The sequence below is a fragment of the Nonomuraea sp. NPDC051298 genome (genome assembly GCF_055586305.1).
On record NZ_JBVJIM010000019.1, the window covers coordinates 61,140 to 117,335 of the forward strand.

Annotated in this window: 50 protein-coding genes, 1 tRNA gene and 2 pseudogenes (2 of these 53 running past the window's edge); 21 read left to right on the plus strand and 32 right to left on the minus strand. The window is 71.1% G+C overall.

Going from position 1 to position 56,196, the window contains the following annotated elements:
* Together ACZ6S0_RS38855 and ACZ6S0_RS38860 are read left to right on the plus strand one after the other, a co-directional pair.
* On the plus strand, positions 1 to 109 hold the final stretch of the coding sequence (locus ACZ6S0_RS38855; RefSeq protein ID WP_465924333.1) for a hypothetical protein. The gene continues 320 nt to the left of window position 1, outside the view; the window shows 109 of its 429 coding nt (coding positions 321–429); its start codon lies beyond the left edge, outside the window; it ends in the stop codon at positions 107 to 109.
* 50 nt (positions 110 to 159) lie between these two features.
* Positions 160 to 999 carry a TIGR03557 family F420-dependent LLM class oxidoreductase gene (locus ACZ6S0_RS38860; RefSeq protein ID WP_465924334.1) on the plus strand — a complete coding sequence of 280 codons (840 nt, stop codon included), beginning with the start codon at positions 160 to 162 and terminating at the stop codon, positions 997 to 999.
* Positions 1,000 to 1,046: 47 nt separating this feature from the next.
* Here ACZ6S0_RS38860 and leuS read toward each other — a convergent pair whose 3' ends face one another.
* Positions 1,047 to 3,527: a leucine--tRNA ligase gene (leuS, locus tag ACZ6S0_RS38865; protein WP_465924335.1), complete on the minus strand. Its 2,481-nt coding sequence runs from the start codon at positions 3,525 to 3,527 to the stop codon at positions 1,047 to 1,049.
* 439 nt (positions 3,528 to 3,966) lie between these two features.
* Here leuS and ACZ6S0_RS38870 point away from each other — a divergent pair, with 439 nt between their 5' ends.
* Positions 3,967 to 5,844 carry a hypothetical protein gene (locus ACZ6S0_RS38870; RefSeq protein WP_465924336.1) on the plus strand — a complete coding sequence of 626 codons (1,878 nt, stop codon included), beginning with the start codon at positions 3,967 to 3,969 and terminating at the stop codon, positions 5,842 to 5,844.
* 14 nt (positions 5,845 to 5,858) lie between these two features.
* On the opposite strand, the gene ACZ6S0_RS38875 is transcribed toward ACZ6S0_RS38870, so the two are convergent.
* The gene (locus ACZ6S0_RS38875) at positions 5,859 to 7,100 is read right to left on the minus strand and encodes a cytochrome P450 (RefSeq protein ID WP_465924337.1); all 1,242 of its coding nucleotides are present in this window, start codon (positions 7,098 to 7,100) and stop codon (positions 5,859 to 5,861) included.
* A 230-nt stretch (positions 7,101 to 7,330) separates the two neighbouring features.
* Here ACZ6S0_RS38875 and ACZ6S0_RS38880 point away from each other — a divergent pair, with 230 nt between their 5' ends.
* Positions 7,331 to 8,419, plus strand: a complete 1,089-nt coding sequence (locus ACZ6S0_RS38880; RefSeq protein ID WP_465924338.1) for a methyltransferase domain-containing protein — start codon at positions 7,331 to 7,333, stop codon at positions 8,417 to 8,419.
* 42 nt (positions 8,420 to 8,461) lie between these two features.
* Here ACZ6S0_RS38880 and ACZ6S0_RS38885 read toward each other — a convergent pair whose 3' ends face one another.
* Positions 8,462 to 9,301, minus strand: a complete 840-nt coding sequence (locus ACZ6S0_RS38885; RefSeq protein WP_465924339.1) for an alpha/beta fold hydrolase — start codon at positions 9,299 to 9,301, stop codon at positions 8,462 to 8,464.
* An 85-nt stretch (positions 9,302 to 9,386) separates the two neighbouring features.
* Positions 9,387 to 10,934, minus strand: a complete 1,548-nt coding sequence (locus ACZ6S0_RS38890; protein ID WP_465924340.1) for a GMC family oxidoreductase — start codon at positions 10,932 to 10,934, stop codon at positions 9,387 to 9,389.
* A 211-nt stretch (positions 10,935 to 11,145) separates the two neighbouring features.
* Here ACZ6S0_RS38890 and ACZ6S0_RS38895 point away from each other — a divergent pair, with 211 nt between their 5' ends.
* From ACZ6S0_RS38895 to ACZ6S0_RS38905, 3 genes are all read left to right on the plus strand, one after another.
* Positions 11,146 to 12,684, plus strand: coding sequence for a long-chain-fatty-acid--CoA ligase (locus ACZ6S0_RS38895; RefSeq protein WP_465924341.1), 1,539 nt, complete (start codon positions 11,146 to 11,148; stop codon positions 12,682 to 12,684).
* A gap of 92 nt (positions 12,685 to 12,776) precedes the next feature.
* Positions 12,777 to 13,724 carry a phosphotransferase gene (locus tag ACZ6S0_RS38900; protein WP_465924342.1) on the plus strand — a complete coding sequence of 316 codons (948 nt, stop codon included), beginning with the start codon at positions 12,777 to 12,779 and terminating at the stop codon, positions 13,722 to 13,724.
* Positions 13,725 to 13,803: 79 nt separating this feature from the next.
* Positions 13,804 to 13,962: a hypothetical protein gene (locus ACZ6S0_RS38905; RefSeq protein ID WP_465924343.1), complete on the plus strand. Its 159-nt coding sequence runs from the start codon at positions 13,804 to 13,806 to the stop codon at positions 13,960 to 13,962.
* Positions 13,963 to 14,075: 113 nt separating this feature from the next.
* Here ACZ6S0_RS38905 and ACZ6S0_RS38910 read toward each other — a convergent pair whose 3' ends face one another.
* From ACZ6S0_RS38910 to ACZ6S0_RS38925, 4 genes are all read right to left on the minus strand, one after another.
* Entirely contained in the window at positions 14,076 to 15,335 is a 1,260-nt protein-coding gene (locus ACZ6S0_RS38910) for a class I SAM-dependent methyltransferase (protein ID WP_465924344.1), read from the minus strand.
* A 4-nt stretch (positions 15,336 to 15,339) separates the two neighbouring features.
* On the minus strand, positions 15,340 to 16,689 hold the full coding sequence (locus tag ACZ6S0_RS38915; RefSeq protein ID WP_465924429.1) for an FAD-binding oxidoreductase: 1,350 nt from the start codon (positions 16,687 to 16,689) through the stop codon (positions 15,340 to 15,342).
* 130 nt (positions 16,690 to 16,819) lie between these two features.
* Positions 16,820 to 17,803 (minus strand): NAD(P)-dependent oxidoreductase, encoded by a 984-nt coding sequence (locus tag ACZ6S0_RS38920; protein ID WP_465924345.1) that lies wholly within the window; start codon positions 17,801 to 17,803, stop codon positions 16,820 to 16,822.
* Positions 17,800 to 19,338 carry a serine/threonine-protein kinase gene (locus tag ACZ6S0_RS38925; protein ID WP_465924346.1) on the minus strand — a complete coding sequence of 513 codons (1,539 nt, stop codon included), beginning with the start codon at positions 19,336 to 19,338 and terminating at the stop codon, positions 17,800 to 17,802. The genes ACZ6S0_RS38920 and ACZ6S0_RS38925 overlap by 4 nt, the downstream gene beginning before the upstream one ends.
* Positions 19,339 to 19,527: 189 nt before the next feature.
* Here ACZ6S0_RS38925 and ACZ6S0_RS38930 point away from each other — a divergent pair, with 189 nt between their 5' ends.
* The gene (locus ACZ6S0_RS38930; protein ID WP_465924347.1) at positions 19,528 to 20,658 is read left to right on the plus strand and encodes a CaiB/BaiF CoA transferase family protein; all 1,131 of its coding nucleotides are present in this window, start codon (positions 19,528 to 19,530) and stop codon (positions 20,656 to 20,658) included.
* Here the strand turns inward: ACZ6S0_RS38930 and ACZ6S0_RS38935 are convergent.
* Positions 20,632 to 21,867: an FAD-dependent monooxygenase gene (locus ACZ6S0_RS38935; RefSeq protein ID WP_465924348.1), complete on the minus strand. Its 1,236-nt coding sequence runs from the start codon at positions 21,865 to 21,867 to the stop codon at positions 20,632 to 20,634. The two genes, ACZ6S0_RS38930 and ACZ6S0_RS38935, sit on opposite strands and share 27 nt — an antisense overlap.
* Positions 21,868 to 21,946: 79 nt before the next feature.
* Between ACZ6S0_RS38935 and ACZ6S0_RS38940 the strand changes: the two genes are divergently transcribed.
* A complete protein-coding gene (locus tag ACZ6S0_RS38940; protein WP_465924349.1) occupies positions 21,947 to 22,468 on the plus strand; it encodes a TetR/AcrR family transcriptional regulator in 522 nt (173 codons plus the stop codon).
* 142 nt (positions 22,469 to 22,610) lie between these two features.
* Here ACZ6S0_RS38940 and ACZ6S0_RS38945 read toward each other — a convergent pair whose 3' ends face one another.
* A complete protein-coding gene (locus ACZ6S0_RS38945; protein WP_465924350.1) occupies positions 22,611 to 23,063 on the minus strand; it encodes a GyrI-like domain-containing protein in 453 nt (150 codons plus the stop codon).
* Between the two features lie 96 nt (positions 23,064 to 23,159).
* On the opposite strand from ACZ6S0_RS38945, the gene ACZ6S0_RS38950 reads away from it, so the two are divergent.
* The 3 genes from ACZ6S0_RS38950 (at position 23,160) to ACZ6S0_RS38960 (ending at position 27,063) form a co-directional block, all read left to right on the plus strand.
* Entirely contained in the window at positions 23,160 to 24,599 is a 1,440-nt protein-coding gene (locus ACZ6S0_RS38950; protein ID WP_465924351.1) for a GuaB1 family IMP dehydrogenase-related protein, read from the plus strand.
* Positions 24,600 to 24,770: 171 nt separating this feature from the next.
* Entirely contained in the window at positions 24,771 to 25,145 is a 375-nt protein-coding gene (locus ACZ6S0_RS38955; RefSeq protein ID WP_465924352.1) for an FKBP-type peptidyl-prolyl cis-trans isomerase, read from the plus strand.
* A 394-nt stretch (positions 25,146 to 25,539) separates the two neighbouring features.
* Complete coding sequence (locus ACZ6S0_RS38960) at positions 25,540 to 27,063, plus strand: ATP-dependent DNA ligase (RefSeq protein WP_465924353.1); 1,524 nt, start codon at positions 25,540 to 25,542, stop codon at positions 27,061 to 27,063.
* 97 nt (positions 27,064 to 27,160) lie between these two features.
* Here the strand turns inward: ACZ6S0_RS38960 and ACZ6S0_RS38965 are convergent, their stop codons facing one another.
* On the minus strand, positions 27,161 to 27,925 hold the full coding sequence (locus tag ACZ6S0_RS38965; RefSeq protein ID WP_465924354.1) for a trypsin-like serine protease: 765 nt from the start codon (positions 27,923 to 27,925) through the stop codon (positions 27,161 to 27,163).
* A gap of 375 nt (positions 27,926 to 28,300) precedes the next feature.
* Between ACZ6S0_RS38965 and ACZ6S0_RS38970 the strand changes: the two genes are divergently transcribed.
* The gene (locus ACZ6S0_RS38970; RefSeq protein WP_465924355.1) at positions 28,301 to 28,516 is read left to right on the plus strand and encodes a hypothetical protein; all 216 of its coding nucleotides are present in this window, start codon (positions 28,301 to 28,303) and stop codon (positions 28,514 to 28,516) included.
* Between the two features lie 661 nt (positions 28,517 to 29,177).
* On the opposite strand, the pseudogene ACZ6S0_RS38975 reads toward ACZ6S0_RS38970, so the two are convergent.
* From ACZ6S0_RS38975 to ACZ6S0_RS38985, 3 genes and pseudogenes are all read right to left on the minus strand, one after another.
* Positions 29,178 to 29,843, minus strand: a pseudogene (locus tag ACZ6S0_RS38975) (phosphotransferase family protein); the annotation flags it as partial.
* 333 nt (positions 29,844 to 30,176) lie between these two features.
* Positions 30,177 to 30,308, minus strand: a pseudogene (locus tag ACZ6S0_RS38980) (phosphotransferase); the annotation flags it as partial.
* Between the two features lie 442 nt (positions 30,309 to 30,750).
* A complete protein-coding gene (locus ACZ6S0_RS38985; protein ID WP_465924356.1) occupies positions 30,751 to 31,347 on the minus strand; it encodes a magnetosome magnetite crystal formation protein family in 597 nt (198 codons plus the stop codon).
* A 133-nt stretch (positions 31,348 to 31,480) separates the two neighbouring features.
* Here ACZ6S0_RS38985 and ACZ6S0_RS38990 point away from each other — a divergent pair, with 133 nt between their 5' ends.
* Entirely contained in the window at positions 31,481 to 31,831 is a 351-nt protein-coding gene (locus tag ACZ6S0_RS38990; protein ID WP_465924357.1) for a hypothetical protein, read from the plus strand.
* 377 nt (positions 31,832 to 32,208) lie between these two features.
* Here ACZ6S0_RS38990 and ACZ6S0_RS38995 read toward each other — a convergent pair whose 3' ends face one another.
* Complete coding sequence (locus tag ACZ6S0_RS38995) at positions 32,209 to 33,222, minus strand: DUF4192 domain-containing protein (protein WP_465924358.1); 1,014 nt, start codon at positions 33,220 to 33,222, stop codon at positions 32,209 to 32,211.
* Positions 33,223 to 33,232: 10 nt separating this feature from the next.
* Here ACZ6S0_RS38995 and ACZ6S0_RS39000 point away from each other — a divergent pair, with 10 nt between their 5' ends.
* The gene (locus tag ACZ6S0_RS39000; protein WP_465924359.1) at positions 33,233 to 33,454 is read left to right on the plus strand and encodes a hypothetical protein; all 222 of its coding nucleotides are present in this window, start codon (positions 33,233 to 33,235) and stop codon (positions 33,452 to 33,454) included.
* A 588-nt stretch (positions 33,455 to 34,042) separates the two neighbouring features.
* Here ACZ6S0_RS39000 and ACZ6S0_RS39005 read toward each other — a convergent pair.
* The 5 genes from ACZ6S0_RS39005 to ACZ6S0_RS39025 all read right to left on the minus strand — a co-directional run bounded on the left by ACZ6S0_RS39005 (position 34,043) and on the right by ACZ6S0_RS39025 (position 39,354).
* Positions 34,043 to 34,777, minus strand: coding sequence for an EI24 domain-containing protein (locus tag ACZ6S0_RS39005; RefSeq protein WP_465924360.1), 735 nt, complete (start codon positions 34,775 to 34,777; stop codon positions 34,043 to 34,045).
* Between the two features lie 10 nt (positions 34,778 to 34,787).
* Positions 34,788 to 35,369: a Maf family protein gene (locus tag ACZ6S0_RS39010; protein WP_465924361.1), complete on the minus strand. Its 582-nt coding sequence runs from the start codon at positions 35,367 to 35,369 to the stop codon at positions 34,788 to 34,790.
* Between the two features lie 359 nt (positions 35,370 to 35,728).
* Positions 35,729 to 36,376 (minus strand): DUF937 domain-containing protein, encoded by a 648-nt coding sequence (locus tag ACZ6S0_RS39015; RefSeq protein WP_465924362.1) that lies wholly within the window; start codon positions 36,374 to 36,376, stop codon positions 35,729 to 35,731.
* A gap of 92 nt (positions 36,377 to 36,468) precedes the next feature.
* The gene (gene ftsH, locus ACZ6S0_RS39020) at positions 36,469 to 38,517 is read right to left on the minus strand and encodes an ATP-dependent zinc metalloprotease FtsH (protein ID WP_465924363.1); all 2,049 of its coding nucleotides are present in this window, start codon (positions 38,515 to 38,517) and stop codon (positions 36,469 to 36,471) included.
* Between the two features lie 36 nt (positions 38,518 to 38,553).
* Positions 38,554 to 39,354 carry a hypothetical protein gene (locus ACZ6S0_RS39025; protein WP_465924364.1) on the minus strand — a complete coding sequence of 267 codons (801 nt, stop codon included), beginning with the start codon at positions 39,352 to 39,354 and terminating at the stop codon, positions 38,554 to 38,556.
* A 183-nt stretch (positions 39,355 to 39,537) separates the two neighbouring features.
* On the opposite strand from ACZ6S0_RS39025, the gene ACZ6S0_RS39030 reads away from it, so the two are divergent.
* Positions 39,538 to 40,506 carry a DUF3616 domain-containing protein gene (locus ACZ6S0_RS39030; protein WP_465924365.1) on the plus strand — a complete coding sequence of 323 codons (969 nt, stop codon included), beginning with the start codon at positions 39,538 to 39,540 and terminating at the stop codon, positions 40,504 to 40,506.
* Positions 40,507 to 40,528: 22 nt separating this feature from the next.
* On the opposite strand, the gene ACZ6S0_RS39035 is transcribed toward ACZ6S0_RS39030, so the two are convergent.
* Complete coding sequence (locus ACZ6S0_RS39035) at positions 40,529 to 41,188, minus strand: peptidyl-tRNA hydrolase (protein WP_465924366.1); 660 nt, start codon at positions 41,186 to 41,188, stop codon at positions 40,529 to 40,531.
* Complete coding sequence (locus tag ACZ6S0_RS39040) at positions 41,185 to 42,465, minus strand: MFS transporter (RefSeq protein ID WP_465924367.1); 1,281 nt, start codon at positions 42,463 to 42,465, stop codon at positions 41,185 to 41,187. Before ACZ6S0_RS39040 ends, ACZ6S0_RS39035 begins: the two co-directional genes overlap by 4 nt.
* Positions 42,466 to 42,536: 71 nt before the next feature.
* Between ACZ6S0_RS39040 and ACZ6S0_RS39045 the strand changes: the two genes are divergently transcribed.
* Together ACZ6S0_RS39045 and ACZ6S0_RS39050 are read left to right on the plus strand one after the other, a co-directional pair.
* The gene (locus ACZ6S0_RS39045; RefSeq protein WP_465924368.1) at positions 42,537 to 43,484 is read left to right on the plus strand and encodes a GlxA family transcriptional regulator; all 948 of its coding nucleotides are present in this window, start codon (positions 42,537 to 42,539) and stop codon (positions 43,482 to 43,484) included.
* An 85-nt stretch (positions 43,485 to 43,569) separates the two neighbouring features.
* Positions 43,570 to 44,391, plus strand: coding sequence for an SAM-dependent methyltransferase (locus tag ACZ6S0_RS39050; RefSeq protein WP_465924369.1), 822 nt, complete (start codon positions 43,570 to 43,572; stop codon positions 44,389 to 44,391).
* Positions 44,392 to 44,504: 113 nt separating this feature from the next.
* Here ACZ6S0_RS39050 and ACZ6S0_RS39055 read toward each other — a convergent pair.
* Both ACZ6S0_RS39055 and ACZ6S0_RS39060 read right to left on the minus strand, forming a co-directional pair.
* Positions 44,505 to 44,577, minus strand: a tRNA-Ala gene (locus ACZ6S0_RS39055).
* An 83-nt stretch (positions 44,578 to 44,660) separates the two neighbouring features.
* Positions 44,661 to 46,157, minus strand: a complete 1,497-nt coding sequence (locus ACZ6S0_RS39060; protein ID WP_465924370.1) for a vWA domain-containing protein — start codon at positions 46,155 to 46,157, stop codon at positions 44,661 to 44,663.
* Between the two features lie 223 nt (positions 46,158 to 46,380).
* Between ACZ6S0_RS39060 and ACZ6S0_RS39065 the strand changes: the two genes are divergently transcribed.
* On the plus strand, positions 46,381 to 48,066 hold the full coding sequence (locus tag ACZ6S0_RS39065; protein ID WP_465924371.1) for an asparagine synthase-related protein: 1,686 nt from the start codon (positions 46,381 to 46,383) through the stop codon (positions 48,064 to 48,066).
* Here ACZ6S0_RS39065 and ACZ6S0_RS39070 read toward each other — a convergent pair.
* The 7 genes from ACZ6S0_RS39070 to ACZ6S0_RS39100 form a co-directional block, all read right to left on the minus strand.
* Complete coding sequence (locus ACZ6S0_RS39070) at positions 48,035 to 48,583, minus strand: TIGR03086 family metal-binding protein (protein WP_465924372.1); 549 nt, start codon at positions 48,581 to 48,583, stop codon at positions 48,035 to 48,037. The genes ACZ6S0_RS39065 and ACZ6S0_RS39070 overlap by 32 nt on opposite strands.
* The gene (locus tag ACZ6S0_RS39075; protein ID WP_465924373.1) at positions 48,580 to 49,092 is read right to left on the minus strand and encodes an isoprenylcysteine carboxyl methyltransferase family protein; all 513 of its coding nucleotides are present in this window, start codon (positions 49,090 to 49,092) and stop codon (positions 48,580 to 48,582) included. Before ACZ6S0_RS39075 ends, ACZ6S0_RS39070 begins: the two co-directional genes overlap by 4 nt.
* 13 nt (positions 49,093 to 49,105) lie before the next feature.
* Entirely contained in the window at positions 49,106 to 50,125 is a 1,020-nt protein-coding gene (locus ACZ6S0_RS39080) for a type III polyketide synthase (protein ID WP_465924374.1), read from the minus strand.
* Between the two features lie 99 nt (positions 50,126 to 50,224).
* Positions 50,225 to 51,316 (minus strand): methyltransferase, encoded by a 1,092-nt coding sequence (locus ACZ6S0_RS39085; protein ID WP_465924375.1) that lies wholly within the window; start codon positions 51,314 to 51,316, stop codon positions 50,225 to 50,227.
* 62 nt (positions 51,317 to 51,378) lie between these two features.
* A complete protein-coding gene (locus ACZ6S0_RS39090; RefSeq protein ID WP_465924376.1) occupies positions 51,379 to 51,771 on the minus strand; it encodes a DUF3224 domain-containing protein in 393 nt (130 codons plus the stop codon).
* Positions 51,772 to 51,807: 36 nt separating this feature from the next.
* Entirely contained in the window at positions 51,808 to 52,602 is a 795-nt protein-coding gene (locus tag ACZ6S0_RS39095) for an LLM class flavin-dependent oxidoreductase (protein ID WP_465924377.1), read from the minus strand.
* A gap of 90 nt (positions 52,603 to 52,692) precedes the next feature.
* Positions 52,693 to 53,904: an FAD-binding protein gene (locus tag ACZ6S0_RS39100; RefSeq protein ID WP_465924378.1), complete on the minus strand. Its 1,212-nt coding sequence runs from the start codon at positions 53,902 to 53,904 to the stop codon at positions 52,693 to 52,695.
* 135 nt (positions 53,905 to 54,039) lie between these two features.
* Here ACZ6S0_RS39100 and ACZ6S0_RS39105 point away from each other — a divergent pair, with 135 nt between their 5' ends.
* Complete coding sequence (locus tag ACZ6S0_RS39105; RefSeq protein ID WP_465924379.1) at positions 54,040 to 54,246, plus strand: DUF4236 domain-containing protein; 207 nt, start codon at positions 54,040 to 54,042, stop codon at positions 54,244 to 54,246.
* 101 nt (positions 54,247 to 54,347) lie between these two features.
* On the plus strand, positions 54,348 to 55,817 hold the full coding sequence (locus tag ACZ6S0_RS39110) for a pyridoxal-dependent decarboxylase (RefSeq protein WP_465924380.1): 1,470 nt from the start codon (positions 54,348 to 54,350) through the stop codon (positions 55,815 to 55,817).
* 51 nt (positions 55,818 to 55,868) lie between these two features.
* Here the strand turns inward: ACZ6S0_RS39110 and ACZ6S0_RS39115 are convergent, their stop codons facing one another.
* Positions 55,869 to 56,196: the 3' portion of a helix-turn-helix transcriptional regulator gene (locus tag ACZ6S0_RS39115; RefSeq protein WP_465924381.1), read on the minus strand. The gene runs 617 nt beyond the window's last position; only the last 328 of its 945 coding nucleotides appear in the window; the start codon falls outside the window, past its right edge — the gene reads right to left on this strand; it ends in the stop codon at positions 55,869 to 55,871.

Genomic DNA, 56,196 nt, shown 5'->3' on the forward strand with positions numbered 1-56,196 from the left:
CAGCCTGCGGCCGACCAAGCAGGGTCTCACGCTCGCCAAGGACGTCTGGATGCTGAGCATCGGGCTGGGCCTGGTGATCGAGGAGCTGCGTGCCCGCGACCATCATTGATCTCCGATCCCGGGCCGCTAACGTTCCCCAGGCCGGGTAGCCGGGCACGCATGCTACGCATTGGCTACACCTTGACGTCCGAACAGGCTCCGCCTCGCGAACTTGCCGACCACGCCGCCACCGCCGAGCGGATCGGCTTCGACTACGCCGTCATCTCCGACCGCTGCTTCCCAGGGGCCGAGGAGATGGGGCAGTCGCCCTGTTGCTGGTCGGCGCTCGGCACGGCGGCCCGGGCCACCGAACGGCTGCCCCTCATGACGTACGTGACCCACCCCATCCATCACCCGGCTGTGGTCGCGCAGAAGGCGGCCACGGTGGGCGCGCTGAGCCACGGCCGGTTCACCCTGGGCCTCGGCGCGGGCGAGAACCTCGACGAGCACGTCGCCGGAGAGGGCCGGCCGCCGGTCGACACCAGGCACCGGATGTTCGCCGAGGCCGTACTGATCATCAGGAAGCTCTTCAGCGGCGCGTACGTCACCCACCAGGGCCGGTTCTACGACGTGGACTCCGCCAAGCTGTACGACCTGCCCGAGCGGCCCGTCCCCATCGGCATCGCCGCCTCCGGCGGGCAGTCGGCCGAACTGGCCGCCGAGTACGCCGACGTGCTGGTCGTCGACGAGCCCATGCCGGAGGTGGTGCAGCGGTTCCAGGCCACGGGCGGCGAGGGCAAGCCCGTCTACGGCCGACTCCCCATCGCGTACGACGCCGACCCCCAGGACGTGCCTGGGAACGTGCCGTGCGGCGACGATGTGGACGCCGTCCTGAGGGCCGCCAAGAGGTTCGCCGACGCCGGGTACACGCACCTGGCGCTGGCGCGGATCGGGCACGACCGGCAGCCCTTCCTCGACCGGGCGGAGAAGGAGCTGCTGCCGGCCCTGCGCACCCTCTGAACCGGCCGGTCCCGCACCCCGGCGCCGGGCCGCGGGACCGGCGGGCGCTACGGAACGATGTTGACCAGCTTGGGCGCGCGGACGATCACCTTGCGGGGCGCGCCCCGCAGGTGGGCCGCGACCTTCTCCGAGCCCAGCGCCAGCGCCCGCAGCTCTTCCTCGGTGATGTCGGGCGAGACCTCCAGCCGGTCGCGCACCTTGCCCGCCACCTGCACCACGCAGGTCACCGAGTCCTGCACCAGCAGCGCCGGCTCGGCCGTCGGCCACCCCGCGAATGACACGGACCCGGTGCGGCCCAGCCGCTCCCAGCCCTCCTCGGCGGTGTACGGGGCCACCAGCGACAGCGTCACGGCCAGCGTCTCTGCGGCCTCGCGCACCGCCGGGTCGGCGGCTCCAGGACCGGAGTCGATGGCCTTGCGGGTGGCCGAGGTCAGCTCCATCATGCGGGCCACCGCCACGTTGAAGCGCTGGCCCTCGACCAGCTTGGTGACCTCGTCGATCGTGTGGTGGGTGACCTTGCGCAACTCGACGTCGCCGCCCTCGAACGCGACACCCGGCTCGCTGGTCACCTCGGACATCACGCGCAGCGCGCGGGCCAGGAACTTCTGCGAGGCGGCAGGGGAGACGTCGGCCCAGTCGATGTCGTCCTCAGGCGGCCCGGCGAAGATCATGGTCAGCCGTACCGCGTCGACGCCGAAGTCGTCGATCTGCCGCCCCAGGTCGACGCCGTTGCCCAGGGACTTCGACATGGCCTTGCCGCCGTTGATGACCTGCCCCTGGTTGAGCATCCGCAGGAACGGCTCGGTGAAGCCGACCATGCCCATGTCGTGCAGGACCTTGGTGAAGAAGCGCGAGTACAGCAGGTGCAGCACGGCGTGCTCGATGCCGCCGACGTACTGGTCGATCGGGCCCCACCTGCGTACCTGCTCGGGGTCGAACGGGCCGTCGGCGTAGCCGGGCGAGCAGTAACGCAGGAAGTACCACGACGAGTCGACGAACGTGTCCATCGTGTCGGTGTCGCGCCTGGCCGGGCCGGAGCACTTGGGGCACTCGACGTTGACCCACTCGGCGGCGCCGGCCAGCGGGGCGACGCCCTTGGGCGCCAGCGCCTCGCCGCGCAGGTCGGGCAGCGTGACCGGCAACTGCTCGTCGGGGACGGGCACCTCGCCGCAGTCGGGGCAGTGGATGATCGGGATCGGCGTGCCCCAGTAGCGCTGCCGCGACAGCAGCCAGTCGCGCAGCCGGAAGTTGACCGCGCCGGTGCCCCTGCCCTCGGCCTGCAGGATCTCGATGATCCTGGCGATGCCCTCGGCCTTGCTCAGCCCGTCGAGCGGGCCGGAGTTGACCAGGGTGCCCTCACCGGGCGTGGCCTCGCCGGTCTCGCCGGGATCGGCCAGGCCGGTGTGCACGACGACCTGCACCGGCAGGTCGAACCTCCGCGCGAAGTCCAGGTCGCGCTGGTCGTGGGCGGGCACGGCCATGATGGCGCCGTGGCCGTAGTCGGACAGCACGTAGTCGGCCGCCCAGACCGGGATGCGCTCGCCGTTGACCGGGTTGATCGCGTAGCGGCCCAGGAAGACGCCGGTCTTCTCCTTGTCGGTGGCCAGCCGCTCGATGTCACTCAGCCGGGCGACCTCGGCGCGGTATGCCTCGAAGGCGGGGCGCTGCGCGTCGGTGACGATCTCGTCGGCCAGCGCGGCGTCGGCGGCCACGACGAAGAACGTGGCGCCGAACAGCGTGTCGGGCCGCGTGGTGTAGACGTGGACCGGCTCCTCGCGGCCCTCGACCTCGAACAGCACGTCGGCGCCCTCGGAGCGGCCGATCCAGTTGCGCTGCATGGTCAGCAGCCGCTCGGGCCAGCCCACCAGTCGCTCCATGTCGTCCAGCAGGCGCTGCGCGTAGTCAGTGATCTTGAAGTACCACTGCGTCAGCTCGCGGCGGATGACGTCGGCTCCGCAGCGCTCGCACTTGCCGGCCACGACCTGCTCGTTGGCCAGCACGGTCTGGTCGTTGGGGCACCAGTTGACCAGGCCGCCCTTGCGGTAGGCCAGGCCGCGCTCGAAGAAGCGGATGAACAGCCACTGGTTCCAGTGGTAGTAGTCGGGGTCGCTGGTGTGCAGGCGGCGCGACCAGTCGAAGGAGATGCCGTAGCGCCGGAACGAGGTGGCCTGCGTCTCGATGTTGGCGTACGTCCACTCCGCGGGGTGGGCGTTGCGCTTGATGGCGGCGTTCTCCGCGGGCAGGCCGAAGGAGTCCCAGCCGATCGGGTGCAGGACGTTGTAGCCCTTCTGCATCCAGTAACGCGCGACGACGTCGCCGATGGCGAACACCTCGCCATGGCCCATGTGCAGGTCGCCGGACGGATAGGGGAACATGTCGAGCATGTAGCGCCGCTCACGCGGGTCGGCGGGGTCGTCGCTCGCCCGGTAGGTGTCCTGCTCCTCCCATCGCTGCTGCCACTTGGCCTGCAGCGCCTGCGGATCGTACTCACTCACGGCTAGTGTCCTTCTGGCTTGAGGCGGACCCATAAGAAAACCCCCCGTGCACACAACGAGGGGTGGAGCCGCGACGGCGAGATCGTCTTCAGGGCCGTCGCGGCCCGCTAAGAAGCAGGGTCGCGGAACGCATGTGTCAAGCCTAGCGCACCTCTTCGGCTGAATGCAGATACTCCAACGGCCTCCGCGGGCACAATGGTCCCTTCGGGTCCGGCGAGACCTGATGGTGATGTATCCGTTGTGACCTCATTCGTCCCGGAAGAATAACCTTGCCGCCGTGGTATACCCAGACGAGCCAGATCGACCGGAGGATGGCCTGCCCCTGCAGGATCCGCCGACCGATCCTCGTGGCTTCGCTCGTTTCGCTGCGGAACCACCTGCGTCTCCTGGAAAATCCCATGAGATCATGCGTGACACGTCAAATCCGGATATAACGGGACATCCGGATACAACCTCGGGAGGGTCGGCAGCAATGGCGACGGAGAACTCCGGACCTCACGTGCCGTCGTCCTGGCCGGACGCACCACGTCGCGACGTACCGCCCGCCTGGCCGGAGGAGCCGCCCGCCGCCGAGGTGCCGACGTCGTGGCCCGAGGCTCCGAGGCCGTCCCACCCGGAGCCGTCCTGGCCGGAGCCGCCGCGCAAGGACCCCTCCTGGCCCGAGCCCCCGGGCGCCTCCCGCCCGGGGCCGCCGCCCCAGGACCCGGCCCTCGGCGCGGCCGCGTGGCCGGACCCGTCGTCGCAGTCCCCGGCCTGGCCCGAGCCGCCCCGCCGTGACCCCGGCGCCTCACTCCGCGACAGCGCGGGCTCCTTCCACGACACCGGAGGCCCCCTGCGCGACCTCGGCGGCCACGAGGCGACTTCGTACCAGGCGGCCCCGACGTCGTGGCCCGAGACGAACTCCCGGGACACCTCCCCCTCCTGGCCCGAGACGAACTCCCGGGACGCGTCCCCCTCCTGGCCCGAGACCGCGCCCCGCGACGTGCCCGCCCCGTGGGCCGACACGCCCGCCCGGGGCGCGCCCGCGGCCTGGCAGGAAAGCTCCGCGCAGGACGTGCCGACCTCATGGCCGCAGACGGGAGCGCCGCACCAGAGCGGCGCGGGCCCCGCCGGCAGGCAGGAGGGGTCGCCCATGGGCGGCCCGCCGCCCGTCCAGCCGGCCGACCCCGTTCCCGCGTGGGCCCAGCCGCCCGCCTCCGCCCCCGACTCCTGGTCCAACCTGGCCAGCCCCGCCCCCTGGCCCCCGTCCGGCCCCGCGGGCGACTTCCCGCCCAACCAGAACAACCTGCCCAACCAGAACACCCCGCCCAGCCAGCACGCCCCACCCGGTCAGCACCCCCCGGCCGACGAACGCACGGCCATCTACGCCCAGCACACCGAGACCCTCCTGAACGATCGCGCGGTGCCCTCCACCCCCATGGATTCTGCTCACACCGGCGCATCCTCCGCCGAAGACCAGTCCGCCCGCCCCGGCTCCAACCTGAGCCGCGATCCCTCCGACCCCGAGCACCGGTTCGTGACGGCCGGTCAGATCAGCGGCTCCCGCACCCCGCCCCCCGAGCGCCAGCAGGAGCTGTGGAACACCGTCTTCGGCGACAACTACCAGGCCATGGGCGATCAGGACGTCCTCGACGAAGAGAGGTCGGGCAAGCCCGTCTGGATCTACGCGCTCGGCGGCTCCGTGGCGATCGCGCTGGTCGCCGCGCTGCTGTGGGCGTTCCTCTGGGGCCCGCTGGCCGGTGAGGAGCCGTCCAGCGCCAGCGTGAGCGAGCAGACGGCGGCGCCGACGCCGAGCGCCACCAAGACCGCCACCTCGATCGGCCCGCTGCCGAAGTACCCGGGCAAGGCGGCGGCCGTCCTCGGCCGGGTGCCGGTCACCGCGGCCGGGATCTCGGTCCCGCGCCTGGGCGGCGACTGGCAGCTCGACCAGCGCGCCACGGTCAAGGGCACCTACGGCTTCGACAGCCGCCAGTACGTCCAGGTGGCCCCGGAGAAGTACGCCGAGTTCCTGACCGGGCCGCTGTCGCAGCGGCTGGCCTCGTACTACGAGCAGGACAACCTGGAGCCGGTCATCAAGCAGGTCGTGCTGAGCGCCCGCAAGTCCTTCTTCCCGCCGGACAACAAGGTCCGCAAGATCGCCCAGCAGCCGATCAAGGTGGGTGACCAGACGGGACGGCTGATCGCGTACGCGCTGACCTCGAAGACCGAGAAGGCCACGATCGTGACCATAGCCGTCAACACCGGCGCGAACGTCCCGGCCATCGTCTACATGTCGATCCCCTCCGACAGCAAGCAGCTCCTGCCCGACATCCGCACGGTGATGAACCAGATCAAGCTGACCGCCCAGTAGCCGCGAGCGGGCCCTCAGAAGGCGCACTCCATGTGCTTGATGCCGTTGATGAAGCTGGAGTGCAGGCGGTCGGGCCTGCCGCCCTCGATGTTCGGCACGCGGCGCAGCAGCTCGCGGAACATCACCGTGATCTCGCGCCGGGCCAGATGGGCGCCGAGGCAGAAGTGCGGCCCTGGCCCGCCGAAGCCGACGTGCGGGTTGGGGTGGCGGGTGATGTCGAAGCGCAGCGGGTCGGCGAACACGGCCTCGTCCCGGTTCGCGGCCCAGTAGAACAGCAGGGCCTTGTGGCCCTTGCGGTAGAGGTGGCCGTTCATCTCGAAGTCCCTGGTGAGCTTGCGGCGCATGAAGTTCACCGGGGAGGCCAGCCGGACGATCTCCTCCACGGCCCCGGGCGCGCGGCCCTCGACGTCCTCCAGCCACAGGGCGCGCTGGCCGGGGTTCTGGGTGAGCAGGCGCAGGCCGTAGGAGATGGCGTTGCGCGTGGTCTCGTTGCCGGCCACGACCAGCAGGATGAAGAACGAGCCCAGCTCCTGCAGGGTCAGCCGCTCACCGTCGAGGTTGGCGTTGACGAGGGACGAGGTCAGGTCGCCCGTGGGGTGGCCGGTACGGTGCGCGGCCAGGTCCTGGACGAGCTGTTGCAGCTCCATCCCGGCGTTGAGCAGGCGCTCGGCGAGGTTCTCGACGTCGTCGCCGGTGTATTCGGGGTCGAAGCCGCCGAGGATGAGGTTGGAGCGGTCGAAGACGTACTGGTAGTCGCGCTCGGGGATGCCCATCATGTCGCAGATGATCTTCAGGGGCAGCCGGGCGGCGACCTCGGTGACGAAGTCGCAGCCGGGGCCCTTGGCCAGCAGGTCGTCCACGATGCCGACGGCGGCCGCCTCGACGTCCGCCTCGAACTGCTTGATCATCTTGGGCGTGAAGGCGCGGGAGACGATCCGGCGCAGCCTGGCGTGGCGCGGGTCGTCCATGTTGATCATCGATCCGAAGTACTCGGCGAACTCCGCGGGCATGTCGGGGATGTTCGTCGCGCCGCCGTCGCCCGAGCAGAAGACCTCCGGGTTCCTGCTGGCCTCAAGGATGTCGGCGTGCTTGACCAGCGCGTAGTAGCCGGGGCCCTTGGGGGCGTAGGGCAGCTCCATCTCCTCGAAGAAGGCCGGGGTCTCCCGCCCGCGCAGCCGCGCGAACGCCTCCTCCCTCTCACTCATGGGCCTGGCCCAGAATTCGCGGTTCGACAGATCGAAGTCCACGGCGCTCATGAGGCAATCATTCGAAAAGCGGCCACTTACGTCAATGGGTGGGACGTACACCGTACGTCGGCGGCCGGGAAAACCTGTGGCCCCTGCTGCCGGGAACACCTTAGGGTGTCCCGCATGACCTTCTTCCACCTGCGTTAGCGATCCGCCGGCGGGTCGCGGACGACCCACCGCCGGCGATGCGGGGCGGCTGAGCGAGCGCCGTCCCGGGTCGCGACGTGGGAGAAGGACACGTGCATACGTTTGCCGTGGCCAGGGCTGTGCATGGCATCGAGCCCCTGGTGGCCGCGGAGATTCGACGTTCCAGGCTCGGTGTGGTGCGCGGGGTGCGCCATCGCGAGGTGTGGTTCGAGGCCCCGCCAGGGGCCGACCTGCTCGGCCTGCGTACGGCCGACGACGTGCTGCTGGCCGCCGCCGTGGTGGACGGGATCGGCCACGACCGCTCCGCCCTGCGCAGGCTGGCCGGGGCGGCGCGCGAGCTGGACCCCGGGTGGGTCGCCGGTGGTGCCGGCGGTAGTGGTGGCCGCGGGCTGGAGGTGTCGGCGTCGTTCGTGGGGCGGCGCAACTACACCCGGTTCGAGATCGAGGACGCGGTGGGGGCCGAGCTGGCGCGGCCGTCGCGGGTGCCGTACCACTCCAGGAGGGACGGCGGGCGGCCGCCGCTCGGCGCGATGGCGTGGCGGGTCACGATCGAGGGCGACCAGGCGGTCATCGCGGTACGGGTGGCGGACCGGCCGCTGCACCGGCGGGCGTACAAGGCGGCCTCGATCCGGGGCACGCTGCACCCACCGGTGGCGGCGGCCATGGCACACCTCGCCCAACTCGACAGCGCCCAGCTCGACGGCACCCGACTCGACGGCGACCGCCCCGGCCTCGGGCTCACGGTGCTCGATCCGTGTTGCGGGGCGGGCACCACGCTGGTCGAGTCCCGTGCCGTGGCGGGCTCCGCGCGGGCCCGTTTCCTGGGCTTCGACCTCGACCCCGCCGCCCTCGCCGCCGCCGCCGCGAACGCCGCCCACCCGGATGCCGGGCGGTCGCCGTTCGCGTGGGCGATGGCCGACGGCGGCCGGCTCCCGGTGGACACGGGCAGCGTGGACCGGGTGCTGGTGAACCCCCCGTGGGGACGCCAGGTGCCGCCCGCCGGCCTGCTCGCCCGGGGCCTGGGCCCGCTGTGGCGGGAGGTACGACGGGTGCTGGCCCCCGGCGGGCTGGCCGTGGCGCTGGTCCACGGCGAGATCCCGGACGGGTTCGCCGTGGAGGAGACCGTCGAGGTCAGCCTGTCGGGACAGCACCCCCTCATCGCCGTCCTCCGCCCTCGCTGACCAGAACCCCCGAAGGCAGGGAGCCTCGGGCGGGCGGCGGCGTCAGGCGGCGGGGCCGAGCCAGTCCAGGATGAGCCGGTTGACCTCGGCGGGGCGTTCCAGGTGCAGGAAGTGCCCGGCCCCCGCCACCAGCTCGGCCCGCGAGCCCTCGGGCAACTGACTCCACGCGTCCTTGGCCAGCTCGGCGCCCAGGGCTCCGTCCTGGGCGCCGTGCAGGTACAGGACGGGGCCCGTGACCGCGCGCTCGACGGCCGGGTAGCGGCCGGAGGGCGGGGTGGCGCCGAGCAGGGCCCGGTAGTAGCCGATGGCGGCGGCCAGGTTCGCGGGGGCGCCGATGCTGCGCCGGACGAACTCGAGGTCCTCGCGCGCGTCGTACCCGGGAGACCAGTCGCGCCAGAGGCTGTCGATGAAGCCGGGCGTCGCGGCGGCCGTCTCGGCCAGCGGCGTCTGGAAGAGGAAGATGTAGAAGGAGCGCTTGAGCTGCTCGTAGTCGAAGAAGCCGCGCCCGAGCGAGCCGGGCGGCGGCAGCGCCATCGTCACGGCGCGGCGGAAGCGGCCGGCGGTGACGTAGACGGGAAAGGCTCCCCAGTCGTGGCCGATGACGACGGCGTCGTCGCCGCCTCCGAGTTCCTCGTGCAGCGCCCGCACGTCGGCGACGAGCGCCGCGTCCTCGTACGCGCCGTCGGCCGGGACCTCCGTGGGGGCGTAGCCGCGCATGAACGGCGCGACCGCCCGGTAACCGCGCTCGGCCAGCGCGGGCATCAGGTAGCGCCAGGTGTGCGCGGTGTCGGGGAACCCGTGCAGGCACAGTGCCAGCGGGCCCTCTCCCAACGTCAGATACGCGAACTCCACCCCGTTGGCGTGGACAGTCCTGATCTCCATGACTGCGAAACCTAGCACGCCCCCCTCTCCCCGAACCGGCGTCCCATCCCGGGCGGGGCGGGCCTCATCCAAGTGACCAGTTACCTCAGCCCTGGTTCGCCCTGATCAGATCGGCCCCCTTCTCACCGATCATGATGGCGGGGGCGTGGGTGTGGCCGCGGTTGAGCGTCGGCATGACGGACACGTCCACGACCCTGAGCCCCTCGATCCCCCGCACGCGCAGCTCCGGGTCCACGACCGAGGCGTCGTCCGCGCCCATGCGGCAGGTGCCGACCGGGTGGTAGAGGGTCTCGCCGCGCTCACGTACCCACTGGGCCAGCTCCTCATCGCTCTCCGGCCCCCGGTACGGCGCCATCGGCCCGCCCGCGTACGGCCGCATCGCCGCGGCGGCGAACACCCGCTTGGCCGCCTTCAGCCCCGCCACCAGGCGCCTGACATCGGCGTCGGCGGTCAGGTAGCCGGGGTCGATCACCACGTCGCGGCCGTTCAGCCCGACCCGGCCGCGGCTCTCCGGCTGCAGCAGCACGACCCCGACCGTGAGCCCGTGCCCGGTCGGCGGGGTGAGCCCGTGGTCGACGAACGGACCGGGCGCGAAGATCAGCTCGATGTCGGGCGCGGACTCCTCGTCGGACGTCCTGATGAACGCGACGGCCTCGCCCACATTGGTGGTGAGCATGCCCGAGCGCAGGACGATGTAGCGCAGCAGGTTGCCGACGGACTCGGCCTTGGTCAGCGTCACCGGCTGCCTGCACTCGACGTACACGCCGGTCGACAGGTGGTCCTGCAGGTTCTTGCCGACCTCGGGCAGCTCGCGCACGACCGGCACCCCGGCGTCGCGCAGCTCGTCGGCCGCGCCCACGCCGGAGCGCATGAGCAGATACGGAGAGCCGATCGCGCCCGCCGCCAGCACGACCTCCCGCCGGGCCCTGATCTGGGCGCCGCCGCTGTGCTCGATGCCGGTCGCGCGCCTGCCGTCGAACGTCACCCTGTTCACCGTGGCGCCCGTGACCACGTGCAGGTTCGGCCGGGAGAGCGCCGGGCGCAGGTAGGCGTCGGCCGAACTCCATCGCCTGCCCCGGTGCTGCGTGACCGGGGTGGGCGAATAGCCCTCGTTGGAGCGGCCGTTCAGCTCGGGCAGCCGGGGGAACCCCAGCTCCGCGCACGCCTGGAGGAACGCCGTGGTGGTCACGTTGGGGCTGCGCAGCTCGGAGACGTAGAGGGGGCCGGAGGTGCCGTAGACCTCGCCCCTGTTGCTGCCCACGCGGCGCTCGGCCCTGGTGAAGTACGGCAGGACGTCGTCGTACGCCCAGCCGGGCACGCCCCACTGGTCGTAGTCCTGCTGGCAGCCGCGCACCCACATCTGGGCGTTGAGCGAGGACGAGCCGCCCAGCACACGACCCCTGGGCCAGTACAGCTCACGGCCGGACATCTCACTCTGTTTGGCCGTGGTGTAGTTCCAGTCGTAGTCCGTCTTGAAGAGTCTGGCGAAGCCCGCGGGCATGCGGATCTCGAGCTTGTCGTCCTTGCCGCCCGCCTCGACCAGCGCCACCGAGACGCCGGGGTCCTCCGACAGCCTCCCGGCCAGCACACACCCGGCCGAGCCCGCTCCGACGATCACGTAGTCGTACTCCATGGCGCGCTCCAAGGGGTCAGTAACTTCCTACTTGCTTACTCGACGGGAACGGGCCCGTCCATATGCGCTCGCGGCTTGAGTTCCCCCTCACAGGACGCGAATTTGTCGCCTTCCCGATGGCCGGCGTTCAACGGGCAATTACGGGGCTACCGGTCGGTATGGTCGTCCTGCGAAGATGGCGCCGAAGCCGTTGCACAGGGAGGAAGGCGTCATGCTCAATCTGTCGATCGTCCTGGAAGACAGCGCCAGGAGCACCCCCGACGGCACCGCCATCGTCTTCGGTGACATGCGGCTGCCGTACTCCATGATCGACACAGTAGCCAACCAGGTCGCGAACCTGCTGGTGGCGCGCGGAATCGGCAAGGGCGACAAGGTGGCGCTGGCGTGCCCCAACCTGCCCTACTTCCCGTTCGTCTACTTCGGCATCCTCAAGGCGGGCGCCACGGTGGTGCCGCTCAACGTGCTGCTGCAGCCGCGCGAGATCACGTACCACCTCGACGACAGCGACGCCAAGGCGCTGTTCTGCTTCGAGGGCACGCCCGAGCTGCCGCTGGGCGAGCGCGGCAGGGCGGGCTTCGAGGCGGCCGAGGGTTGCGAGCACTTCTTCGTGCTGCCCGCGACCGCGCTGGCGACCGAGTCCGCGTACGGGGAGTCGATCTGGGCGGCGCTCGGCGGCATGGCCGCGGAGTTCGAGACCGTGCAGACGGCTCCCGACGACACCGCCGTGATCCTCTACACCTCCGGCACCACCGGCCAGCCCAAGGGCGCCGAGCTGAGCCACCAGAACATGCTGCTCAACGCCATGGTCAACGACAAGATGTTCCCCCGGGGGGAGGAGGGCGGCGACACCTACCTGGCGGTGCTGCCGCTGTTCCACTCCTTCGGCCAGACCACCTGCATGAACACGGGCTTCCTGCGCGGCGCCACCGTCGTGCTGATGCCGCGCTTCGACCCGGGCGAGGCGCTCGCGGTCATGGCGAAGGAGAAGGTGACGTTCTTCGCCGGCGTGCCCACGATGTACTGGGGCCTGCTCACGAAGATCCACACCGAGGGCGTGGAGGTGCCGCGCTCGCTGCGCGTGGCGGTGGCGGGCGGCGCGTCCTCGCCGGTGGAGGTGCTCAAGGACTTCGAGCGGACCTTCGGGATCGGCATCCTGGAGGGGTACGGACTGTCGGAGACCTCGCCGGTGGCCAGCTTCAACCAGACCGGCCGGCCGACCAAGCCCGGCACGATCGGCACCCCGATCTGGGGCGTGGAGATGAAGCTGGTCGACAGCGACTGGAAGACCATCGAGGGCGAGGGGCCCGGCGAGATCGCCGTCCGCGGCCACAACGTCATGAAGGGCTACTACGGCCGCGCCGAGGCGACGGCCGAGGTGATGAAGGACGGCTGGTTCCGTACGGGGGACATCGCCACCCGTGACGGCGACGGCTACTACTCCATCATCGACCGGGTCAAGGACATGATCATTCGCGGCGGGTTCAACGTCTACCCGCGCGAGGTCGAAGAGGTCCTCATGACGCACGAGGCCGTGTCGCTGGCCGCCGTCGTCGGGGTCGCGCACGAGTCGCACGGCGAGGAGGTCAAGGCGTACGTCATCCGCACCCCCGGGGCCACGCTCACCGAGGACGAGCTGATCGCCTGGGCCAAGGAGAACATGGCGGCCTACAAGTACCCCCGGTTCGTCGAGTTCCGCGACAGCCTGCCGATGACGGCCACGGGCAAGATCCTCAAGCGCGAGCTGCGCTGACCGCCCCTCGGAGGCGCGGCACCCCCGCGCCTCCGCCCTCGGCCTGATTAACCAGGTGAAATGTCCCGGCGGTGGCCGGTAGCTTGCCCGTCATGCGAGATCGACCGGAAGACTTCGACGAAGGGCTGCTGCGTCCCGCGCTGAGGGAGTGGGGCATCGAGGCGGGCACGCTCGACTACGCGCCCGTGGGGTTCGGCGACTTCCACTGGGTGGCGGGCGACCGGGCCGGGCGGCGCTGGTTCGTCACGGTCGCCGATGTGCGCCGGCAGACGTTCGACGGGCTCCGGCTGGCCATGGAGACGGCGGCGGTGCTGCGTGAGGAGGCGGGGCTGGCCTTCGTCGTCGCCCCGGCGCGCGCCGCCGACGGAGCCACACTGCGCCGCCTCGACCGCCACCGGTACGCCATGAGCGTGTTCCCGTACATGGGCGGCACGGCCGGGCACTTCGGCGACGAGCTGCCCGAGGCCGAGCGCGGCCTCGTCATCGACCTGCTGGCCGAGCTGCACGCCACCCCGCCGCCGTCCACCACCCCCGCGCGACCGGTGGACCTGACCGGGCGGGCCTGGCTGGAGCGGACGCTGGGCGACGACGCCTCCCTGCCGTGGCTCGGCGGACCGTACTCGGAGCCCGCACGCGAGCTGGTCGCCACCCACGCGCGGACGTTGCGGCGCAGGCTGGCGGAGTTCGACCGGCTGGCGGGCAGGCCGGGCGAGCCGGTCGTGACGCACGGCGAGCCGCACCCCGGCAACCTGCTGCGCGCCGACGGCGACCGGCTGCTGCTGGTCGACTGGGACACGGTCGGGATGGCGGTCCCCGAGCGGGACCTGTGGCTGGTGGCCCGGTCGGACGACGACCTGGCCCGGTACGCCGACGCGACGGGCCACTCCCCCGACCGGGACGCGCTGGCCCTCTACCGACTGCGGTGGGCGCTGAACGACGTGGCGGAGTTCGTGGCGTGGTTCCGCTCGCCGCACGCCCGTACGGCGGATGCCGAGCAGGCGTGGGACGGGCTCACCGCGACCCTGGACGGGCTCACCTGAGACCGGCTCCCCCTTGCCTGGATGCGGACAGTAGCCATACGGTCACTTTAAGAAAGCCCGGAGAGTCGAAGGAGAGCACGTGGGCAGGCACGCGAAGCCCCACAATCCCAAGGAGCAGCCGCCGGAGTCACCAGAGGAGTCCGGCACCGAGGAGCAACACCCGAGCAAGGGGCGGCATGCCAAGGGCAAGCAGTGCCGCCCGGCGGGGACGTCAGGGGAGCCCGTCTCCGCCGGGTAGCGAGGGTGCGCCCTCGCCGGAGCGCACACGCCAGAGCCGGGGCCGGGGGTGTGCGCCCCGGCCGCGCTCTCGGATCAGGCCCAGCCGGGTCAGGGCCGGTCGAGGCTCTCGGGTCAGGGCCAGTCGAGTGAGGGGCGCAGCGGCACGCTGGAGCGGCCGTTCTGGTCGAGCTTGACCCCGAGCACCTGGTGGAGCTGCACCTTGTTGCGTTCGAAGCCCACGATGCAGCCCGCCATGTACAGGGCCCACACCCGGGCCGTGCCCATGCCGACCTCCTGCACCGCGTCGTCCCAGTTGGCGTCCAGGTTGTCGCACCAGTGGCGCAGGGTCTTGGCGTAGTGCTCGCGCAGGTTCTCCTCGTGGCGGATCTCGAAGCCGAGGTCCTCCATCTGGCGGATCAGCCAGCCCACCGACTCGAGCTCCCCGTCGGGGAAGACGTAGCGGTTGATGAAGCCGCCCTTGTTGAACGTCTTCTCCTTGCCGGTCGGCCGGGTGATGCAGTGGTTGAGTATGCGGCCGCCCGGCTTGAGCTTGCCGTACAGGAACTCGAAGTAGCCCGGCACGTTCTGCTTGCCGATGTGCTCGGTCAGGCCGATGGAGCTGACGGCGTCGAAGCCGCTCTCCTTGACGTCGCGGTAGTCCATGAAGCGGACCTCGGCCAGGTCCTGCAGGCCGGCGTCGACGATGGCCTTCTGGGCCCACTCGGCCTGCTGGCGGCTCAGCGTGACGCCGAGCGCCTTGACGCCGTAGTGCTTGGCGGCGTGCATGACCATGCCGCCCCAGCCGCAGCCGACGTCGAGCAGCCGCATGCCCGGCTCCAGGCCGAGCTTGCGGGCCACCAGGTCGAACTTGGCGTACTGGGCCTCCTCCAGCGTCGAGCCCTCGGCCGGGTAGCAGGCACACGTGTAGGCCATGGAGGGGCCCAGGACCCACTCGTAGAACCGGTTGGAGACGTCGTAGTGGTGGTGGATGGCCTCGGCGTCGCGCTGCTTGGCGTGCCGGGAGCCCAGCCGGGCCAGGGCGCTCTGCCGCATCTCCTGCGGGGGCGGCGGCACGCGCATGAGCAGCGGCTTGACACCCAGCGAGCGCACGGCCGCGACCTTCTCCGACGTGCTCAGGTCGTTGGTGGTGATGTTCCACATCCGGTCGAGCAGCGTGTACATGTCACCGTGGACGTCGAGGTGCCCCGAGATGTACGCCCGCGCCAGCCCCAGCTCCCCCGGGGCGTGCGCCAGGTAGGCCACCGCGATCGGGGACTTTACCTCGATCGCCAGGTCGGCGCCGTCGGGCCCGGCCTTGCTGCCGTCATACGCCATGAACGCGATGTTCGCGTCCGAGCCGACGATCTTTTCAAAGATGGTTGCCAGAGCCATCTGCTCACCTTCCCCGTACACACTTTTCGTACAGATCCAGCAGGCGACCGTTCGAGTCGTATTCCCGCTTGACCGGCCAATAGGTGTCGCCGTTGTACAGCTCCCAGAACTGCTGACGGGCGTAGAACGAGGTCGAGTAGAGCGACTTGTGGCCGTCGAGCTCGTGCACGGAACGCTCGATGAGCCGGTTGTAGTAGCCGTCGAACTGCCCCCGTGGCAGCGGCACCATGCCCCAGAATCCGAAGTTGACGTAAAGCTTGCCCGGCTCGAGCGGGTAGAGCGGCCAGCGGGATCCGGCTCGCAGCGGGCACATCCACACAGGAGTCATGCCCACCTGGTCGTGGAAGAACTCCAGGAACTCCGCCCCGCGCTCGATCGGCACCTCGACGTCCTGGATGACCGACTCGCTCACGGGCTTGCCGCGCCACCGGTCGACGCGGGCGGTCAGGCCGTGCTTGCGGTCGAGCGCGACCATGCGGCGGTAGACGTCGGAGCGCATCCAGCGGCGCGGCATGAGCGAGCGCACCACCGGCTGCTGCACGCCGAACGCCCGCGAGCACCAGAACCAGTCGGTGTCCCAGCGCCACAGGTAGTCGCGGATGGACAGCCAGTCTCGGCTGCGCTGCGTGATCGACTGGTAGTAGATCCGCATGCCGGTGTAGTCGGAGACGTAGGGAGCGCGGTCGGCGAAGCGGCCGACCGTGAGGTACATCTCGCCGGGGCCGAAGAAGACGCCGTCGATGAAGTCGACGCTCTCGCCGTCGTGCACCATGCTGTCGCAGATCTCCTGCATGGCCAGCATGCACTTGCCCGCGTCGGTGAACTTGACGTGGGTGAGGTGCACGTACGGCTGGACCTGGCGCAGCTTGATCTTGATGCGCAGCGCGTAGCCCAGCGTCCCGTAGGAGTTGGGGAAGGCGCGGAACAGGTCGCGGTGCTCGTTGTCGTCGCGGGCCACGACGATGCGCCCGTCACCGGTGAGGATCTCGAGCTCTTCGACCGACTCGTGCGGCAGCCCGTCCCTGAAGCTGGTGGACTCGATGCCGAGCCCGGTCACCGCGCCGCCCAGCGTGATCGTCTTGAGCTGCGGCACCACGTACGGCATGAGCCCGTACGGCAGCGTGGCGTCGACCAGGTGCTCGTAGGTGGTCATGCCCTGGACCTGGGCCGTCATGGTCTCGGGGTCGACGCTGATGACCTCGTCGAGATCCCTGGCCGAGAGCTTCGCCGTGGTCGCGCCGTCGCGGAACCTGAACAGGTTGGACGTGGACTTGGCCAGACGGGGCGCGGCGTCATCCGGGATCTCTGCGTACGACTGCCGGATCTGCTCTACTGCCCGTTGGTGTGTCGACATCGTCGTCGTCACGGAAGCACCCCCTTGAGCTGGTAGAGATCGTCCGTAAGACGGTATCTCCCATGACCGACTCGAACCAGACCGGGGTCGTTAAAGACACGAAAACTGTTTATCGTGCCAGGTGGATGCCCTATATGGCAGGCGATTGCGTAAATTTCCTGTTGATCATTGATGGGACGCCGTTTACCACTCCGTCCACCTCCCTGCCTTCGACCGCGGCGGCCAGGTTGTCCAGGGTGGCGGTGAGCAGGCGGCCGGTGGCCTCCGCGGTGACGCCCGCGACGTGCGGGGAGAGCAGCACGTTCGGCAGGTCGCGCAGCGGGTCGCCGGCGGGCAGCGGCTCGACGTCGAACACGTCGAGCGCGGCCCCGCCCAGCCTGCCCTCGCGCAGCGCCTCGACGAGCGCCGGTTGGTCCACCACGCCGCCCCTGGCCGCGTTGACGAGCAGGGCCCCGCGCTTCATGCGCGCCGGGTCGACCAGGCCGCGGGTCTCCTCCGACAGCGCGATCACCACCACCACGACGTCGCAGGCGGACACGAGCGTGTCCAGCTCCGCGAAGCCGGGGTCCTCGCGCGGCGTGCGGGTCCAGTAGGAGACCTGGCAGCCGAGGGCGCGGAACATCCGCGCGGCGCCCGCCCCGATCGGCCCGTAGCCGACGACGCCGACGTGCCGCCCGCGCAGCTCGTACGGCTGCAGCGCCTGCTGTGGCCACTCACCGGCGCGTACGGCGGCGTCGGCCGCGCCCAGCCGCCTGGCCAGCGACAGCGTGGCGGCCAGGCACCACTCGGCGACCGCCACGGCGCTGATGCCCGGCGTGTTGGCCAGCGGCACCCCGGCCGCCGCCAGGGCGTCGAGGTCGTGCCCGTCCACGCCCACGGACGGCTGCTGGACGAACGCCAGCAGGGGCGCCGCCCGGACCGCCTCGGCGTCCATGGCGAGCGCGCCCGTCCAGTCGCCGACCACGATCTCCGCCTCCGGCAGCGCCGCCAGGAGGGCGTCACGGTCGCGGGCCGCGGGCACGCGCACGGCGACCCGGTCGCCGAGCGGGGCCAGCAGGCCGCGCAGGACCTCTTCGGGGAGCGGCGGGAGGGCGAGCAGGTTCCAGGGGGTCATGCCCCCACAGTAAAGCTGGCGATCACCTGTCGCATCAGTGCCCGGTTGCGCTGCCACTGGTTCTCTGCGACCGTCCAGGACAGCATGTACGCGGTGTCGCCGATGGCCACGGCCCGGCGTACCTCGTGGTAGCGGGTGCCCGGCTTGGGCCAGCGGGCGTCCCCGGCGGGTCCGGCCGTCCAGGAGAACTCCCACTCCACGGCCTTGACGCCCTGGTGCTTGACCGTCCGCTGGTCGTGTTCGACCACGTCCTGGGCGTTCTGCCGGAACGTCTCCTGCGTGTCGCGCATGATCTGGTTCGGGTCGAGGGTGACGTAGACGGACTCGACGCCGAGGTGGGCCCTGCGGTCACGGCGCGTCCACTCGGCGAAAGCCTCCGCGCGCGAGCCCCGCCAGGCCGTCGGCCGCAGGATCGACCAGCCTTCCGGCGACTTCCAGACCCGGACGACGGGGACGGCCGCGCTCGGCGTCGGCGACGGGGTGGGCGTCGCGCTGGGCTGCGCCGTGGGCGTCTCGGCCGGGGTGAGCGGGCTGGTCGCGGCGGCCGGCTGGGCCGGGTGCCGCGGCGCGCCCTCGGCCGGCGAGGCCGACCTGAAGTACACCACCGTGCCGCCCGTGACGACCAGCACCACCGTAGCCGCCGCGGCGAGCAGGGCCCGGCCGGGACCCCGGCCCTTCCTGCGCTTCGGCGCGTCCATGTCGGCGGCGGCGGGCCGGGCGGCGATGATCTCCGCGAGCAGCCGGTCGGCCTCCTCGGCGCTCACCCGGTCCGCGGGCTCCTTGCGGAGCAGGCCCTTGAGCACCGGGTGCATGATCGGCGGGATCCTGCGGTAGTCGGGCTCCTCGGTGAGCAGCGCGTTGAGCGTGGCCATGGGGTCGCCCCGGTCGAACGGCGAGCGGCCGACCATGCACGCGAACAGCGTGGCGCCCAGCGACCACAGGTCGGAGGCGGGCCCGGCGTGCTCGGCGCGTACCCGTTCCGGGGCCAGGAAGCTCGGCGAGCCCGTGACCATGCCGGTCCTGGTGAGCGAGGCGTCGCCCTCGACCGTGGCGATGCCGAAGTCCATGAGCACGGCGCGGCCGTCGTCGGCGAGCAGGATGTTGCTCGGCTTGACGTCGCGGTGCAGGATGCCGGCCTCGTGGGCGGTACGCAGCGCCGACAGCACCTGCCTGCCCACGTCGGCAGCCTCGCGTACCGGCAGCGCGCCCGTGCCGAGCACCACCTGCTCGAGCGAGGGGTGGCTCACCAGCTCCATCACGATCCACGGCCGGCCACCCTCCTCGACCACGTCGTAGACGGCGACGACGGAGGGATGGTTCAGTTTGGCCGCGGTGCGCGCCTCGCGGGCGGTCCGCAGGAGCTGGCGTTCCTGGTCGCCCGGCGACAGCCCCTCAGGCAGCAGCACCTCCTTGATGGCCACCTGCCGGTTCAGCAGTGTGTCGCGGCCTTCCCAGACCACGCCCATCCCCCCGCGACCCAGTTCGCGCAGCAACTGGTAGCGCGCTGCGATGAGCCGGTTGCTCTCCGAAACCATGTCCTACCTCTGTAGCGGCGCACGCGCCTGCTGCGGACGGCCGCCGGACGCGACCATCTGTAGACCACCCGAACAGTGGGCAAGTTTCCCATACCTCCCAGCGCTTCGCGGGAAGGTCGGCAAGGCCGGGTTGCACCAGATCACCGAATGTTGTTCTACTGGGGCGGGGTCCACAGCAAGGAGAGGCCGATGCCTGAGGTTCGCCGGGGTCCGCTTTCAGGGGTGCGCGTGCTGGAGCTCGCGGGGCTCGCACCCGGCCCGTTCGCGGGGATGATGCTGGCCGACCACGGCGCGGAGGTGCTGCGGGTCGACCGGGTCAAGGCGGTCTCCGACCGGCCCCGTACGGACGTGATGGACCGCGGCAAGCACACGATCGGGCTGGACCTGAAGGCGCCCGAGGGCGTGGCGGCCTTCAAGAAACTGGTGCGCCGCGCCGACGTGGTGATCGAGGTGTTCCGGCCGGGCGTCGCGGAACGGCTCGGCATCGGGCCCGCCGACCTGCACGCCGTCAACGAACGGCTGATCTACGGCCGGATGACCGGCTGGGGTCAGGACGGCCCCCTCGCCCCGACGGCCGGGCACGACATCGACTACCTCGCGATCTCCGGCGTGCTGTCGATGCTGGGACGCGAGGGAGAGCGGCCCACGCCTCCCGTCAACATCCTGGGCGACTTCGCCGGGGGCGGGCTCATGCTGGCCTACGGGGTGCTGCTGGCCCTGTTCGAACGGGAGCGCACGGGCGCGGGACGGGTGATCGACGCGGCCATGGTGGACGGCGCGGCGATCCTGTTCTCGATGTTCTACCAGGCCGTCCAGGGCGGTCACTGGGGGCCGCGGGGCACGAACCTGCTCGACACCGGCGCCCCCCAGTACGACACGTACGAGACGGCCGACGGCCGGCACGTGGCCGTGGGCTCGCTGGAGCCGCAGTTCTGGGAGACGATGGTGCGGCTCATGGGCCTGCACGAGCTGCCCGACCTGCCCGACAGGAACGACCGGGCGCGGTGGCCCGCGCTGAAGGCCCGCCTGGCCGAGGAGTTCGCCAAGCGCACGCGGGCCGAATGGGAGGCGATCTTCGACGGCTCCGACGCGTGCGTCGCGCCCGTGCTGTCCATGACCGAGGCCGCCGCCCACCCGCACAACGTCGCACGCGACTCGTTCGTCCAGGTCGGCGGCGTCACCCACCCCGTGCCCGCGCCCCGCCTGCTCGGCGTGCCCGCCCAGGACCTCTCCCCCGCGACTCACCTGACCGACCTGTCCGGCTGGGGGCTGTCGCAGGAGGAGGCCGACAAGCTACGTGGCCAGGGGGTGCTCGCGTGAGCGCCCGGCCAGGGCCGGGTAGTCCTTCGGCTCGATCGAGTCGTGCAGCCGCATGCCCTTGCTGCCGATCTTGGACGCGGCCCTGGTCAGGGCGACCGGCAGGCGGTTGACCAGCCGCACTCCCTGGGCCATGGCCCACAGGTCGAACCGGCTGCCCGGCACCACCCGCCGCGCCGCGTTGACGGCGAACGTGCGGCTGCGGCGTACGTAGTCGCCGATCTCGGCCTCGTAGGCGGGGAAGGCCCGCGTGTGGTCACCGCCGTGCGCGGCCAGCTCCCCCGCCAGGATGTACGCCCCCACGACCGCCAGGCTCGTGCTGCCCCCGACCGCCGGGCCGGGGCAGTGGCCCGCGTCCCCCACGAGCGTCACCCTGCCGCGTGACCACGTGTCGAGGTGGAGCTGGGTGATCGAGTCGAAGTAGAACGCGGTCGCGCGCTCCAGCTCGGCCAGCAGCGTGGGCACCGCGCGGCCCATGCCGTCGAAGTGGGCGCGCAGCAGGTCCTTCTGCCGGGGGACGTCCCGGTGGTGATAGTCGAGCGGGGCCGGCGTCCTGAACAGGAACACCGCCCGCGCGTCGTCGAGGTGCGCGGCCCCGTACATGCCGGCCATCCTGCCGACGCCCGTGACGACCTCCATCCGGCCGTCCAGCCCCAGGTGGTTGGGCACCGACGCGACGGCCAGGTAACCGCCGATCCACGTGGTGAGGCCCTGCTCGGGGCCGAAGACCAGGCGGCGCACGTTGGAGTGCAGGCCGTCGGCCCCGATCACCAGGTCGAAGCGGGCCGGCTCGCCGCGCTCGAACGTGACCTCGCCGTCCTCGGAGATCGAGGTGATGGAGTCGCCGAAGACGTATTCGGCGTCGTGGCGGGTGGCGTCGTAGAAGATCTCGCTGAGGTCGTCGCGCATGATCTCGACGTGCCGGTCGGAGACCGCCCCCAGGATGCGCCGCAGCTCCACCTCGATCGGGCGCGTGCCGCCCTCCAGGTGCAGGGTGAGCCGTTCGGTGCCGGTCTTCCTGTGCAGGACCTGCTCCAGCACGCCCATCCGTTCCACGATGTCCATCGCGGGCCGGAACAGGTCGACCGCGTGGCCGCCCGTCTTGCGCAGCGCCGGGGCCCGCTCGACGAGCGTGACGGTGAAGCCGTAGCGGGTGAGCCAGTAGGCGAGCACCGGCCCCGCGATGCTGGCCCCCGAGATGAGAACCTTCATGCCGCTCCTTACCTATCGTTAAGTAAGCACGCTAGCAGACGGTCTTACTTAACGATAGGTAAGGAGTATTCTTGGGCGCATGCCCAGCGACACGAAGACCCGCATCCAGGAGGTGGCCCGCGAGCTGTTCGCGCAGCAGGGCGTCCAGAACACCAGCCTGCGGCAGATCTCCGAGCGGCTGGGCATCACCAAGCCCGCGCTCTACTACCACTTCGCCTCGCGCGACGACCTCGTACGCAGCATCGTCCGGCCGATGGTGGACGACCTGGAGCGGTTCGTCGCCGAACGCGAGCCTGGCGGCGACCCCCGCAGGCTGCTCGACGACTACTTCGAGCTGCTATGGCGGCACCGGCAGGTGATCGTCATGATCGTGCGCGAGCTGGCCACCCTGAGCCAGTTGGACCTGGGCGTACGCATGTTCGAGTGGCGGCGCAAGCTGATCGCCATGCTGCTGGGGCCCGAGGTCACGCAGGCGCAGCACATCCGGGCGACGGTGGCGCTGGGCGGCATGTCGGACTGCGCGGTGGAATACGCGCATCTGCCGCTGGAAGAGGTCCGGCCGACCGCCGTCGAAGCGGCCGCGGACGCACTGGGCCTCTGAAGCCGGACGCACTGGGCCTCTGAAGCCGGGCGTACGCGGCCGCGAACGCACTGGGCCTCTGAGGCCGGACGCGCGCGGCCGCGGACGCACCGGGACCCTGAAGCCGGGCGCGCGCCGCGCCCGGCTCGGGACTACCTCGGGACTACACGGCCACGTAAAGGTCGATCCCGTCGGGGTGGTGCACCTCGAGGTCCGTGGTGAACGCCCGCGACGGCGTACCCCCCGACTCCGTGTGCTTCCACACCTGCTGCCACGACTCGACGAGCGCCTGCGGCATCGGGCCGCGAGCCTCCAGCAGCAGCGCCTGACCGGCCGGCACGCGTACGGCCACCATGCCCTCGGGCAGACGCGGCACTGTACGCACCCCGGTGCCGACGATCTGCGTGTAGGCCCCGTGATGGTCGCTCTCGTAGTCGGTCAGCACGGCGTAGAGATTCTCGTCCACGCGGCCGGGCACATGCGCGAAGGCCCCCGGCGCTCCCGCGCGCTGCCAGAGCGCGGGCAATCTGGCCCGCGCGGGATCCATTTCATCGGCGTTGCTGGTTCGTACGGCATAGCCGACCACGACCAGTTCGGCCCGTTCGGTGATGTTCACCGGACCTCCTCCCCCAAAAGTATCCCGGCCGATCATAAGCCCCCGGGAAAGGGGGAAAACCCTGAGAGAACGCAACTGCACATACCATGGATGAATGTGAGATTTCTCAACGACCTAGAGCCCCAATACGACCTGACCTATAGCGACGTGTTCATGGTCCCGTCGCGTTCCGCGGTCGGTTCGCGGCTCGCGGTCGACCTCTCGACGAACGACGGCACGGGCACCACCATCCCGATCGTCGTGGCGAACATGACCGCGGTCGCCGGTCGGCGCATGGCCGAGACCGTGGCACGGCGGGGCGGCATCACCGTGATCCCGCAGGACATCCCCATCGACGTCGTGACGAACGTCGTCGACTGGGTCAAGAAGCGCGACCTCGTCCATGACACGCCGCTCACGCTGACCTCGCACGACACCGTCGGCGAGGCCCTGCAACTGCTGCCCAAGCGGGCGCACGGCGCGATCATCGTGGTCGACTGGGAGAACCGTCCCGTCGGCGTCGTGACCGAGGCCGACTGCCAGGGCGTCGACATGTACACGCAGCTCTCGCAGGTGATGTCGAGCGAGCTGCTCACCCTGCCCGCCGGGCTCGACCCGCGCGGCGCCTTCGACCGGCTGCACGAGGGACGCCACCGGCTGGCGCCCATCGTGGACGAGAACGGGCGGCTGGTCGGCATCCTCACCCGTACGGGTGCGCTGCGCGCCACCCTCTACCAACCGGCCGTGGACGCCCAGGGCAGGCTGCGCGTCGCCGCCGCCGTCGGCGTGAACGGCGACGTGGCCTCCAGGGCCAAGGAACTCCTCGACGCCGGGATCGACTGCCTGGTCGTGGACACCGCGCACGGCCACCAGGAGAAGATGGTCTCCGCCCTGCACGCCGTCAAGGCCCTCGACCCGGGCGTGCCGGTCGCGGCCGGCAACGTGGTGACCGCCTCTGGCGTACGCGACCTGGCCGACGCCGGGGCCGACATCGTCAAGGTCGGGGTGGGGCCGGGCGCCATGTGCACCACCCGGATGATGACCGGCGTGGGCCGTCCGCAGTTCTCCGCCGTGCTGGAGTGCGCCGCCGAGGCCCGCCGCCTGGGCCGCCACGTGTGGGCCGACGGCGGGGTACGCCACCCCCGCGACGTGGCGCTCGCACTGGCCGCCGGGGCGTCCAACGTGATGATCGGATCCTGGTTCGCGGGCACGTACGAGTCGCCGGGAGACACGCACATCGACGCGAACGGCCGCAAGTACAAGGAGAACTTCGGCATGGCCTCCGCGCGGGCCGTACGGCTGCGGACCGCCGACGACTCCGCGTTCGAACGGGCCAGGAAGGCGCTGTTCGAGGAGGGCATCTCGACGTCCAGGATGTACCTGGACCCGAAGCGGCCCAGCGTCGAGGACCAGATCGACGCGATCGTGGCCGGGCTGCGGTCGTCGTGCACGTACGCGGGGGCCTCGAACCTGGAGGAGTTCCACGAGCAGGCGGTCGTCGGGATCCAGAGCTCGTCGGGGTACACGGAGGGCATGCCGCTGCACCAGAGCTGGTGACTCCTGCCCGTCCGCCGGACGCGGGTCGCGGGTCGAAGAAACGGTGGCCATGAACACGATGGCCATGAACACGGTGGCCATGAGCGAGGACGGCATCCCGAGCGAATAGAGTCGTCGGGTCGATTCACATCGGCCGAACACTCGAAACAACCGTTAACAGGAGCAGAATTCGTGGCACTCCAGAAGCCCGAGATCGACTTCCCTGGCGGCAACCCGCCCGCCGACCTCGAGATCGAGGACCTGACCGTGGGCGACGGCCCCGAGGCCAAGCCCGGCCAGACGGTCAGCGTGCACTACGTGGGCGTCTCGTTCTCGTCCGGGGAGGAGTTCGACGCGTCGTGGAACCGCGGCCAGGCCTTCGAGTTCCCGCTCGGCGCCGGGCGCGTCATCGGCGGCTGGGACCAGGGGGTCGCGGGGATGAAGGTCGGCGGCCGGCGCAAGCTGGTCATCCCGCCGCACCTCGGCTACGGCACGCGCGGCGCGCCCCCGCGGATCAAGCCGAACGAGACGCTCATCTTCGTCGTCGACCTGCTCGGCGTGAACTGACGCAGGCCCACCTGCTCAACGCGAGCCGACGCAGGCCCACCTGCTCAACGCGAGCCGACGCAGGCCCACCTGCTCGGCGCGAGCTGACGCAGGTTCACCTGCTCGGCGCGAGCTGACGCAGGTTCACCTGCTCGGCGCGAGCTGACGTAGATCGGCGGTGCGTTCTCCGGAACGTACGCGATCTTCCGGCCCGGGGCCGGTCTCCCTACGCGGAGGCCGGCCCCGGCCGCGAGAACCGCGGCCATTCACCGCCCGTTCACCGCCGGACGCCGTCCGCCGAAGGCGCTCCCACGGTTTGCCCCATAACCCATTCCTCGCCTCCTTGACTGACACTCTCTGCAGATATGCAGATATCAGGTGGGGAAATGTCGCCGCCGTAAGGCACCATAGGCGTGTGCTACTGATCGACGTGGTCCGGGTTTCCGAGGCGGTGACGCGCACGTCCGCCAGGCTCGGCAAGATCGGCCATCTGGCGGAGCTACTGGGGCGGGTCGGCCCGGAGGAGGCGGAGATCGCCATCTCCTACCTCTCCGGCGAGCTGCCCCAGCGGCAGGTGGGCGTGGGTTGGCGCACGCTGGAGGACATCCCCCAGCCCAAGCTGGCCGCCACCGCCACCCTGACCGTGGTCGACGAACTGCTGAGCCGCATCAAGGCCGTCTCCGGGCAGGGCTCGCAGGCGGCGCGCAAGGCCCTCGTGACCGAGTTGTTCGCGGGGCTGGCGAGTCAGGAGCAGCAGTTCATGCGGCGGCTGCTGTTCGGGGAGCTGCGGCAGGGGGCGCTCGACGGCGTCATGATCGAGGCGGTGGCCAAGGCTTCCGGCGCGCCGTCGGCCGACGTACGACGGGCGCTCACGCTGCGTGGCTGGCTGCCCGCCGTCGGGGCGGCGGCGTTGAGCGGCGGGGTCGCGGCGCTGCACGCGTTCCGGCTGGAGGTGGGGCGGGCGGTCGCGCCCATGCTGGCGAGCAGCGCGCCCAACGTGGCGGCGGCCCTGGAGAAGGCGGGCACGCCGGCGGCGCTGGAGTGGAAGCTCGACGGCATCCGCGTGCAGGCGCACCGCTCCGGGTCCGAGGTGCACGTGTTCACCCGTACGCTCGACGACATCACGCCGCAGGTGCCGGAGCTGGTCGAGGCCGTGCTGGAGATGCCGTCCGACGATCTGGTGCTCGACGGCGAGGTGATCGCCCTGCGCCCCGACGGGCGGCCGCACCCGTTCCAGGTGACCGCGGGCCGCGTGTCCAGCAAGATCAACGTCGCCCACCTGCGTGAGCAGACCCCGCTCACCGCCTTCTTCTTCGACGCCCTCCGGATCGACGGCGCCGACCTGCTCGACCTGCCCTACGCCGAGCGCCAGGAGGCCCTCACCCGCACGGTGCCGCAGGGCCTGCTGACGCCGCGGCTGGTGACGGATGAGCTGGCGGAGGCCGAACGGTTCTTCACCGACGTGGTGAAGGCGGGCCACGAGGGGCTGGTGGTCAAGTCGTCGGCCTCCCCCTACGCGGCCGGGCGGCGCGGCGCGGGCTGGATCAAGGTCAAGCCGCGGCACACGCTCGACCTGGTCGTCCTGGCCGCCGAGTGGGGCCACGGGCGCCGCGAGGGCAAACTGTCGAACCTCCACCTGGGCGCCCGCGACCCGGAGGGCGGGTTCGTGATGCTGGGCAAGACGTTCAAGGGCCTGACCGACGAGCTGCTCGCCTGGCAGACCGAGCGCTTCCTCGATCTCGCCGACGGCCCCACCGACTCGTGGACGGTCACGCTGCGGCCGGAGCTGGTGGTGGAGATCGCGTTCGACGGGGTGCAGCGCTCTCCCCGCTACCCGGGCGGCATGGCCCTGCGCTTCGCCCGCGTACTGCGCTACCGGCCCGACAAGCGCGTGGAAGACGCGGACACGGTGGACACCGTCCGGTCCCTGATGTTGTAGTGCTGCGGTTGCGGCGCTGACGTTGCGTGCACCAGCGTTTCGGCCCTGACGTTGCGGCCCTGGCGTTGCGGCGCTGCCTCGGGTCCTGGTCGGCCCGTCAGCCGGTGGCGGTGTCCGGGAGGGTGACGTAATTGCCCAGGAAGTGCCGGGCGTTCGGGGTGTCGAGCCGGTAGTCGTAGTTGGTCAGCTTGCAGGCGTCGTCCGCGCCGCTGATCGACGTCGCCACCAGCAGGTGGGAGTCGGGACCGCCCATGAAGTTCGGGCCGCCGGAGTCGCCGAAGCAGGTGCTGCCGTCGGTCTTGGCCTTCGGCATCAGGTCCAGCCACTTGCCCGACAGGCCCTTGAAGGAGATGGACGCCTGGTTGCGGGTGTCGGCGTAGTGGTAGCTGTACTCCTGGGCGTGCTTCTTCTTGCTCGTGGGCAGTGCGGTCGTGGCCAGCGAGCCGAATCCGACCGAGGTGAAGCGGGTCGCGTCCATACCGCCGCCCGCCTTGACCCGGTCGAGCAGACCGGGCTCGGGGAGCTGGGCGGGCTTGACACCCTGGACGGGCGCGGAGAAGACCACGACGGCCATGTCGTGCAGCTCTCCGGAGTCCTTGAAGCGCGGGTCTGGCACGAACCGGCCGGTGTAGAGCGTGTCCCCGGGCTTGTACTCGCCGTCGAAGGTGACCTTGGCGGTCTTCTGCCCGGGATCGCCGCAGTGGGCGGCCGTGAGGAAGACCGTGGGCGAGATCAGCGTGCCCGTGCAGTAGCTCCACGTGCCGTCGGGATTGGCCTGGTCGCCGATGAGGGCCCCTACTTCTGGGTGCGCGTTGCCATCGGCGGAACCGTTGGTGATGGCGGAGGCCGGGGTGGTGGTCACCGCGATCCATCCTGCCGAAAATATGACAAATGCGGCAAAACGCATTCACCGATGCTACGGTCTTCCCCTCGTCCGCAAAAAGGCCCTCCAGCGAAGATCTACCGACGGCCACCGCAGCTCAACGCGCATGCCCCAGCCCGCCGCACCCACCCCCGGAAGGATCTACGCGACCCACGCCCGGCAACCCACTTCAGCCCACCCGAACCCCCTCCCACTTCACACCAAACGCCCTCCCACTTCACACCGAACCCTCTCCCACTTCACACCGAACCCCTCCCGCCTCGCACTGAACGCCCTCCCGCCTCGCACGAGCGCCACCGTACGGACGACGGCCGGTTGCCGCCCAGTCGCCGGGATCGAAGACCAGGACGTGGGGTGGCGATCCACCGCGCCCCGAAACCGACCGGCAACACGACGCTGCCACAGGCGATGACCGGGCCTGACATGCCCGGTGTGGGCGCTTCAGAGGGACAGCACGTACGAGCTGCGAACGAAAGGGAAACCGAACGTATGAACGGCACCCGGACCGTTGCCGACGACAAGACCAGCCCCGTCTTCAACATCCGCGCTCTGCGTGACGCACCTGGTTGAGGAGTCCTGCAGACGAGCCCGCCGCCGAAGCCACTCAGCGTTCAGGCGAGGCGATCGGCGGAGCAACAGATCGGCAAATCGGCAGATCGACACGTCGGCAGGCGGCAGATCGACACGCTGACAAGGCGACAGGCGACAGGCCGACACGCCAGCAGGCCCGCAGATCGGCAGGCCCACGGGTCGGCAGGCCCACGGGTCGGCAGATCGGCGGATCGGCGGATCGGCAGGTTGGCAGGTCGGCAGGTCGGCAGGCGGCCATGATCGCTTATGTCTCAGCCCAGCAACGGGACACGCGGTCCCGGCAACATACCGGGCAGCCCGGCCAACGCGCCTCACGTGCAGAAAAGATCATCTCGCCTCGTCCTGCGAGAAGAGGCCACAGCCCAAGGCAACCGTCGACCGGCGGCCACCTGCCCCTGATCAAATACCCAACCCCGAACACCACCTGCAGCTACCTCCAGGCAGGAGACGGCGGACCGCTGCCCGTCTACGGGAACAACGGCGATGCCTCCACCGCCGGCATCGTGACGACGACGGGACTGGCACCATGCAGGCTCCAAAGCCGACTCTGGCCGATCGACGGCCAGCCGTACGTCCCATCCCGTACGTCCGCCCCGTCCCGTATGTCCTATCCCGTACGTCCCATCCCTGTTACGGGGTATCAACCCACATCGCTGCGTATCGCCACGTACCCGGTCAGGCCATCGGCCAGCTCGACCTGGTCTCCGTCTCTGAGCGCGGACAGGGCCTGCTGCAACGCGAAGGTGCCCCGGATGGCGGTGATACGGCGACGCAGGTCGTCATCGTCCCGCCAGCCGCCCAGCCTGAGGACCCGTTCCAGGAACCCGTCCCCGTACGAGGCTCCGAGCGCAGCCAGGTCCTCAGCGGGGTCGCCGATGGAGACCTCGTCCCAATCCACGACCCCGCTCAGCCGTGGCAGCCCGTCATCGTCCCGCTCCCACAGGACGTTCTCGGCGCCGAGATCGCCATGCACCACCGCTACGGCGAGGTCGGGCAGGTCGTCGAGGGCCGCGAGCTGCCGCTCGGCCAGTAGGCGGCCGTCTTCGGACATGAGCCCGTAAAGCTCGGCCCGAACGTCCGCCACGAACTGACGCCACCGTCCCTCCGTCGTCGTCAACACCGCCCGTGCCTCTTCACCGGCCCTGCCCACCGCCTTGCCCAGCCCGGCCAGCAGCGCGACGTACTGACTGGCCACGACTTCGGCCACCTCGGGATCCGCGACCACGCCAACTTCCAGGGGCGCCCCGGGAACCCGGCTCAGCACAAGGAACGGCACGCCATCCACGCGGTCATCGACACACTCACACGTGACCCCGTCCACGCAGCCATCACCACACGCACATCCGATCCCATCGACCAAGCCATCACCACAAGCACCCCCGACCCCACTCACCAAGCCATCGCCACACGCACACGTGGCCCTGTCCACGCAGCGATCGCCGTACTCGCACCTGACCTCATCCGCGCGGCTAACACCGTGCTCAGGCGTGACCCCGGCCGCTGCCTCAGCGCCGCCGTCGTCCCTCGCCGAGACGCTCAAGGGAGCGGAGGGAGCGAGCGGTGGGTGCTCGCGTCGGGACTCAGCCGTGTCCCCGGCTTCGTGCCTTGGCAGGCCCTTGCCCGTCTTCCGCCGACTCCGTTCTTGCAGCGGCTCCGGTATGCGGAAACCCAGGTCGAGCCCGGCCAACGCCCGCAGGGTGGCGGCGCGTTGCGGTAGGCGGGCGGCTGCCGCATCCGTACGGGCCAGGCACACGACCCGGTCGGCCCCGATCACCACCTGGTGAAACTGCCCTTCGTGGACAGTGACGTCCCCGAGGTCGGTGTCCGGCAGCAGCCGGTTCAACAGCGCGCGATTCGCCTTCAGTACTTCCATGACCGCGTTCGTACTACTCTCCGTAACCGTGAAAGCTCGAATCCGATGGCTGATCTCGCGAACGTATCAGCCGAGTGAACCGGCATGGCACAACAGGCAGGGCGCCCAGCCCACCGCACGGCGGGTGACCGACCGATGGGCTCACCGAAGCCCTGGAAGCGAGTGACTGGCCGTCCAGGCTCGCCCAAGCCTGGGAGCGAATGACTGGCCGATGGGCTCACCCAAGCCTGGAAGCGGATGACCGGCCGATGGGCTCACCCAAGCCTGGAAAGGAGAGATTTCCGCAGTTCACGGGACGGGATCGAAATTGTTGGGGCGATGACGAATCCGTCTCGGCGGCTCACTTCACCAGGCGGACAGTCATCGGATACCGGAAATTCCCCTCCGACAGCGCCGAGACGCCGGCGACGACCGACAGCACGATAGCCGCGACCCAGATGAAGGGCACCAGCACCACACCGACAATGGTCAGGCTCAGCAATACCGAGGCTCCCACCACCGTGATCTGGAAATTGAGCGCCTCCAGCGCATGCCTGCGAATGTAGGGCGAAGTCTTGCCACCGGTGAACAGCAGAAGCAGGGGCCCCAGGATCGGAAAACCGACGACGGCCAGCAGGTGGGCCAGTGCCCCACCGAGGCGCTCGTTGCTTTCCGTCATGTTCTGCGGACCGGCCGGACGCTGTGGCGGCGAAGCGGGCCGGGGCGCCACCTGGACGCCGTACAACTCGTTCATGATGGGCATCAAGTCGCCGTGGGTGCGCGCCGTCATCGCACGTTCCAGCCGCTCGTCGAACTCGAACTTGTCGAAGCGGCCCTCCGCATACGCCGCCTTGACGTGCTCGACCACATCCTCACGGTCCTGGTTGGTGACGCGCAGATGCGCCGGCGGCACCTGCCCCGGCCCGGGGGTTCTCGGTACCCCAGCCATAATCGCCATGCCTCTCCCTAGAGAATCGAGCTGTCACCCCCCATACTGCGTCCTCGTAACGTCTCGTGCCATCGGGAGAAACCCGGATCTGTCCCCTAGATCATCCCCGACGCCGGGGCTCCAGACGGTATAAAAAGGATTCATGAGATGGCGAGACCGCTACGGCATTCGTCGACTACGCGGACGTAAGATCGCGAAGTTCGACCGCGAGGCGACAGACGCCGACATCGAGGCGCTCATCGCCTTTGCTCGTTCGCGGCGTGGTGTGGAGTTTTACGTCGAACCGGAGACTTTCGCCACTGACACCACCGCCGTGGCAGTGGCCGACGACGGCGAGTGGACCCGGCGCAGGGTCGGCTCGCCCGCAGTGATCCACAAGGTCGCCCGTGATCTTGCTCTGCCGGTGTACGACGTTCAGCTCACCGGATACCCGCAGCGTATGCGCGCGTACAACGAGCGTCGCAAGAAGGAAGAGGGCAACAACGGCCTTTAGAGTCTCCCCTACCCACCCCTGATTCTTCCCTCCCTCCACCCCTTTCCTATCGGGGTATGCGGTGATCTGCCCCACCTGTTCAGGGTTGCCGGTGACAACGGGCTCCCCTCTGCCCATCGGGTCTCTTCGGTCATGACGGCTGGCCGTTCACGAGGTCTGTCCGTCATGGCGGCCTGTCCGGGTACGGCGTCCTGTCCTGGTACGGCGTCGTGGGCTCGGCCGTGGAGTCGGGTGCGTGGCGGGTGTGGGCGGGGTCGGTCGTCGGTGCCGGGTGCGGGAGTCGCTGTGATCTGATGCGCGCCTGGACGGGGCGCGGCAGTCCTGCGCGCCTCAGACTTCTGCGACCGATGTTCGGCAGACGCCGCCCTGGCCGATGGTCACTCCAGGGTGGGAGGTAGGTCGTCGTCATCGAGGACGTTGATCAAGGGGAGGAGCCAGGCGGCTGTGGTGGGGCCCATGGCGGAATCGAGCTCTGCCGGAGTCGGCAGGCGATCTCGGAGGATGGCCGGGGAGAGAAGGTTCTGGAGGGCGTGCATGAGCAGGTTGGCCATCGAGTAGCTGGGGTCGGTGGTCAGGGCGCGTTCGAGGGCTATAGTCGCCTGGACGCTGTCGCCTGCCCGCCAGGCCGCCATCGCGAGCAGGGACGCGACCGGAGGCACGAAGCGGGGCTCCAGCCTGCGGGTCAGGTCTTTCCAGAGCTGGGCATGGGACTCGTCCATGCGGGTCCATGCCTCGTCGCGGACTCGCATGACCAACAGGTCCAGCCCCAGTCTCGCCGCTTCCGCGTCGCTCAGGCGACCGCCCTCGGCATGGGTCTCCAGGGCTGATCGCACTCTTGCCAGGCCGTCGGACACGAACTGTTCGGCGAAGACTTCGAGATTGGTCGCGGACATGAGCCGGGCTCGGAAGTCTGCGATCGCCTCGAACGTGGCTCGGCGCATCGCCACTCGTACGGGACCGGCGATGGGGGCGATGGTACGTTCCAGGGCTTCGCGATCGGGAAGCGCCACCAGGCCGCGCACCGTGGCCTCGGCGGCTATCTGGGAGGTGGACAGGTCGTACGGAGTGCCTTCCGCAGGGCAGCAGGCCGCCAGATCGCAGATGTACGACCAGTAGCGGCCTTCGTGGGCGCGCAGGGCCTCGCCCACCTGGACCCCAGCCTTGGCGGCGAGGACTCTGGCCTCGTCGGTGGCCGGGGTGACCAGCTCACCTGGACCGTAGCCGACGATGACGACATCGGTGATGCCCTCGCGGCCGAAGAGGGGTGTCATGGCATCAAGGGTCCCCGGAGGAAAGGGCAGACCCCATCTGGCCACCATCTTGGCCTGGCCCCGTGCGAGGCCGATGACGATCAGGCTGGCGGAGGGGTGGAAACCGACGAGGTAGGGCACGGCGGCCAGGATGTCGGTGGGGCTGGTGAGGGTGAGACAGGGCTCTGTGGAGGGGAACGGCGAGGACGACGATGACGACGAACCGGACGACGAGGGGGAAGGAGAGGAGGGGGAGAGTGAGGCGGAGAGGGAGAGGGACGCGGATCGTGGGGGTGGTGGCGTGGGTGAGGACGTCAGGGTTTTGCGGCTCAGGGAGTCGGAACCCCCGGGGTTGGCGGTGGTGGTGGGGTGAGAGGTGGTGATGGTATGCCGATTGATGGCTGAGTGCGGGTTGTGGGTGGGATGCGGGTTGAGTGTGGAGTGCGGATCGGGGACGGAGTGCGGGTTGGGGACGGAGTGCGGAGTTGGGGTGGGTGCGGGGGCGGGAGCGGGAGCGGGAGCGGGAGCGGGTGTGCCGAAGGGATAGGGCCTGGGGGTGGGGCTGGAGGTGTAGTGGTTGGTCGTCATGGGTCCAAAGGGTGCCGGGCCAGGACTGGCACGCAGGCCGCCGAACGCGATTCTGGGGATAACCGTGGAACCAGGCTCGGCGGTTGTGGACAAGCGTGGCAACGGCTGCGGCCGGAACGGCTGCGGGGCCGCCGTCCGCAGCCGGTGCCGAGCGGCTCAGTGCGGTGTGGTGGTCAGGCTCGTGGTGAGGCGGATCGCACGACGTGATGAGGTCGATCGCACGCCGTGACGGGCACGGGCACGGGCACAGGGGCGGGGGCGGGGGCGGGGGCGGGGGCGGGGGCGATGACTGGGTGGGGCGTAGAGGGTGAGGGCCACGGATGGTCATGAGACCGAGGCCAAGGCGGGTTCGGGCGGGCCGCACCCGTACGTGTCATGCCACCGAAGCCAGGCGAGTACGTACGAGCAGGGCCGCACCCGCCACAGCGGCAGGCATGGCGATGACCGACACGAGGGGCACCAGGAACAGGACGAACACGGCCACCCCGAAGCCCAGCGCGCTCGCCTTGTTGGCGCGCAGCAGCGCGAACCGTTCCTTGCGAGCCATCCCCCGCCGCTCCATGGACAGCGTGGTCAACTCCACCGTGAGGAAGAAGCCGGACACGGCGGCCCCCAGCACCGGCACCACCGTCTGGCCCACCACCGGAATGAACCCCAGGAAGAACAGCGGAATCGTGAACAGCAGCACGTAGAAGAGCGTCACCAGGCTGTCGCGGATCGAGCGCGGCAGCGTACGCCACCACGGCTGCTCGTGCTCGTCCTCCAGGACGTCCACCGCCGCCGACAGCTTCTCGTAGAACGGCTCCCCGATGACCAGCGTGACAGCCGTGAACGTGATCACGGCCAGCGCCAGCCCTCCGAAGAACAGCGCGATGCCCACCAGGGTCCGGAACAGCTCCCGCCAGCTCCACGAATCGGCGAACGGCGTCAGGAACTCGGCCACGTCGGACGCGTTCGTACCGAGGAAGATCAGCGCCACCACGTACACGGCGAACGCGATCAGCGCAGGAATCAACCCGAACGCCCACCAGCGGCCGTTCCTGGCCACCCACCCGAACCCCTGGAGGAAGAAGCCGACACCGGCCGTGAAATCGCGCACTGATCGCATGCCCGGCAGGCTAGCGCCAGAAAGACGTCACCGCGTAGCCGAGTTCGGCGAACAGGTCACGCAGCAGCGGGAGCGAGATCCCGAGCACGTTGCCGTGGTCGCCCTCGATGCCCTCCACGAACCAGCCGCCGCGCCCCTCGATGCTGAACGCGCCCGCGAGGCCGAGCGGCTCGTCGGTGGCGGCGTAGGCGGCGATCTCCTCTTCCGACGGCTGGCCGAAGTGCACCACCGTGGTCGCGACCTCCGCCACCTGACGCCCCGCGGGCACGTCGATCACGCAGTGGCCCGTGACGAGGCGGCCCGTGCGACCCCGCATGAGGCGCCAGCGTTCCACGGTCTCTTCGCGGGTGGCGGGCTTGCCGTACGGGCGTCCGTCGAGTTCGAGGATCGAGTCGCAGCCGATGACCAGCCCCTCTTCGAGCCCGCTCGCGACCGCCTCCGCCTTCGCCTTGGCCAGCACCAGGCTGAGCGCGGCGGGCGAGTGGGCGGAGAAGGAGTCCTCGTCGACCCCGCTGACGATCACCTTCGGGTCGAGGCCGGCGGTGCGCAGGAGGGCCAGGCGGGTGGAGGAGGCTGAGGCCAGAACGATCACCGACCCAGCCTACCGGCCACCGCCCGTGGTCCGTCTGCGGCCAGGGGCGCGACGAACGAGCGTCTGACGACGGGGCCTGTGGGTTCACCGGCCGCGCCCCACCGACCGGGGCCACCGGTCAGGGCCCGATCGGGGCCCACCGCTCGGGACCCACCGCTCGGGACCCACCGCTCGGGACCCACCGCTCGGGACCCACCGCTCGGGACCCACCGGTCAAGGTCCACCGGTCAAGGTCCGCAGGTCAGGGCCCGCAGGTCAAGGTCCATCGGTCGGGGTTCGCCGGGTCACCGGTCGGGGGTCTGCCGAGGTCGGAGGCGGTGCGGGTCGGCGGTCGGAGTGCGACGTGCCGTCTGTGGGGTTCACCACTCGGAGTTCGACGTGCCGGGAGTGATCTCGCGTTCGGTGCACGGGGTGCCGATGCCGCCGGACGTCCCGGGTGTGACCTGGCGTTCGGTCCGGTACGGCTCGTACGGCAGGCCCTGGCGCGGCACGTTCCCGCCGAAGATGCCGTTGAGCAGCCTGTCGAGCAGCTCGCCCAGCCCGCCGGGGAGGGACGCCTGCTCGCGGTCGAGGAAGTCGGCCAGGGCGCCGGCGTCCATGTCGCGGTCGGCGGCCCGGTTGGCCAGCAGCGACATGATCATGGGGGCGAGCAGCGGCATGAGCTTCATGATGGTCACCGTGCCGACCCCGGCGAGCTGCGCCAGCCCGGCCGCGGCCTGCTCGGTCCCCTGCCCGCCCAGGACGTGGCCGAGGATGCTGTGCCCGTCGCGGGTGAGCGAGGCCACGTCGCCGTTGAACGGATCGGCGTCCAGGTGGTCCTCCAGCGCGTCGCGCAGGGCGTCCGCGCCGTCGGGGTGAGCGGCGTTGCGGGCCATGCCTCCGACGATGGTGCCCGACACCGCCTCGATGACCTTGCGGGCCGTGAGCGAGTCGGTGCCGAGCATCCCGGCGATCTGTTCCAGCCCCGAGTCTCCGAGTCCGGCGAGAAGCTCGTCATTCAGTGTCACGACGATCCCCCGATCCCAGTTGTCGGAGATGTTCCCTTGCCGGACCCGAAGCAACGTCCGAATTGTCCTAATTCTTGGGAAAGTGTCCGAACTTACGGACGAGGCTCGGGCTCGCCGACCTCCACCGGCGCAGGCTCTACGGCAACCGGCCCCCCGTTCGAACCAGGCGAACCATGCGAATCATGCGACCCGTTCGACGCCGCCGGACGGTGCGGGATGGCCACGGGCGCGACGCGGGTCTCGATCGGGCCGGGGAGACCGGCGGCGGTGTACGCGCCCGCCTCGTCCAGCGTCTCGTGCTCCAGCAGGGCCACCACGATCGCGTCCAGCTTGTCGCGGTTGTCGGTGAGGATCCGGACCGCGCGCTCGTAGCACTCGTCCACGATCCGCCGCGCCTCCTCGTCCACCGTGGCCAGCGTGGCGGGCGACGCCTGCGGCTGCTGGCCGTCGTTGGGCAGGATGGTCAGCGGGCCGACCTTCTCGGACATGCCCCACCGGCCGACCATGCCGCGAGCGATCATGGTGACCTGCTCCAGGTCGTTCTCGGCGCCGGTGGTGATGACGCCGTACACGACCTGCTCGGCCGCCATGCCCCCGAGCGCGCCCGTGATGCGTCCGCGCAGGTACTGCTCGTCGTAGGCGTAGCGGTCGGTGTCGGGGGTGGACAGCGTGACGCCGAGCGCCCGGCCGCGCGGGATGATCGAGATCTTCCTGACCGGGTCGGCGCCGGGCTGGAGCATGCCGAGCAGCGCGTGCCCGGCCTCGTGGAAGGCCGTGCGGGTGCGCTCCTCCTCCGGCATGACGATGCTGCGGGCCGCGCCGAGCTGCAGCTTCTCCAGCGCGTCGGCGAAGTCGGCCATCGTGACCTTGTCGCGTCCGCGCTTGGCGGCGAGCAGGGCGGCCTCGTTGACCAGGTTGGCCAGGTCGGCGCCGGTCATGCCGGGCGTGGTCTTGGCGAGCTGGTCAAGGGCGATCTCTCCGTCGAGCGGCACTCCGCGCGTGTGCACGACCAGGATCGCGGTACGCCCCGCCGCGTCGGGCAGGCCCACCTGCACCGTACGGTCGAAGCGCCCCGGACGCAGCAGCGCCGGGTCGAGGATCTCCGGCCGGTTGGTGGCCCCGATGACGATCACGCCCTCGGCGCCGGAGAAGCCGTCCATCTCGGTGAGGATCTGGTTGAGCGTCTGCTCGCGCTCGTCGTGGCCGCCGATGCCGCCCGCGCCGCCCCTGGCCCGCCCGATGGCGTCGATCTCGTCGATGAACACGATCGACGGCGCCACCTTGCGCGCCTCCTCGAACAGGTCGCGCACCCGCGAGGCGCCCACGCCGACGATCATCTCGATGAACTCGGAGGCGCTGGCCGAGAAGTAGGGCACCTTGGCCTCGCCCGCGACCGCCCTGGCCAGCAGCGTCTTGCCGGTGCCGGGAGGCCCGGCCAGCAGTACGCCCTTGGGCAGCTTCGCGCCCAGCCTGCGGTATTTGCCGGGGTCCTTGAGGTAGTCGACGATCTCGACGAGTTCGTTCTCGACCTCGTCGATGCCCGCCACGTCCTCGAACGTGACCCGCACCTGCCCCGCGTCGACCGGCTTGGCCGCCTTCGACTTGCCGAGCCCGCCCAGGCCGCCGCCCATCATGCTGGCGCCCCTGCGCATGATCCAGATCCACAGACCGGCCAGCAGCAGCACGGGCAGCAGCGACAGCAGCAGGTTGGAGAAGAACCCGCGCGTGATGGGCTGCGAGGTGATCTCGACCTGACCGGTGGCGAGCTGCTGGTCGAGCTGGTCGGTGTTGGCGAAGGCCGGGATCTCGGTGGCGAAGCGCGTGTACGTCTCGCCACCCTCGGGGTTCTTCGCCGCCTTGCGCAGATCGCCCTCGACCGACAGGCCCTGGGCGTAGATGTCCTTGACGTTCTTGGTGTTCACCTGCTTGGTGAACTCGGTGTACGAGATCGTCTCCACGGATCCGCTGTCGACGAACGACGACACCACGAAGAAGCCCGCGTACACCACGAGCAGCGTGACGACGAAACGCCACCAATTGATCTTGGGCCGCCCGCCGGGCGTGCCGGGCAGGCCCTCCGAGCGCCAGGGCGGCTTGCCCTTGCCCTTGTCCGGTGTCTGCGGCGGTCCAGAGCGTTCCACGGCGTCACTCCCCACATCGCCGCTTTCATGATCCTTCTAGCCTAGAACACGCACCCCAGAGACCACGCGGCCGATGTCGGACCACTGCTTGCGCTGCGAGTCAGGCACTGTGACGAACGCGAGTCCCGGCTTGCTCATTCCCCCATCCATGATCACGACGGCCGCTTGGGAGCTGCGCTTGCCGTACGTGACCCGGTAGACGAGCATCCAGCCGCGCTTGACCGGCTGGGAGGCCAGCCAGGTGATCCGGGAGCCCTTGGGATGGTGGTTGAGCGTCCAGCGGGCGGCCAGCAGGGCGGTGTCGCGCGGCGTGTCCTGCTCCATGGTCGGCAGCGGGGAGGTGACGAACACGCCGCGCAGGCTGGTGCCGCGCTGCTTGGGCAGCACCTGCTTGCTGGTGAACGGCGCCGCCCCCGACGTCTTCCACGGCCCGGACATCCGCGGCACGGCCAGCCCGGTACGCGGGTCCTTGACCACGCGCTTGGCCGGGGTGCGCAGGGGCATGCGCTTGACCTTGCTCGTGAGCTTGGGCACGCGCGGGTCGGCGTACAGGGCTTGCATGGCCGTGTAGCCGGGCGCGAGGGAACCTCCCGGAGCGGGCGTCTCCCGCGGTGCCGCCCCCGCGGGGCTGGGAGAAGCGGGGCCAGGGGAAGGAGACGCGGGGCTCGCGGACGTCCCGGCCATCGGTGCGGAGCCGGACGAGGACGGCGCGGCCGGCGGCGCGGTTACCGGCCCCGCCGCGACCTCGTCCGGCTCGGACGGGAGCACCATGGCCAGCGCCACGGCGACAGCCGTGACGGCGGCGGCCATGGCCAGCCCCCGATACACCACCCGCATGCGCAGATCGCCGATGCGGGAGCGTTTGGGCGGAGAAGTGGGAACGCTACGCCTTGCCGGATCTTTCACCCGGGAATCCTCGGTCTCATCTTCCCCATGGAGCACGACGGGAGCGTACGACATATCCCGGCATTGCGTCCTTGAAGCAACCGAAGTGCAATCATGGCGTGGTGGGATGGCCTCGTGGAACAGGTTGAGCTGCGATTCGATCACGCCTCGCAAGCGTCCCAGACACACACCAACCTCTCGGCGATCCGGCAGAGCTCCACCGGTCTCTGGGTGGCCGGTGACGAGACCGCGACCTTCGAGCACCTCACCTGGACCGGCGACCACTACGGCGGCCAGCGCACCTACCATCTGGCCGACCACGTCACGCTGCCCGCCGGGCCGCAGGACGAGGCCGACATCGAGGGCCTGGCACGCGCGAACGGCTACCTGTGGCTGGTCGGCTCGCACAGCCTCAAGCGCAGGAAGGTGAAGTCGAAGGACCCCGGCAAGGCGGCCGAGCGGCTGGCCACCCTGGTCAGGGAGGAGAACCGGTTCGTCCTCGCCCGCCTGCCGCTGGATCCGCAGTCCGAGACGCCCGGGGCGGGGGCGATCCTGTCGGGCTCCCGCGCCCTGACGACGCACCTCGGCGAGGACCCGCACCTGGCGCCGTTCCTGGCGCTGCCGGGCAAGGACAACGGCCTCGACGTCGAGGGCATCGCCGTCACCGAGGACCGCGTCTACCTCGGGCTGCGCGGGCCCGTGCTGCGCGGCTGGGCGGTGGTGCTGGAGCTGCGGGTCGAGGACGCGGGCAGGGGGCGGCTGCGGCTGCGGGAGCCGTACCGCAAGCACTTCCTGGACCTGGACGGGCTCGGCGTGCGGGACATGTGCCCGGACGGCGACTCGCTGCTGCTGCTCGCCGGGCCGAGCATGGACCTCGACGGGCCCGTACGCGTGGTGCGCTGGCGGCTCGGCCCCGAGCGGCGGGGGCTCGTACCGGCCGACGAGCTGGAGACCGTGCTGGAGCTGCCGTACGGGGTGCGGTGCGACCACCCGGAGGGGCTGGCCCGGCTGGCGGACGGCAGGCTCATCGTCGTGTACGACAGCCCGTCGCCCGCCCGCATCACCCCGGCGGGCGGCGTCCTGGCCGACGTGTTCAAGATCTAGGGCGGTTCGAGATCTGGGCAGGTCAGGGCCTGGTGACGCGGCCCGCCAGCCAGGGTGCGTCCGCGACGAACGTGCACGAGCCCGGCTCGATCTCCGTGAAGCCCGCGTCACGCACCACCGGCAGCCCGGCCGCCACCAGGGCGTCGAAGTCGTCCCGCGCGGCGGCCGTGCGCACCGAGACCGCGAGCCCCTGCTCCCGCCAGGCCGCCCGCTCGCCCGCGTCGCTGGCCCACCAGGCGAGCTGGGCGGCGTGCCCGGCCTGCGCCATGGCCTTGCCCGCGGACATCTCCAGCGCCGGGTTGGCCCACAGGACCGGCGGCCGCGCGGGCCCCGGCCCGGCGGTGTCGGTCAGCTCGGTGCCCGACACCTGCAACCGGGCCAGGTCGCGCGGCCAGTCGTCGAGGGGCACGGGCGGGTGGACGCGTACCTGGGCGGTGCGGTGCTCGACCGTGCGGCCGGGCAGCGCGACGGCCCGGCGCCACTCGGCGCCCCTGGCCCGGCGGACGACCTTGCGGATCTTCCCGGTGGACTGCCAGGCGTGCAGCTCGGCGGTCCACTCGCCCGGGTCGTCCAGCAGGCCCAGGACGGCCATGGCGGCGGCCTCCAGGGCGTCGGTGCGTTCGGGAGGCGCGGCCCGCTCGATCCTCACGACCAGGGGCAGCACGTACAGCTCGGCGTTCATCGCCCTCTAGCATGCCCGATGGCCAGGGACATTCCGGCGGCGAGCAGGCACAGGGCGCCGGCGGCGTACCAGGCGAGGTCGTAGGCGCCCAGGTGGTCGCGGGTGAGCCCGGCGCCGATGGCGGCGATGGCGGCCCCGACCTGGTGCGAGCCGAACACCCAGCCGAAGACGACGGCCCCGTCGGCCCCGTAGATCCGCCGGCACAGCGCCACCGTGGGAGGCACGGTGGCCACCCAGTCCAGTCCGTAGAAGATGATGAAGATCAGCATGCTGGGCTCGGTCGTGGCCGCGAACAGGCTGGGCAGCACCATGAGCGACAGCCCGCGCAGCGCGTAGTAGACGCCGAGCAGCACCTTGGGGTCGATCTTGTCGCTGAGCCAGCCGGAGGCGATCGTCCCGGCGATGTCGAAGATGCCGATGATCGCCAGCAGGCCCGCGGCGACCGGCTCGGCCATGCCGTGGTCGTGCGCGGCGGGGATGAAGTGGGTGCCGACCAGACCGTTCGTGCTGGCGCCGCAGATCGCGAAGCCACCCGCGAGCAGCCAGAACGGCCGCGTCCTGGCCGCCCGGGCGAGCACGGTGACGGCCCTGACCGCCGCGTTGACCGTGACCGGCGCCGCCGCGCGCACGGCGCCGGTCTCTGGGCCCGGCTCCGTGCCCAGAGCCGTCGTGCCCACGTCCTCAGGACGGTCGCGCAGCAGCCACCACACGAACGGCACCACGGCCAGCGCCGCCGCGGCCACGGTCAGCGAGGCCACCCGCCAGCCGGGTCCCCCGGCGAGCTGGGCGAGCACGGGCAGGAAGACGAGCTGTCCGGTGGCCCCGCCCGCGGTGAGCACGCCGGTCACCAGCCCGCGGTGCCGGACGAACCAGCGGTCCACCACGGTCGCGGCGAACACCAGCGCCATCGAACCGGTCCCGAGGCCCACCAGCACGCCCCAGCAGAGCAGGAGCTGCCAGCTCGCCGTCATCAGCACGGTGAGCCCGCTGCCCGCGGCGATGAGCAGGAGCGCGATGGCGACCACGCGGCGCATGCCGAAGCGGTCCATGAGGGCGGCGGCGAAGGGGGCGGTCAGACCGTAGAGCACCAGGTTGATCGAGACGGCCAGCGAGATGGTGCCGGTCGACCAGCCGAACTCCTCCTGCAACGGGGTGATCAGCACGCCGGGGGTGGCGCGGAAGCCGGCGGAGCCCAGGATGGCCACGAACGCGACGGCCGCGACGAACCAGGCCCGGTGCAGCCGTCGACGGGTGGGAGTGGGGGCGCTCACTGTCATGCGCCAATCCTGATTTATCTGCTCACATGGTCACGAGCGGCCGGAAAGCCAATATGTGCAAGAATCAGGCCATGCTCCATCGTGTCGCCGTCGTGGTGCTCGACCACTTCGCCCCGCTCGACCTGGGCGTGCCCGGCCAGGTGTTCTGGGCCGCGGAGAGCGCGGCGGGCGAGAAGCTGTACGAGGTGGTCACCTGCTCGGAGGGCGGCAGGCCGGTGCGGTGCGGCGCGGGCTACAGCGTGCTGCCCGACCACGACCTCGGCGTGCTCGACTCGGCCGACACCGTCGTGGTGCCCGGCGTCCACGGAGGGCGGCCGATGAGAGACGGCACGATCTCCGGCACGCTCCGCGCGGCCCTGCGCGACCGGCCGAGGGTCATGTCGATCTGCACGGGCTCGTTCGTGCTGGCGGCGGCGGGCCTGCTCGACGGCCGGCCGGCCACCACGCACTGGCGCGAGGCGGCCCGCTTCGCCCGGCTGTTCCCCGAGGTCAAGCTCGACCCCGACGTGCTGTTCGTGGACGACGGCGACGTGCTGACCTCGGCGGGCGTGGCGGCGGGCCTCGACCTGGCCCTGCACGTGGTCAGGCGCGACCACGGCAGCGAGGTGGCCAACCGGACGGCCAGGCGGTGCGTGATGCCGCCGTGGCGGGAGGGCGGCCAGGCCCAGTACATCGACCGGCCGCTCCCGTCCGGCGACGGCGGCACGGCGGCCACCCGCGCGTGGATGCTGGCCCGCCTCGACACCTCGCTCGACCTGACCTCGCTGGCCGGGCACGCCAGGATGAGCGTACGGACCTTCACCAGGCGCTTTCGCGAGGAGACCGGCCAGAGCCCGGCCAAGTGGCTCGCCGGCCAGCGCGTACGCCACGCCAGGCACCTGCTGGAGACGACCGACCTCGGGGTGGAGGAGGTCGCCAGGCGGGCGGGCTTCGGCTCGGCGGTCTCGCTGCGCCAGCACCTGCACGCGGCCGTCGGCGTCTCCCCTCTGGCCTACCGCCACACCTTCCGGCGTAGCTGATCGCCCACCCACGCAGATCCCCGACATAACCGGCCTTTTTCCCGTCTAGAATGCGGCCGAGGATGATCACAGAAGGGTTGTGCGCATGGCCGAGGCGGATCGTGTCCCAGACGGGGTCAACCCGAGCGTGCCCAACATCGCACGCATGTACGACTACTACCTCGGCGGGCGCGACAACTTCGCCTCCGACCGCGCGGCGGCCGAGCAGATGATCGAGCTGGGCCGCCGGATGGGCAACGACGCCCGGCAGATAGCCCAGCACAACCGGGCCTTCCTGGGCCGCGCGGTACGCATGCTCGCCGAGGCGGGCGTGCGGCAGTTCGTGGACATCGGCGCCGGTCTGCCCACCCAGGACAATGTGCACCAGGTGGCCCAGCGGCACGTCCCCGACTCGCGCGTGGTCTACGTGGACAACGACCCGGTCGTGCTCGTGCACGCCCGCGCGCTGCTCGCCAGGGAGCCGAACGTGGTGGCGGTCGAGGGCGACCTGCGCGACCCCGACGCGATCCTGGACGACCCGCAGGTCGTCGGGCACATCAACCCGTCCGAGCCGTACGCGGTGCTCATGGTGGCGGTGCTGCACTTCATCCCCGACGACGCCGAGGCCGCCGCCATCGCCGCCCGCGTCAGGGAACGGCTGCGGCCGGGCTGCTACCTGGTGCTCTCCCACCTGTACGAGGGCGACGTCGCCGAGGACCACGCCCGCGCCGGCCAGCAGGTCTATTCGGGCACCGCCTCGGGCGGCCTGGCCCGGCGCGGCTACGCCGACATCGCCGCCTACTTCGGAGGCATGGAGCTGCTGGGGCCCGGCGTCGTGCCGGTGGCCGACTGGCAGGCGGACGCGTCGCGGGGCGAAGGCTACGACCTGGTCAAGCCGGGCATCCTCGCTGGAGTCGGACGCGTCTGAGCCCGCCTGCGAGGGCTCCCGGCCCGCCCTCACGAACGGCCCGCCCTCACGAACGGCCCGCCCTCACGAACGAAGGCCGCCCCGGATGACCGGGAGCGGCCTTTTCACTGCTGTGGAGCTATGGGGATTCGAACCCCAGACCTCCTCCATGCCATGGAGGCGCGCTACCAACTGCGCCATAGCCCCTTTCGCTGTACGAGTGTAGCCGACTTCGGGACCGCCGGAGCACACGCGCGAATGGGGACAAGGCGGCTCAAGGGAGCGGCGGGTCAGCGCACGGCGCTGGCCTTGCCGATGAGGGTCACCAGCTCGCTCACCATCGGGTCCTCGGAGGCGTCGGCCAGCCGGGCGGCCTGATCGGCCAACATCGGCAGGTCCATGCCGAACGCCTCACGGTCGCGCATGTACACCGCGAACGCCGCCACCACCACGTCCACCTGGAGTCGCACCGGCGCCTTGTCCCACAGCGACTCGGCCAGGTCCGCGGAGCGCAGCGACTCGCTCGCCTCCGAGGCGGTCCTGGTGTCGGGGTCCTGCCAGCGCACGGTGGCCTGGGCGAGCTGGCCCTCGGCGCCGGGCTTGAGCTTGAGCGCGTACAGAGCGGTGACGGAGTGGCCTGGGCCGATCTCGCCGCCGTCGCGGCTGTCGTCGCGGAACTCCTCGGCGGCCAGCTCGCGGTTCTCGTACCCGATGAGGCGGTAGCTCTCCACCACCGACGGGTTGAAGACGACCTGGGCCTTGGCGTCGCGGGCGCGCAGCTCGATGGTGGCGGGGAGCTGCTCGGTGAAGAGCTTCGCAGCCTCCTCCTCGGTGCTGACGTACACGGCCATGCCGTCGCCGTTGTCGGCGAGTTGTTCCATCAGCTCGTCGCCGTACTCGCGGCCGACGCCGACCGTGAGCAGCGTGACCTGCTTGCCCGCGTACTCCTTGACCTGGTCGAGGAGGGCCTGCCAGGTGGTGCTGCCCTGGTTGGCCAGGCCGTCGGAGAGCACGACGACCCGGTTCGTGGCCGCCGGACGGAACGCCTGGGACGCCTCTCGGTAGCCGGTCACGAGCCCGGCCTCCAGGTTCGTGCCGCCGCTGACGGAGAGCCGGTCCACCGCCGCGCGCAGCTCGTCCCTGGCGGTCAGCGGGGTCATCGAGGCCAGGACGTCGGCGCCGTCGCTGAAGGAGACGATCGAGACCTGGTCACCGGGCGCGAGCTGGTCGAGCAGCTTGTGCAGGGACGACTTGACCAGGTCGAGCCGGCCGCTCTCGGCCATCGAGCCGGACACGTCCACCACGAACGTGAGGTTGGCCGGCCGCCGCGCAGCGCTGTCGGAGGCCCGGGTCTGCAGGCCCACCCGCATGACGGCCTCGTCGCGCTCGGGCAGCCTGGCCCCGTCGACGTGCACGGTGAACCCGTCGTCCGCCGGCTGCGCGTAGTCCTGTCGGAAGGCGTTGACCCACTCCTCGGGACGGATCTCGCCGGGGGCGGGCCAGCGGCCCTCCTGGAGGGTACGGCGGGCGTAGCCGTACGAGGCGGTGTCCACGTCGAGGGCGAACGTGGAGATCTGCGCCGTGGTCGTGTCCTGCTCGCCGTCCTCGTCGGCGGGGGACTTCTCGGGCAGCGGCGAACTCGACGGCGCGGGGGCCTGAGGCTGCCGGCCCTCGTTCGACGACTGAGGTGCCCTGGCGCCGCTCGTGCTGCTTTCGGGGCCGCCGCAGGCCGCCAGCCCGAGGAGCGCGACAAGCCCGACGCTGATCGCTAAAGGACGAATTTTCATCTCAACCACCTCCGAGTCGTACGACGGCAGGAAGGGCGAGCCGGCCGGGCCGGTGACGCAAGCGAGCGCAAACCGCGATCGTCGCGTGATCAGTTGTAACGAATGGGAGAATTGCGATAAGCCTGACGCCGTGCGCGTCTATCTAGGCATTGCGGCAAAGCGGCAGGATGTTTCCGCTCATGTCCTGAACCGGGGTCGATCCGTTATCGAAGCCGCGTTCCCCGTGCCTCCCGACGTCATCCGCGGGCGCGAATGGCACGGCCGGGGCGTCTCGCTCTTCGCCTGGACCAACGAGCCCGACGACTCCCGGCAGCCGCCGCTGATCTCCGAGCACGGCGGCCGCGTCATCGGGCTGAACGGCCACCTCGCCGACCCCGCCGACATCACCAGGCTGCCCGACGACTCCGTGGGAGGGTGCTTCTCCGGCTGGTTCGCGGGCGACGGCGAGCTGGCCGCGAGCACCGCGATCAACCGGGTCTGCCCCGTTTTCTACGCCGAGACGCCGGAGCTGCACGTCGTCGGCAGCCGGGCGCTGCTCGTGCACCTGGCGGCCCGGCCGGACGACCGGATCGAGTACGACGTGCTCGCCCTCCAGGCGATGGTCAGGCAGGGCTTCTTCCTGTCGGACGAGACGCCGTACCAGGGGGTGTCGGCGCTGCGGCCCAGCTCGCGGCTGACGGTCCGGGACGGCGTGCGCGTCATCACCGAGACCCCGCTGCCGGAGGCCGCGCCCGCGCCCACGTCGGCGCGCGACAAGCGGGCGGCGATCGGCGAGCTGGCGGACGCGCTGCTGGCCACCGTGGCCCCGCTGCGCGACCTGGGCGAGCCGGTGAACCTGGCGCTGACCGGCGGCCGTGACACCCGCATCCTGGCGGCGGTGCTGCACGCGGCACGGGTACCGTTCCGCGCGACGACGAACGGGCTCGACACCCACCCCGACGTGATCATCGCCCGGCGCATCGCCGCGAAGCTGGGCGTGGAGCACACGGTCATCGCCCCGCCGCAGACCGCCGCCAAGGACGCGGTGCTGGTGGAGCACCCGCTCAGCCGGGCCTGGGAGACGCTGCGCACGTGCGAGGGGATGACCTCGGCGTACGAGTCGATCGTGAGCTACCTCCCCTACTCCGGCAAGCCCACCATGTCGGGGCAGAGCGGCGAGACGCTGCGCGCGGGCAGCCTGAACCTGCTCCAGACCGACCTCAGCGACAAGGCCCTGCTGCGCCGCATCGACAACACCTTCCGCAAGGACGGCAAGCTGTTCACCGCCGCCGCCAACGAGCACGCCCGCGAGCTGGCCGCGCCGTGGCTGGCCCGGCCGAACCGGCTGGAGGCGCTGGACCACATCTACATCTGGTACAAGGTCGGCCGGTGGCAGGCCAGCGCACGGGCGGGCGCCCTGCGTCGCGGTGACCCCGTGCGGCCGTTCCTGGACAACCGCGTGGCGCGGGCGGCGCTGAGCCTGGATCAGGGCTGGCGGCTCTCCGAAGAGGTGATTTATGCCCTTATTTTGCGATTGGCACCGGAATTGCGGGATGTGCCGATCGAGGGGAAGCCGTGGCGGTTCGCCGAGGGGCTGACCCCGCGTAAACCCCGCTGGTTCTGGCGCGACCACGTGCCGCCCGAGCACATGCCCACGGCCAAGACCGGGGGCGGGTGGAGCTGGCGTACCAGCCCCGGGCCCGCGCTCTCCGCCGTACTGCGCGAGCAGGTGCTCGGCAGCCTCGACTCCCTGGCCCTCATCGTGAACCCGGACGAGGTGCGCGCGCTCTTCGAAGGCCCGGTGGTCACGAAGCCCGGCCCCGCCTGGCACCTCTACACGGTCAGCACGCTGCTGACCGGCCTCTACCCGGGCAAGCAGCCGGAGGGCCTGGCGGAGATCACGGTTTCCAGGCCGGATCCCGCCCGATGACCCCGAGGAACCGGTCGAACACGGACGCGTCGCCGGGCACCGCCACCTCCTCGCCGAACGCGCCCCGCTCCCGGCCCATCGGGGCCATCTGCGCGGCGAACGCGAGCATGGCCCGCGCCGTGTCCTCCTCGACCTCGTAGGACCGGCCCGTCGCCCGCGCCAGGTCCCAGCCGTGGGCGGCGAAGTCGGTCAGCGCCAGGTTCGCCACCACGGGCTTCGGCATACCCCCCATGGCCTCGCTCGTGCCCTCCCACGCCTCGGGACGCTCCCACGCGGCCAGCATGCGCTCGGCCCGCTCACGGAAGTCCCCGGTGTACTCCTCCTTCTGGGGCACGAAAGGGCCGTCGCCCGCGACGGACTCGAACAGGGCGGCGCCCCACTCCAGGTGGTTGACCAGCGCCCGCACGTCGTACTCGGAGCAGGGCGTGGGGAGCCCCAACTCGTCCTCGCCCAGGCCCTCGACCAGCGCGGAAGTGCGGCCGGTGGCGTCGCGCAACATCGTCAGCAGTTCGTTCATGGCCTACAGAGTGCCAGAGCCCGGTCCTCGACGCGGACGCGGACGGTGAGGAGGACGGCGTTGACCACGGTGAACGTCACGGCCGTCAGCCAGGCGGTGTGCACGAGCGGCAGCGCGATCCCCTCGGCGACCACGGCCACGTAGTTGGGGTGCCGCAGCCACCGGTATGGCCCCCGGCGCACGAGCGGCAGCCCTGGCACCACGACGACCCGCGTGTTCCACCGCCGCCCCAGCGTACGGACGCACCACCAGCGCAGCCCCTGGGCGAGCACGACGACGGCGAGCATGGGCCAGCCCAGCGCGGGCACGAAGGGACGGCCGAGCAGCCACACCTCCGCGGGCGCCGCGACCAGGAGCCCCACGTGGGCCGCGACAATCCACGGGTAGTGCCGCCCGCCGTACTCGACGCCGCCCTCGGCCCTGGCCCAGGCCAGGTTGCGCCGGGCCACCGCCAGTTCGGCCAGCCGTTCGAGCACGACCAGCCCGATCAGAACCGCGTACGCCGTCATCGGAACGGGGCCGTCACCAGTGCAGCAGGAGCAGTTCGGCGGAGAACCCCGGGCCCAGCGCCATCAGCACGGCGGGCGTGCCCGGCCGTCCGCGGGTCTCCTGGAGCACGTGGAGCACCGAGACCGAGGACAGGTTGCCGTACTCGCGCAGTGATCGCCAGGTCACGTCGAGTGCCTTGGGCGGCAGGCCGAGCGTCTGCACGATCTTGTCGATGACCTTCGGGCCGCCCGGGTGGCAGACCCAGGTGGCGACCTGCTCGGGGGTCAGGCCGTAGTCCGCCAGGAACGCCTTGATGTCGGCGGCCAGCACCCGCTCCACGAAGCCGGTCAGGTCGGCGTCCAGCACGATGCGGAAGCCGTGGTCGCCGACCTCCCAGCCCATGAGGTGCTCGGTGCCGGGGTAGAGCCGGCTCCGGGTGGCGACGACCTCGGGGCCCGGCCCGCGCCCGGTGGCCACGACGGCCGCCGCGCCGTCCCCGAACAGCCCGCTGGCCACCAGGTTCGCGATGGAGGTGTCGTCGCGCTGGATCGTCAGCGAGCACAGTTCCACACAGACCAGTACGGCGACGTGGTCGGGCCAGCCGCGCAGGTAGTCGTACAGCCGGGCGAGTCCGGACGCGCCCGCCGCGCAGCCCAGGCCGAACACCGGCACCCGTTTCACGTCGGGCCGCAACCCCATCCGCTGGGCCAGCTTGGCGTCCAGCGAGGGCGTCGCCAGGCCGGTGCTCGAACAGAACAGCAGGTGATCGACCTTCTCCGGCCGTACGCCCGCCTTGCGCAGCGCTCCCGCCATGGCCTGTTCGGCGTATTCGAGCGCGAGTTCGAGAAAGGCGTCGTTGGCGCGGGCGAAGGAGTCGAGCTTGGCGTAGTCGGCCAGCGGCAGCGCCAGGTTGCGACCCTCCACCCCGGTGGCCGCGTGGAATCGTCTCAGCAGGTCGTCGTCGCAGTGGGTCAGCCGGGAGAACGCCTCGGTGATCTCCGCCTGCTCGTAGCGGTGATCGGGCAAAACGGTCTGTACTCCCGAAATGTGCATATATCTCTCCTGCCGCGGAGAGGCTCCGGCTAACATGCGGATCCGCCGCTGCCGCTCCGGCCGGGCACGGGCCCGCCGACCGGCCGAGGCTGTGGCGGCTCAGCGCCTGAGCCGCCACAGCGAGGTCACCTCGGCCGCGCGGGCCGCGTGCAGCGGGTCGGCGGCGTCGCCGGGCCTGCGGTGCCGGGGTGTGACGTCGAGGCGGGCGGCCACGCGCAGCCCCGCCCGCTCGAACGCCGCCAGCAGCTCGGCCCGCGTGCGCAGGCCGAGGTGCTCGGCCAGGTCCGACAGGATGAGCCAGCCCTCCCCCTCCGGCTCCAGATGCCCGGCCAGGCCGTCGAGGAACCCGCGCAACATCCGCCCGCCCGGGTCGTAGACGGCGTGGTCGAGCGGCGTCACCGGCTTGGCAGGCAGCCAGGGCGGATTGCAGACCACCAGCGGCGCCCGGCCCGGCGGGAACAGGTCGGCGCGCACCACCTCGACCCGGTCGTCGAGGCCGAGCCGGGCGAGATTGGCGCCGGCGCACTCGACCGCCCGCGCGTCGAGGTCGGTGGCCACGACGTGCCGGACGCCGCGCCTGGCCAGCACGGCCGCCAGCACGCCCGTACCGGTGCCGACGTCGAAGGCCAGCCGGTCGCCGGGCAGCGGCGCCTCGGCCACCAGGTCCACGTATTCGCCCCTGATCGGGGAGAACACGCCGTGGTGCGGGTGGATGCGCCCGCCCAGCGCGGGGACGTGCACGCCCTTCTCGCGCCACTCGTGGGCGCCGATCAGGCCGAGCAGCTCCTGGAGCGGCCCGACGGCGGGCGGGGCGTCGGGGCCGTACACCTCGGCGCACGCCTCCCGTACGTCGGGAGCCCGGCGCAGCGGCACGACGTGCCCCTCGGCGTACGGGACCAGCAGCATGCCGAGCGTGCGGGCGCGCTGGGAGCGGGCCTGGCGGTGCCGGTGGAAGCCGCTGCCCGCGGCGGCCGGTTTGCAGCGGCGGCCCATGGCGCTCAGGAGCTGGCGGGCGTTGTTGAAGTCGCCGCGCCACAGCAGGGCGGTGCCCTCGCAGGCCAGCCGGTAGGCGGTGGCGGCGGTCATCCGGTCGTCGGCGACGAGGACGCGGCCCGGTGGCGGCGCGCCCAGCGCCGAGCGCCAGAGCGCGCTGCGCTCCTGGCCTGCCTCGGTCCACTGGATCATCGTCATCCGACCGTTTCACGTAACGCACCGTCCCGGCCACCGGTTTTACGATAGACGGCCGCGCGGCGTCAGAGCGTGTAGTCGAAGGCGTAGGAGTGGGCGCCGTCGGGGGCCACCGAGATGGCGATCTCGCCCCTGAGGCCGCGCAGCTCCCCCGTCGCGGAGTCGGGCACGACCCTGACGAGCAGCGACCGCCCGTCCTCGTCGCTCACCGCGTCGTGCTGGACGACGAAGGCGCCCGACCGGCCTTCGACGGTGCCCTCGATGTGCTCCAGCGCCACGTACGAGCGCGAGTTCTCCACCGGGGTGGAGGCGACCAGCATGGTGACGACGCTGGTGCCGGTCAGATCGCCGTGCCAGGTCTTGTCCAGGTTCACGAGCGCGAGCGTGACGCCGTCGCGGTCGTGGAAGGGCGGTTGGGGGGTCCAGTTGGCGGTGTCGAAGGTTCCCTTGGCGGTCATGGAGGTCATCGTCGCAGGCGTACCTGCCAGGTGCTGTCAGGTACCGGCGAGCCGCTCCACGACCGGCGCGAAGGCGTCCAGGAACTGGGCGTTCACCGACACGTACGAGATCCCGAGGTGGTCGCGGCGGCGCAGCAGCGTGTCGGCCATCTCCTGGGGCGTGCCGACGAGGATTCCGGTGCCGGTGCGGCCGAAGCGGCTCAGCGCCCACTCCGGCGGCTCCGCTCCCGCGCAGGCCAGGTTCATGCCGAGTTCGAGATCGTGGAAGCGGTCGCCGGCCAGCTCGTACAGCTCGTCCAGCTTGGCCGCCACCTGCTCCTCGGTGGTCTGCGGGGGCACGCCGAGCGCGACCGTGTCGGCCTTGCGCGCGGCCAGCCGCAGCAGCTTGGTGCCGGCCGCGGCCACCAGGATCCGGACGTCCTTGGCCGCGTCGAGGGTCTGGTCGATGGTCTCCGCGAGGCGCTCGATGCGCTGGCCCGGCGTGCCGAACCGGACGCCGAGCGCCGCCGCGTCCCGTTCCGCGTCCGGCCGACCGGCCCCGAGGCCCAGCTCGAACCGTCCGCCGGTGAGCCGGTGCAGGGTGACGCTCTCCCAGGCCACGGCCCTGGGCGTCCGATTGGGGGCGCTCAGCACGAACGTGCCGACGCGCAGGGTCGTCGTGGCCGTGGCGGCGACGGCCGCGGCCGTGAACGGCGACAACGTCTGCAGGGTGTCGGGCACCAGCAGGGTCGAGTAGCCCAGGCTCTCCACCCGGCGGGCCAGGCCGGTCCACGCGTCGGCGTCGGGGGCTTGTCCGGCGACCGCGCCGAACCTGAACGGGTGATCGGTCATGCCCCCCACGATCGCCGACGGGCGGGCCCGGCACATCGTCCGCCGGACCGGTGGGACGCTACACCCGAGGGCGCAAGCAGATCCGCGCCGCTACTCCCCCAGCAGTAGCCGGACGAACCCGCCGGAGAACTTGCCCGCCGGGTCGAGCCGCCGCACCAGCGAACGGAACGCGTCGGGGCACCGCGGCCGGCGGGTGAACAGCTTGCCCCAGTGCGGCCGGGGCCCGAACGGCGCCAGCGTCTCCTCCACCAGCTCCAGCACCGGCATGACGGCGGCCAGGTCCTTCTTCCAGGTGAAGTGGAGGCCCACGCTGTCACGTCCGTGGAAGGGGCTGAGCCACAGGTCGTCGGCGGCGACCGAGCGCACCTCGGAGATGAGCAGGACCGGGCGGATGCGCTCGCCGATCGCGAACAGCTCGCGCAGCGCCCGCGCCGCGTGCTCCCTGGGCAGCAGCAGCTCCGACTGCAGCTCGTCGCCCGCTCCGCTGGGCGGGGAGTCGGCGCGGAAGTGCGGCAGCCGTTCGTGCCAGGGGCCGGGCACGCCCATCTGGGCCGTGCAACTGCCGGTGGGCATGCCCGGGATGGGGTGGCGGGGGCCGTCGGCGGGGGTGGTGCCGTACCAGTCGGGGTCGGTCAGCTCGTCCTCGCGCTTCAGCCAGACGCGGGTGTCGCGGTAGTCGGTGAAGAGGCTGACGCTGTAGCCGCTGGACATGATCGCGTCGAGGTCTGCCGAGGCGGCGCCGGGTGACAGGCCCTCGCGTACGTACTGGCGCAGCTCGAAGGCGGGCACCAGGTCGAGCGTGAGCGAGGTGACGATGCCGAGCGCGCCCAGCGACACCACCGCGCCGGGGAAGTCGGCGTCGCCGCGCGAGAGCGACAGCGGCGAGCCGTCGGCGGTGACGAGGTCGATCCCGGACACGGCGGCGGCCAGGCCGGGGACGGCGACGCCGGAGCCGTGCGTGCCGGTCGCGACCGAACCGGCCACGGAGATGTGCGGCAGCGAGGCCAGGTTGGCCAGCGCGAACCCGGCCCGGTGCAGCAGCGGGGCCAGCCGCGCGTACGTCATGCTCGCGCCGACCAGGGCCGTGGCCGCCGCGGTGTCGATCTCCACCAGGTCCGGCAGGCGGTCCAGCACCACGAGGTCGCCCGTGGTGTCGGCGACGTCGTTGAAGGAGTGCCCGCTCCCCAGTGCCCGGATGTTCGCACTGGCCGCGACGAGCCGCCGCAGCTCGGCGAGCGACGCCGGATGGTGCACGGCCTTCGCGTGGAACGTGGTGTTCCCCGACCAGTTGGTGAACGTCACTGCCTCACCCTCCCACAGCGGCGGCCTGCCGTTCCCGCCGCTTCCGGACGCCGCCGACGAAGGTGGACCGGGCGGGGAACCCGTCGACCGTCCCGGACGTTCTTCCCCATGAGCGCACGATGGCGGAGGAGGGACATGGGCTGGCACTACCGCAAATCCATCAAAGTCGGGCCGTTCCGGATCAACCTATCGCGGCACGGCGTCGGACACAGCTACGGCAATCGCCGCTTCCACGTCTCCACCACCCCTGACGGTCGGCGTCACGTGTCGGTGCGCCTGCCCGGCGGCTTCCACTTCGGCAAGACGTTCGGGAGCAGGCGCTATCGGGGGCCCCACTACTGACGTTCGGCGGTCCTGCGACCGCTTGACATAGGACGGGCCGGAGGCGCGCGCCTCCGGCCCGTCCCCTTTCGCTCTCCCCTCCCTGCCTGCACAGTGGGCTGATGAGCCCTCACATGACGCCGGAAGAGTTCCGCCGCCACGGCAGGCAGGTCGTCGACTGGATCGCGGACTACCTCGCCGGGATCGAGTCGCATCCCGTGATGTCCCAGGTCGAGCCGGGTGAGATCCGGCGCTCGCTGCCCTCGGCGCCGCCCGAGCGGGGCGAGCCGTTCGAGAGCGTGCTGTCGGACCTCGAACGGCTCCTGCTGCCCGGCGTCACCCATTGGCAGCATCCGGGCTTCTTCGCCTACTTCCCGTCCAACGCCAGCGGCCCGGCCATCCTGGGCGACCTGCTGTCCAGCGGGCTGGGCGTGCAGGGCATGCTCTGGGTGACCAGCCCGGCGTGCACGGAGCTGGAGACGGTGGTGGTCGACTGGCTGGCCGAACTGCTCGGGCTGCCCGGCCACTTCCGCACCGACGCGGCGGGCGGCGGCGTCATCCAGGACTCGGCGTCGAGCGCGTGCCTGGTCGCGCTGCTGGCGGCACTGCACCGCGCCGGTGACGGCCGGGTCACGGAGGAGGGGATCACCCGCCGGTACGCGCTGTACGTCTCCTCCCAGACGCACTCGTCACTGGAACGGGCGGCGCGCATCGCGGGCCTGGGCGCGGCGGGGGTCCGTCTCGTGGACGTCGATCCCCGTACGCTGGCCATGGACCCCGCCCACCTGCGTGCACTCCTCGACCGCGACAGGGCCGACGGCATCGTGCCCGCCATGGTGTGCGCCACCGTCGGCACGACGTCCACCACGGCCATCGACCCGGTGCCCGAGATCGGCGCGGTGTGCCGGGAACGCGGCGTCTGGCTGCACGTGGACGCCGCCTACGCCGGGGTCGCGGCCGTCTGCCCCGAGCTGCGCTGGCTCAACGACGGCGTGGCCGAGTACGCCGACTCGTATGCGACCAACCCCCACAAATGGCTCCTGACGAACTTCGACTGCGGCGTCCTGTGGACCGCCGACCGGGGCCCGCTGCTGGCCGCGCTCTCGTCCCTGCCCGAATACCTGCGCAACGCCGCCACCTCGGCCGGCTCGGTCATCGACTACCGGGACTGGCAGGTGCCGCTGGGCCGCCGGTTCAGGGCGCTGAAGCTGTGGTCCGTGATCCGCTGGTACGGAGCAGAAGGACTGCGCGCCCACATCCGTCAGAGCGTCGGGCTGGCCCAGGAGCTGGCGGGGTGGATCGCCGCCGATCCCGGCTTCGAGCCGCACGAACCGCATCCGCTCGGGCTGGTGTGCTTCCGCCCGCGCTGGCCGGGGCTGGACGCGCGGGAGGCGGACCTGGCCACGATGCGGCTGCTGGAGCTGCTCAACGCGAGCGGGTCGATGTACCTGACGCACACCAGGATCGGCGACCGGGCGGTGCTGCGGATGGCCATCGGGGGCGCGGCGACGGAGCGGCGGCACGTGGAGCAGGCGTGGGAGCGCATCCGCGCGGAACACGCGTCCCTGTCAAGAACGCTGCCCGCCCACTGAGCGCGGGCCGCCGCCTGCATTTCAGGTGTCTGAGCCCCAGGCGGCGAGAGGTCACGCGCGGTAGCGGCCGACGAGTTCGGCGCCGATCCTGGCCAGCTCGGCCCTGACCGACTCCGGCTCCACGACCTCGACCCGCGTGCCCCACCCGGCGAGCTGCTCGGCGATCGTCAGCGCCATCGGGGCGGCCACCCGTACCCTGACCCGCTCGTCCTCCGCCTCCCCGAGCACCTCGCAGTGCCGCCCGAAGTGGTCGCGGACGATGGGCAGGAACCTGGCCGGGACGAGCACGGTCGCCGAGACCGTCGAGCGCCGCCGTTCCATCTCCTCGACCACGCCCTCCCAGGCCCGCGCCAGTTCGAAGTCACCGGGCCGCTCGAAC

Coding starts and splice junctions, on each gene's coding strand:
- ACZ6S0_RS38860 (WP_465924334.1), top strand. CDS start 160: ATGCTACGCATTGGCTACACCTTGACGTCCGAACAGGCTCCGCCTCGC.
- leuS (WP_465924335.1), bottom strand. CDS start 3,527: ATGGGTCCGCCTCAAGCCAGAAGGACACTAGCCGTGAGTGAGTACGAT.
- ACZ6S0_RS38870 (WP_465924336.1), top strand. CDS start 3,967: ATGGCGACGGAGAACTCCGGACCTCACGTGCCGTCGTCCTGGCCGGAC.
- ACZ6S0_RS38875 (WP_465924337.1), bottom strand. CDS start 7,100: ATGAGCGCCGTGGACTTCGATCTGTCGAACCGCGAATTCTGGGCCAGG.
- ACZ6S0_RS38885 (WP_465924339.1), bottom strand. CDS start 9,301: ATGGAGATCAGGACTGTCCACGCCAACGGGGTGGAGTTCGCGTATCTG.
- ACZ6S0_RS38890 (WP_465924340.1), bottom strand. CDS start 10,934: ATGGAGTACGACTACGTGATCGTCGGAGCGGGCTCGGCCGGGTGTGTG.
- ACZ6S0_RS38895 (WP_465924341.1), top strand. CDS start 11,146: ATGCTCAATCTGTCGATCGTCCTGGAAGACAGCGCCAGGAGCACCCCC.
- ACZ6S0_RS38900 (WP_465924342.1), top strand. CDS start 12,777: ATGCGAGATCGACCGGAAGACTTCGACGAAGGGCTGCTGCGTCCCGCG.
- ACZ6S0_RS38910 (WP_465924344.1), bottom strand. CDS start 15,335: ATGGCTCTGGCAACCATCTTTGAAAAGATCGTCGGCTCGGACGCGAAC.
- ACZ6S0_RS38915 (WP_465924429.1), bottom strand. CDS start 16,689: ATGTCGACACACCAACGGGCAGTAGAGCAGATCCGGCAGTCGTACGCA.
- ACZ6S0_RS38920 (WP_465924345.1), bottom strand. CDS start 17,803: ATGACCCCCTGGAACCTGCTCGCCCTCCCGCCGCTCCCCGAAGAGGTC.
- ACZ6S0_RS38925 (WP_465924346.1), bottom strand. CDS start 19,338: ATGGTTTCGGAGAGCAACCGGCTCATCGCAGCGCGCTACCAGTTGCTG.
- ACZ6S0_RS38930 (WP_465924347.1), top strand. CDS start 19,528: ATGCCTGAGGTTCGCCGGGGTCCGCTTTCAGGGGTGCGCGTGCTGGAG.
- ACZ6S0_RS38935 (WP_465924348.1), bottom strand. CDS start 21,867: ATGAAGGTTCTCATCTCGGGGGCCAGCATCGCGGGGCCGGTGCTCGCC.
- ACZ6S0_RS38940 (WP_465924349.1), top strand. CDS start 21,947: ATGCCCAGCGACACGAAGACCCGCATCCAGGAGGTGGCCCGCGAGCTG.
- ACZ6S0_RS38985 (WP_465924356.1), bottom strand. CDS start 31,347: ATGGCGATTATGGCTGGGGTACCGAGAACCCCCGGGCCGGGGCAGGTG.
- ACZ6S0_RS38990 (WP_465924357.1), top strand. CDS start 31,481: ATGAGATGGCGAGACCGCTACGGCATTCGTCGACTACGCGGACGTAAG.
- ACZ6S0_RS39000 (WP_465924359.1), top strand. CDS start 33,233: ATGTCGGTGGGGCTGGTGAGGGTGAGACAGGGCTCTGTGGAGGGGAAC.
- ACZ6S0_RS39005 (WP_465924360.1), bottom strand. CDS start 34,777: ATGCGATCAGTGCGCGATTTCACGGCCGGTGTCGGCTTCTTCCTCCAG.
- ACZ6S0_RS39025 (WP_465924364.1), bottom strand. CDS start 39,354: ATGCGGGTGGTGTATCGGGGGCTGGCCATGGCCGCCGCCGTCACGGCT.
- ACZ6S0_RS39035 (WP_465924366.1), bottom strand. CDS start 41,188: ATGAACGCCGAGCTGTACGTGCTGCCCCTGGTCGTGAGGATCGAGCGG.
- ACZ6S0_RS39040 (WP_465924367.1), bottom strand. CDS start 42,465: ATGACAGTGAGCGCCCCCACTCCCACCCGTCGACGGCTGCACCGGGCC.
- ACZ6S0_RS39045 (WP_465924368.1), top strand. CDS start 42,537: ATGCTCCATCGTGTCGCCGTCGTGGTGCTCGACCACTTCGCCCCGCTC.
- ACZ6S0_RS39050 (WP_465924369.1), top strand. CDS start 43,570: ATGGCCGAGGCGGATCGTGTCCCAGACGGGGTCAACCCGAGCGTGCCC.
- ACZ6S0_RS39060 (WP_465924370.1), bottom strand. CDS start 46,157: ATGAAAATTCGTCCTTTAGCGATCAGCGTCGGGCTTGTCGCGCTCCTC.
- ACZ6S0_RS39070 (WP_465924372.1), bottom strand. CDS start 48,583: ATGAACGAACTGCTGACGATGTTGCGCGACGCCACCGGCCGCACTTCC.
- ACZ6S0_RS39075 (WP_465924373.1), bottom strand. CDS start 49,092: ATGACGGCGTACGCGGTTCTGATCGGGCTGGTCGTGCTCGAACGGCTG.
- ACZ6S0_RS39080 (WP_465924374.1), bottom strand. CDS start 50,125: ATGCACATTTCGGGAGTACAGACCGTTTTGCCCGATCACCGCTACGAG.
- ACZ6S0_RS39085 (WP_465924375.1), bottom strand. CDS start 51,316: ATGACGATGATCCAGTGGACCGAGGCAGGCCAGGAGCGCAGCGCGCTC.
- ACZ6S0_RS39090 (WP_465924376.1), bottom strand. CDS start 51,771: ATGACCGCCAAGGGAACCTTCGACACCGCCAACTGGACCCCCCAACCG.
- ACZ6S0_RS39095 (WP_465924377.1), bottom strand. CDS start 52,602: ATGACCGATCACCCGTTCAGGTTCGGCGCGGTCGCCGGACAAGCCCCC.
- ACZ6S0_RS39105 (WP_465924379.1), top strand. CDS start 54,040: ATGGGCTGGCACTACCGCAAATCCATCAAAGTCGGGCCGTTCCGGATC.
- ACZ6S0_RS39110 (WP_465924380.1), top strand. CDS start 54,348: ATGAGCCCTCACATGACGCCGGAAGAGTTCCGCCGCCACGGCAGGCAG.